This window comes from Candidatus Photodesmus anomalopis, from assembly GCF_000731785.2.
Classification (GTDB): domain Bacteria; phylum Pseudomonadota; class Gammaproteobacteria; order Enterobacterales; family Vibrionaceae; genus Vibrio; species Vibrio anomalopis.
Genome location: NZ_JGVJ01000010.1, coordinates 173015 through 230685, shown reverse-complemented (window position 1 = coordinate 230685; position 57671 = coordinate 173015). Strand labels below are relative to the sequence as shown.

At 31.1% G+C, this 57671-nt stretch carries 47 protein-coding genes (2 of these 47 running past the window's edge); 17 read left to right on the top strand and 30 right to left on the bottom strand.

What is annotated here, in order from left to right; all coding sequences use genetic code 11:
- Both dnaG and rpsU read right to left on the bottom strand, forming a co-directional pair.
- On the bottom strand, positions 1-1198 hold the 5' portion of the coding sequence (gene dnaG, locus CF66_RS01670) for a DNA primase (RefSeq protein WP_034411338.1). The gene continues 542 nt to the left of window position 1, outside the view; 1198 of the gene's 1740 nt are visible here — the first part of the coding sequence; its start codon is at positions 1196-1198; its stop codon lies beyond the left edge, outside the window.
- A 165-nt stretch (positions 1199-1363) separates the two neighbouring features.
- Positions 1364-1579 (bottom strand): 30S ribosomal protein S21, encoded by a 216-nt coding sequence (gene rpsU / locus CF66_RS01665; protein ID WP_016503544.1) that lies wholly within the window; start codon positions 1577-1579, stop codon positions 1364-1366.
- Positions 1580-1834: 255 nt separating this feature from the next.
- Between rpsU and tsaD the strand changes: the two genes are divergently transcribed.
- Complete coding sequence (gene tsaD, locus CF66_RS01660; RefSeq protein ID WP_016503545.1) at positions 1835-2854, top strand: tRNA (adenosine(37)-N6)-threonylcarbamoyltransferase complex transferase subunit TsaD; 1020 nt, start codon at positions 1835-1837, stop codon at positions 2852-2854.
- Between the two features lie 32 nt (positions 2855-2886).
- On the opposite strand, the gene recA is transcribed toward tsaD, so the two are convergent.
- Positions 2887-3897, bottom strand: a complete 1011-nt coding sequence (recA, locus tag CF66_RS01655; RefSeq protein ID WP_034411335.1) for a recombinase RecA — start codon at positions 3895-3897, stop codon at positions 2887-2889.
- A gap of 291 nt (positions 3898-4188) precedes the next feature.
- Here recA and mutS point away from each other — a divergent pair, with 291 nt between their 5' ends.
- Positions 4189-6780, top strand: a complete 2592-nt coding sequence (gene mutS / locus CF66_RS01650; protein ID WP_052541657.1) for a DNA mismatch repair protein MutS — start codon at positions 4189-4191, stop codon at positions 6778-6780.
- Positions 6781-6800: 20 nt separating this feature from the next.
- Here the strand turns inward: mutS and rpoS are convergent, their stop codons facing one another.
- The 7 genes from rpoS to folB form a co-directional block, all read right to left on the bottom strand.
- Positions 6801-7778, bottom strand: coding sequence for an RNA polymerase sigma factor RpoS (gene rpoS, locus CF66_RS01645; protein WP_016503548.1), 978 nt, complete (start codon positions 7776-7778; stop codon positions 6801-6803).
- Positions 7779-7830: 52 nt separating this feature from the next.
- Entirely contained in the window at positions 7831-8721 is an 891-nt protein-coding gene (locus tag CF66_RS01640) for a peptidoglycan DD-metalloendopeptidase family protein (protein WP_034411333.1), read from the bottom strand.
- Positions 8722-9021: 300 nt separating this feature from the next.
- Positions 9022-9489, bottom strand: coding sequence for a 2-C-methyl-D-erythritol 2,4-cyclodiphosphate synthase (gene ispF, locus CF66_RS01635; RefSeq protein ID WP_016503550.1), 468 nt, complete (start codon positions 9487-9489; stop codon positions 9022-9024).
- A 44-nt stretch (positions 9490-9533) separates the two neighbouring features.
- Positions 9534-10253: a 2-C-methyl-D-erythritol 4-phosphate cytidylyltransferase gene (gene ispD / locus CF66_RS01630; protein ID WP_034411331.1), complete on the bottom strand. Its 720-nt coding sequence runs from the start codon at positions 10251-10253 to the stop codon at positions 9534-9536.
- On the bottom strand, positions 10240-10521 hold the full coding sequence (ftsB, locus tag CF66_RS01625) for a cell division protein FtsB (protein ID WP_016503552.1): 282 nt from the start codon (positions 10519-10521) through the stop codon (positions 10240-10242). The genes ispD and ftsB overlap by 14 nt, the downstream gene beginning before the upstream one ends.
- A gap of 68 nt (positions 10522-10589) precedes the next feature.
- Complete coding sequence (locus tag CF66_RS01620) at positions 10590-11393, bottom strand: undecaprenyl-diphosphate phosphatase (protein ID WP_016503553.1); 804 nt, start codon at positions 11391-11393, stop codon at positions 10590-10592.
- 85 nt (positions 11394-11478) lie between these two features.
- Positions 11479-11850, bottom strand: coding sequence for a dihydroneopterin aldolase (folB, locus tag CF66_RS01615; RefSeq protein WP_016503554.1), 372 nt, complete (start codon positions 11848-11850; stop codon positions 11479-11481).
- 313 nt (positions 11851-12163) lie between these two features.
- Between folB and tsaB the strand changes: the two genes are divergently transcribed.
- Complete coding sequence (tsaB, locus tag CF66_RS01610) at positions 12164-12850, top strand: tRNA (adenosine(37)-N6)-threonylcarbamoyltransferase complex dimerization subunit type 1 TsaB (RefSeq protein WP_016503555.1); 687 nt, start codon at positions 12164-12166, stop codon at positions 12848-12850.
- Between the two features lie 86 nt (positions 12851-12936).
- Here tsaB and nrdB read toward each other — a convergent pair whose 3' ends face one another.
- Together nrdB and nrdA are read right to left on the bottom strand one after the other, a co-directional pair.
- A complete protein-coding gene (gene nrdB, locus CF66_RS01605) occupies positions 12937-14070 on the bottom strand; it encodes a class Ia ribonucleoside-diphosphate reductase subunit beta (protein WP_016503556.1) in 1134 nt (377 codons plus the stop codon).
- A gap of 82 nt (positions 14071-14152) precedes the next feature.
- Complete coding sequence (nrdA, locus tag CF66_RS01600; RefSeq protein WP_034411328.1) at positions 14153-16432, bottom strand: class 1a ribonucleoside-diphosphate reductase subunit alpha; 2280 nt, start codon at positions 16430-16432, stop codon at positions 14153-14155.
- 811 nt (positions 16433-17243) lie between these two features.
- Here nrdA and CF66_RS01595 point away from each other — a divergent pair.
- The 3 genes from CF66_RS01595 to sppA all read left to right on the top strand — a co-directional run bounded on the left by CF66_RS01595 (position 17244) and on the right by sppA (position 20012).
- The gene (locus tag CF66_RS01595) at positions 17244-17387 is read left to right on the top strand and encodes an arginine deiminase-related protein (protein WP_155993915.1); all 144 of its coding nucleotides are present in this window, start codon (positions 17244-17246) and stop codon (positions 17385-17387) included.
- A gap of 338 nt (positions 17388-17725) precedes the next feature.
- Positions 17726-17908: an arginine deiminase-related protein gene (locus tag CF66_RS04725; RefSeq protein ID WP_420887242.1), complete on the top strand. Its 183-nt coding sequence runs from the start codon at positions 17726-17728 to the stop codon at positions 17906-17908.
- 256 nt (positions 17909-18164) lie between these two features.
- Positions 18165-20012, top strand: a complete 1848-nt coding sequence (sppA, locus tag CF66_RS01590; protein WP_034411326.1) for a signal peptide peptidase SppA — start codon at positions 18165-18167, stop codon at positions 20010-20012.
- A gap of 216 nt (positions 20013-20228) precedes the next feature.
- Here the strand turns inward: sppA and ubiG are convergent, their stop codons facing one another.
- Entirely contained in the window at positions 20229-20942 is a 714-nt protein-coding gene (gene ubiG, locus CF66_RS01585) for a bifunctional 2-polyprenyl-6-hydroxyphenol methylase/3-demethylubiquinol 3-O-methyltransferase UbiG (RefSeq protein ID WP_034411324.1), read from the bottom strand.
- 198 nt (positions 20943-21140) lie between these two features.
- Between ubiG and gyrA the strand changes: the two genes are divergently transcribed.
- From gyrA to parC, 3 genes are all read left to right on the top strand, one after another.
- Positions 21141-23696: a DNA topoisomerase (ATP-hydrolyzing) subunit A gene (gene gyrA / locus CF66_RS01580; RefSeq protein ID WP_016503560.1), complete on the top strand. Its 2556-nt coding sequence runs from the start codon at positions 21141-21143 to the stop codon at positions 23694-23696.
- A gap of 230 nt (positions 23697-23926) precedes the next feature.
- On the top strand, positions 23927-25813 hold the full coding sequence (parE, locus tag CF66_RS01575; protein ID WP_034411486.1) for a DNA topoisomerase IV subunit B: 1887 nt from the start codon (positions 23927-23929) through the stop codon (positions 25811-25813).
- Positions 25814-25817: 4 nt separating this feature from the next.
- The gene (parC, locus tag CF66_RS01570; protein WP_034411321.1) at positions 25818-28064 is read left to right on the top strand and encodes a DNA topoisomerase IV subunit A; all 2247 of its coding nucleotides are present in this window, start codon (positions 25818-25820) and stop codon (positions 28062-28064) included.
- Positions 28065-28135: 71 nt separating this feature from the next.
- Here the strand turns inward: parC and rsmI are convergent, their stop codons facing one another.
- The gene (gene rsmI / locus CF66_RS01565; RefSeq protein ID WP_034411484.1) at positions 28136-29017 is read right to left on the bottom strand and encodes a 16S rRNA (cytidine(1402)-2'-O)-methyltransferase; all 882 of its coding nucleotides are present in this window, start codon (positions 29015-29017) and stop codon (positions 28136-28138) included.
- A gap of 142 nt (positions 29018-29159) precedes the next feature.
- Between rsmI and CF66_RS01560 the strand changes: the two genes are divergently transcribed.
- The 3 genes from CF66_RS01560 to CF66_RS01550 all read left to right on the top strand — a co-directional run bounded on the left by CF66_RS01560 (position 29160) and on the right by CF66_RS01550 (position 32106).
- Positions 29160-30875 carry a penicillin-binding protein activator gene (locus tag CF66_RS01560; protein ID WP_320412080.1) on the top strand — a complete coding sequence of 572 codons (1716 nt, stop codon included), beginning with the start codon at positions 29160-29162 and terminating at the stop codon, positions 30873-30875.
- A gap of 83 nt (positions 30876-30958) precedes the next feature.
- Complete coding sequence (locus CF66_RS01555) at positions 30959-31549, top strand: phosphoheptose isomerase (protein ID WP_016503566.1); 591 nt, start codon at positions 30959-30961, stop codon at positions 31547-31549.
- Positions 31550-31551: 2 nt separating this feature from the next.
- Complete coding sequence (locus tag CF66_RS01550) at positions 31552-32106, top strand: BON domain-containing protein (RefSeq protein ID WP_034411319.1); 555 nt, start codon at positions 31552-31554, stop codon at positions 32104-32106.
- 17 nt (positions 32107-32123) lie between these two features.
- Here CF66_RS01550 and CF66_RS01545 read toward each other — a convergent pair whose 3' ends face one another.
- The 8 genes from CF66_RS01545 to zapE form a co-directional block, all read right to left on the bottom strand.
- Positions 32124-32612 (bottom strand): ClpXP protease specificity-enhancing factor, encoded by a 489-nt coding sequence (locus CF66_RS01545; RefSeq protein ID WP_034411317.1) that lies wholly within the window; start codon positions 32610-32612, stop codon positions 32124-32126.
- 21 nt (positions 32613-32633) lie between these two features.
- Positions 32634-33278 carry a stringent starvation protein SspA gene (gene sspA, locus CF66_RS01540; protein ID WP_016503569.1) on the bottom strand — a complete coding sequence of 215 codons (645 nt, stop codon included), beginning with the start codon at positions 33276-33278 and terminating at the stop codon, positions 32634-32636.
- A gap of 86 nt (positions 33279-33364) precedes the next feature.
- Entirely contained in the window at positions 33365-34105 is a 741-nt protein-coding gene (locus CF66_RS01535; protein ID WP_034411315.1) for a cytochrome c1, read from the bottom strand.
- Complete coding sequence (locus CF66_RS01530; protein ID WP_034411481.1) at positions 34102-35367, bottom strand: cytochrome b; 1266 nt, start codon at positions 35365-35367, stop codon at positions 34102-34104. Before CF66_RS01530 ends, CF66_RS01535 begins: the two co-directional genes overlap by 4 nt.
- Positions 35368-35379: 12 nt before the next feature.
- Positions 35380-35964, bottom strand: a complete 585-nt coding sequence (gene petA / locus CF66_RS01525; protein WP_016503572.1) for a ubiquinol-cytochrome c reductase iron-sulfur subunit — start codon at positions 35962-35964, stop codon at positions 35380-35382.
- A gap of 297 nt (positions 35965-36261) precedes the next feature.
- Entirely contained in the window at positions 36262-36657 is a 396-nt protein-coding gene (gene rpsI, locus CF66_RS01520) for a 30S ribosomal protein S9 (protein ID WP_016503573.1), read from the bottom strand.
- Positions 36658-36674: 17 nt separating this feature from the next.
- Complete coding sequence (gene rplM, locus CF66_RS01515) at positions 36675-37103, bottom strand: 50S ribosomal protein L13 (protein WP_016503574.1); 429 nt, start codon at positions 37101-37103, stop codon at positions 36675-36677.
- Positions 37104-37363: 260 nt separating this feature from the next.
- Positions 37364-38476: a cell division protein ZapE gene (gene zapE, locus CF66_RS01510; protein ID WP_016503575.1), complete on the bottom strand. Its 1113-nt coding sequence runs from the start codon at positions 38474-38476 to the stop codon at positions 37364-37366.
- Positions 38477-38608: 132 nt separating this feature from the next.
- Here zapE and CF66_RS01505 point away from each other — a divergent pair, with 132 nt between their 5' ends.
- Entirely contained in the window at positions 38609-39970 is a 1362-nt protein-coding gene (locus CF66_RS01505) for a DegQ family serine endoprotease (protein WP_034411311.1), read from the top strand.
- A gap of 122 nt (positions 39971-40092) precedes the next feature.
- Here CF66_RS01505 and CF66_RS01500 read toward each other — a convergent pair whose 3' ends face one another.
- Together CF66_RS01500 and rplY are read right to left on the bottom strand one after the other, a co-directional pair.
- The gene (locus CF66_RS01500) at positions 40093-41658 is read right to left on the bottom strand and encodes a BCCT family transporter (RefSeq protein WP_034411309.1); all 1566 of its coding nucleotides are present in this window, start codon (positions 41656-41658) and stop codon (positions 40093-40095) included.
- 176 nt (positions 41659-41834) lie between these two features.
- Entirely contained in the window at positions 41835-42113 is a 279-nt protein-coding gene (rplY, locus tag CF66_RS01495; RefSeq protein ID WP_016503578.1) for a 50S ribosomal protein L25, read from the bottom strand.
- 318 nt (positions 42114-42431) lie between these two features.
- Between rplY and CF66_RS01490 the strand changes: the two genes are divergently transcribed.
- The 3 genes from CF66_RS01490 to fusA all read left to right on the top strand — a co-directional run bounded on the left by CF66_RS01490 (position 42432) and on the right by fusA (position 46960).
- Complete coding sequence (locus CF66_RS01490; RefSeq protein ID WP_016503579.1) at positions 42432-43298, top strand: phosphotransferase; 867 nt, start codon at positions 42432-42434, stop codon at positions 43296-43298.
- 86 nt (positions 43299-43384) lie between these two features.
- On the top strand, positions 43385-44749 hold the full coding sequence (gene radA, locus CF66_RS01485) for a DNA repair protein RadA (RefSeq protein WP_016503580.1): 1365 nt from the start codon (positions 43385-43387) through the stop codon (positions 44747-44749).
- Between the two features lie 123 nt (positions 44750-44872).
- Positions 44873-46960: an elongation factor G gene (fusA, locus tag CF66_RS01480; RefSeq protein ID WP_016503581.1), complete on the top strand. Its 2088-nt coding sequence runs from the start codon at positions 44873-44875 to the stop codon at positions 46958-46960.
- Between the two features lie 100 nt (positions 46961-47060).
- On the opposite strand, the gene hemH is transcribed toward fusA, so the two are convergent.
- From hemH to htpG, 3 genes are all read right to left on the bottom strand, one after another.
- Positions 47061-48023 (bottom strand): ferrochelatase, encoded by a 963-nt coding sequence (hemH, locus tag CF66_RS01475; protein ID WP_016503582.1) that lies wholly within the window; start codon positions 48021-48023, stop codon positions 47061-47063.
- A gap of 68 nt (positions 48024-48091) precedes the next feature.
- Entirely contained in the window at positions 48092-48736 is a 645-nt protein-coding gene (gene adk, locus CF66_RS01470) for an adenylate kinase (protein ID WP_016503583.1), read from the bottom strand.
- A gap of 134 nt (positions 48737-48870) precedes the next feature.
- A complete protein-coding gene (htpG, locus tag CF66_RS01465) occupies positions 48871-50772 on the bottom strand; it encodes a molecular chaperone HtpG (protein ID WP_016503584.1) in 1902 nt (633 codons plus the stop codon).
- Positions 50773-51134: 362 nt separating this feature from the next.
- Between htpG and CF66_RS01460 the strand changes: the two genes are divergently transcribed.
- Positions 51135-51842: a DUF445 domain-containing protein gene (locus CF66_RS01460; RefSeq protein ID WP_034411308.1), complete on the top strand. Its 708-nt coding sequence runs from the start codon at positions 51135-51137 to the stop codon at positions 51840-51842.
- A gap of 127 nt (positions 51843-51969) precedes the next feature.
- On the opposite strand, the gene clpA is transcribed toward CF66_RS01460, so the two are convergent.
- From clpA to tyrS, 3 genes are all read right to left on the bottom strand, one after another.
- A complete protein-coding gene (gene clpA / locus CF66_RS01455; RefSeq protein ID WP_016503586.1) occupies positions 51970-54207 on the bottom strand; it encodes an ATP-dependent Clp protease ATP-binding subunit ClpA in 2238 nt (745 codons plus the stop codon).
- A 458-nt stretch (positions 54208-54665) separates the two neighbouring features.
- Positions 54666-56891: an NADP-dependent isocitrate dehydrogenase gene (locus CF66_RS01450; RefSeq protein WP_016503587.1), complete on the bottom strand. Its 2226-nt coding sequence runs from the start codon at positions 56889-56891 to the stop codon at positions 54666-54668.
- 159 nt (positions 56892-57050) lie between these two features.
- Positions 57051-57671, bottom strand: partial view of a tyrosine--tRNA ligase gene (tyrS, locus tag CF66_RS01445; protein WP_034411306.1) — the 3' portion only. 567 nt of this gene lie beyond the right edge of the window; the window shows 621 of its 1188 coding nt (coding positions 568-1188); its start codon lies beyond the right edge, outside the window — the gene reads right to left on this strand; the stop codon is at positions 57051-57053.

Here is a 57671-nt window from a genome sequence, read left to right as displayed (position 1 = left end):
ATTTAATTACATATGAACGAAATGCTGATTTTCCTTCATCAGTACCTAAATTTAATTTATGTATTTTAATTAAATTTTGAAATAAGTAAGTAGATAATGATGTAGCTCCTTCAATTAATCTTTCGAATTTATTTTTACCATACTGACGAATATAACTATCAGGATCTTCATTTTTAGGTAAAAACAAAAATTTAAGAGTCTTTCCTGTTTTTAAATGCTTTAAAGAATTTTTTAATGTCCGCCATGCTGCTTCTTCACCTGATTGATCTCCATCATAACAACAAATAACGGTACTGGTTTGACGAAATAATATTTTTAATTGTTCTCCAGTGATAGATGTTCCTAATGATGCAACAGTGTAATTTAGCTCATATTGAGATAAAGCAATCACATCCATATACCCTTCTACAACTAAAACCCTTGAAAGAATAGAAGAAGATTTAATCACTTCATAAAGACCGTAAAGCTCCTTTCCCTTTTTAAAAATGATTGTTTCTGGTGAATTGATATACTTTGGTTTACTATCATCAAGAACCCTTCCGCCAAAACCAATAATTCGTCCAAGACGATCACGAATTGGAAAAATAATCCGGCCACGAAAACGGTCATAGCAATTTCCAAAATCATTTTTTACCAAGACCCCAGTATCTATAAGCATATTATGTTGTTTACTAAAGTAATTACGAACTAAATCCCATTTATTTGGAACATAACCAATTAAAAATTTATGGATAACTTTGCTAGAAATTCCACGATTTCTTAAATAATTAGTAGCGATCTTGTTACCAGGAGATGTTAACAGTCCGATATAGAAATTAGTAATATCCCTCATTATTAAATACAAATTTTGTTTATCTGTAATGGACTTAGAACGGTTACTAACATAATGATCATACTGCTCTCGAGGAACTTTTAAACCTATAAATGATGCAAGTTGTTCAATAGCTTCTATAAATTCATACTGTTCATACTGCATTAAAAAATCAACTGCATTGCCATGTACACCACAACCAAAACAGTGATAAAACTGCTTCTTAGGACTAACAGTAAAAGAGGGGGTTTTTTCATCGTGAAATGGACAACATGCAGTATAATTTTTCCCTCTTTTATTAAGCTTGATACGAGAATCAATGATATCAATGATATCAATCTGTTCTAGAAGATTAGAGATAAAACTACTTGGAATACGACCTACCATAAGATCTTTTTAAAAATTAACTTCTGAACGATACAGAACCGTTATTAAATAAATGAAATTTATTTAACTGAACTGAAGAGAAAAAATAAATTTAAATACCGCAAATAAGTCGTTCTATTAAATTATTTTAGAATAGCTGAAACAGTTAATTTAACTAAAGCTATTTTAATATAAACGAATCCTACGAGCATTTTCTCGAGATAATTTCTTAAAATGACGTTTTTGAGCTGCAGCTTTAGCTCGTTTTCGAAGTGTCGTAGGTTTTTCGTAATGTTCACGGCGACGCACTTCAGAAAGAATACCTGCCTTTTCACAAGAACGCTTAAAACGCCGTAAAGCGACATCAAATGGTTCATTTTCACGTACTTTAATTATTGGCATAATTATCTTCTCTTCTTTTTTTAATCTTAAGGTTATACAATGAAAAGCTATTTAACAAAATTAATTGCATTCAATCAACAAAAAAGCTATCTTGAGATTTTCGAGATTCTAATCTTATTTCTACTAATTTGCAAAAATTTTTATACAGAAGTAATTTCTAACAATCTATTATCAACACTATACTCGAATCTAGCCGAGTATTTGAAATACTAATTATATATATTTCAACTAAAATGGAGCAGTAACTTTTAAAATATGCGTATTATTGCTATTGAAACCTCGTGCGATGAAACAGGTGTAGCCATTTATGATGATAAAGAAGGATTACTTTCTCATAAATTATATAGTCAGGTACACATTCACTCTAAGTATGGAGGCGTTGTTCCAGAATTAGCATCACGTGATCACATACACAAAATAATCCCACTTATCCAATCTAGCTTAAATGATAGTGATTCAACATCGGAAGATATTGATGGAATTGCCTATACAGCGGGACCTGGTCTTATTGGTTCTATATTAGTTGGTGCTAGCATTGGTCATAGTATTGCTTATGCTTGGAATATTCCTGCTATTCCTATTAACCATATGGAAGGACATTTATTAGCACCAATGTTAGAAAAGATACATCCTACATTTCCCTTTATCGCATTATTAGTCTCTGGCGGCCATACCATGATAGTACAAGTAATTGATATTGGAAAATACAAAACCTTAGGAGAATCAATCGATGATGCAGCTGGAGAAGCATTGGATAAAACAGCAAAATTAATGAAACTAGGTTATCCTGGCGGTCCTTTAATATCTCATTTAGCTCAAAAAGGGACACCAGGTCGATTTCGATTCCCCCGTCCAATGATAAATCATCCTGGGCTTAATATGAGCTTCTCTGGTTTAAAAACTTCTGCTGCTAACATTATTAGTGTTAGTAGAAATGACGAACAGACACAAGCAGATATTGCGTATGCATTTCAAGAAGCACTCTGTGATATCTTAATAATTAAGTGTAAAAAAGCATTACAACAAACTGGTATCAAACGTATTGTTATTGCTGGCGGTGTATCTGCTAATCAAAGATTACGTAAATCAATTGAGGATTTAGCTAAGGAAATTGGAGGAACAGCCTACTATCCAAGAATTGAATTCTGTACTGATAATGCTGCAATGATTGCTTACGCTGGAATGAAACGTTTAAAAATCTCTAAAAAAAGTAACTTAATTATCCAAGCTAAAGCCCGCTGGCCAATTGATACCCTTGAATCAACATCCTTCTAATTTAAAAATGAACACTTAGTAAAATCTTTCTTTTATCTAATTTCTTTCAATTCATCTAATATAAGTAATTTTTCTCGAAGTTGTTTATCTAGCTGTCTTGCTTTATCTACATTATCTTTTAGGTACTTACACGCATTACCTTTTCCTTGGCCAATTTTATCCCCATTATAACTATACCAAGAACCAGATTTTTCGATTAGTTCATTCTTCACACCTAAATCAATCAATTCACTTTCACGATTAAAACCTAGACCATATAAAATTTGCATTTCAGCTTGCTTAAATGGTGCGGCAATTTTATTTTTAACAACTTTAATTCTGGTTTCATTACCAATGATTTCATCACGTTCTTTAATGGAACCAGTTCGACGAATATCAAGACGCACTGAAGCGTAAAATTTTAGAGCATTACCTCCAGTTGTAGTTTCTGGACTCCCAAAAATCACACCAATTTTCATACGAATTTGATTAATAAAAATGCACATACAATTAGACTGCTTTAAATTTCCAGTTAATTTTCTCATAGCTTGAGAAAGCATACGAGCTTGAAGTCCCATATGACTATCACCCATTTCTCCCTCAATTTCAGCTTTTGGTGTTAATGCAGCTACTGAATCTATAACAATGACATCAATAGCGCCAGAACGGGCTAACGCATCGCAAATTTCTAATGCTTGTTCACCAGTATCTGGTTGAGATATTAAAAGTCTATCAATATCGACACCTAGTTTTTTTGCATAAATTGGATCTAATGCGTGCTCTGCATCAATAAACGCACAAGTTTTGGTTAATCTTTGCGCAGAAGCAATTAATTCTAAAGTTAACGTTGTTTTACCTGATGATTCTGGACCATAAATTTCTATTATTCTCCCCATTGGCAACCCCCCTGTACCTAAAGCAATATCTAAGGAAAGAGAACCAGTTGAAATAGTTTCAACATCCATAGTACGATTATCTCCAAGACGCATTATTGACCCTTTACCAAATTGTTTTTCAATTTGATTAAGGGCTGCAGCTAATGCTTTTTTTTTATTTTCATCCATAACTTATTCCTACTCTTTCAATATCTATCTCTTAATTCTATACTTATCAAGTTATGTTTTAAAAACAAGATAAAAGCATTAGATATTAATCATACCAAGTTTTACAATGTGCAATATTGTACTTTAATTCATAGAATTTACACGTTTACCAGGTATAATACCTGAACTTTTCCGAATTTTGATAAAAAAATAAAGATTACAGTTGATATTAAGAACATTTATTATTATCTTTTTTAATAATAGTAATTTAACATATCATTCGATAGTATAGATAAGTGATAAATACTACACATGAACATTAACCAAAATCACACTCCTATGATCCAGCAATACCTAAAATTAAAAGCTGAAAATCCCGGGATGTTGTTATTTTATCGTATGGGTGATTTTTATGAATTATTTTATGATGATGCTAAACGTGCCTCTAAATTACTAGATATTTCTTTAACTCGAAGAGGCCAATCAGCAGGTAAACCAGTGCCAATGGCAGGCGTACCATTTCATTCACTTGAAAACTACTTAACAAAATTAATTCAACTAGGTGAATCAGTGGCCATTTGCGAACAAATTGGAGAACTTACTGATAAAAAAGCTCCTATTAAAAGACAAGTAGTACAAATCATTACACCAGGAACTGTTACCGATGAAACATTGTTAGAAGGAGAGATTGATAATTTAATTGCAGCAATTTATTATCAAAAAGGCAAATTTGGTTACGCTACTTTAGATATAACTTCTGGTCGGTTTCAACTCACTGAGCCAGAGACAGAAAACGAAATGGCTTCGGAATTACAACGTACTTTGCCAACAGAACTTCTTTTCCCTGAAGATTTCAAATATACTAAATTAGTAAATCACCGAAATGGGAATCGACCTCGACCTGTTTGGGAGTTTGAACTCAATACAGCTAAACAACAACTCAACCAACAATTTGGAACACAAAATTTGGCTGGTTTTGGCGTTGAACAAGCTGAATTAGGCTTACGTGCTGCAGGTTGTTTAATTCAATATGTAAAAAATAATCAATGTACTGCGCTTCCGCATATACGTTCTTTAATTTTCACTCAACAACATCATTTGATGATATTAGATGCTGCTACACGTCACAATTTAGAAATTAATAAAAATCTATCAGGTGGTAATACAAATACCTTAGTTGAATTACTTGATTGTACTAAAACTGCTATGGGTAGCCGTATGCTAAAACGTTGGCTACAACAACCAACACGTTGCCTTGATACCTTACAACAACGGTTGGACTCTATTGAAGAAATCAAACGAAATTCTCTGTTTATAAAGCTTCAACCTATACTAAAAGAAATTGCAGATATTGAGCGTATTATCACTCGATTGGCATTACGGTCTGCCAAACCTAAAGATATGATTAGATTACGTCAAACATTAAAACAGTTACCAGAATTACAAATAATATTTAATTCTATAATGACACCTCATCTCATACAATTAGCTCAATTTTCATTGCCTAATGAAAAAGTATATGAACTACTTAAAATTTCATTAAAAGAAGAACCTTCAGTTACCATTCGTGATGGTAATGTGATTAAAGAAGGTTATAACAAAGAATTAGATCAATATCGTATATTAGCAAATGGAGCATTAACATACTTAACTGAATTAGAAAAGGAGCAACGTAAACTTTACGGAATCGATACACTTAAAGTACGATATAATAATGTCCAAGGATTTTTTATTCAGGTTAGTCGTAAACAAAGTAGTTTAATTCCAAAACATTATTCTCGTCATCAAACTCTAAAAAATGTCGAAAGGTATACTATACCAGAACTCAAAGAGTATGAAGCAAAAATTTTTAACGCACGTTCAAAATCTATAGCATTAGAAAAAAAACTTTGGGAAGAAATATTTGATCTATTAATTCCCCATTTAGAATCACTGCAAAATCTTGCTGCAGCTATTGGACAAATCGATGTTTTGCAAAATCTTGCGGAACGCGCAAAAACATTAAATTACTGCCAACCATCTTTCAACTCTATCAGTGGAATTCAGATTCAATTAGGTCGACATGCTGTAGTTGAACAAACAATTAATAAGCCTTTTATTGCCAATCCAACTAAACTAAATGATAAACGAAAAATGTTAGTCATTACTGGCCCTAATATGGGTGGAAAATCTACATACATGCGTCAAACTGCATTGATTATTCTGTTAGCATATACAGGCTCTTATGTACCAGCAAGCTCAGCTAAAATTGGTCCTATAGATCGGATTTTTACTCGAATTGGAGCATCAGATAACTTAGCTTCTGGTCAATCGACATTCATGGTTGAAATGACAGAAACAGCAAATATTCTTCATAATGCTACAAGAAATAGTTTAGTAATTATGGATGAAATTGGTAGAGGCACTAGCACTTACGATGGAGTATCATTAGCATGGGCTACTGCTGAATGGTTAGCTACTAGTATTGGAGCAATGACTTTATTCGCTACTCATTATCTTGAGTTGACAAAATTAGCTGAACAATTGTCTGATTGTGTTGCTAATGTATACTTAGATGCAGTTGAGTATAAAAATAAAATTGCTTTTATGCATTCAATAAAAGAAGGTTCAGTAAATAAATCCTATGGTATAGCAGTTGCAGAATTAGCTGGTTTACCTAAAACAGTAATTAAAAATGCTCGACAAAAATTAGAATATTTTCAAAAAAATAATGAACATCCAGATGGCCTAAAGATACACAACCAACAAATAGCAAATAGAAATATAAATCAACTAGAAAAAATTTTATCGGAGATAGAGCTAGATGATCTAAGTCCTCGTCAAGCACTAGAGAAACTATACCAATTAAAAATACTAATCACTAATAAAAATAAATCATATACCTTTCATATCAATGAAAAATGATTTTTATTCAGTAAAAAATACTATATTCTTTCAGAATTAAACAAATTTTCCATATTTAAACCTTGATTAATAAGGATTTCTTTTAATCTACGCAAACCTTCTACTTGAATTTGGCGAACACGCTCACGAGTTAAACTAATTTCTCGGCCAACTTCCTCAAGTGTTGCTGGTTCATATCCTAATAAACCAAACCGACGTGCTAAAACTTCTTTCTGTTTAGGATTTAATTCATCTAACCAATGAATTAGTGACTCCTCAATATCCTTATCCTGTGTTGATAATTCAGGATCAGAGTTATTAAGATCAGGGATAATATCTAATAATACTTTCTCTCCACTATTACCAATTGGGATATCTACTGAACCAATATGCTCATTAAGCCGTAGTACTTTACTTACATCAGAAGCTGATTTATCAAGCTTCACTGCAATTTCTTCTGCTGTAGGTTCATAATCCAACTGTTGTGATAATTCACGAGCTGTTCGCAAATAAATATTAAGTTCTTTAACTACGTGAATTGGTAAACGAATAATTCTAGTTTGATTCATCAAGGCACGTTCAATTGTCTGTCTAATCCACCAAGTGGCATATGTTGAAAAACGAAACCCCCTTTCTGGATCAAATTTTTCAACAGCACGAATTAATCCTAAATTACCCTCCTCAATAAGATCGAGAAGAGCTAAACCACGATTATTATAACGGCGAGATATTTTTACTACTAATCGAAGGTTACTTTCAATCATACGTTTACGAGCAATATTATCACCTAGCAATACACGCCGAGCATAAAAAACTTCCTCCTCTGCAGTCAATAAAGGAGAAAAACCAATTTCACCTAAATACATCTGAGTTGCATCTAAATTTTTTTCAGATACTTCAAATTCCTCCTTATCTGTTGAAAAATCCTGGGCTGTAATAAGAAAAGCCTTTTCTGATTCAATATCAAATTTCTCTAAATCTAATTCTTCAATTTTCGCTGCTGGATTGCTAGTATTCATTTTTAACGCCTCCCATGCTTCGCCTTAATTAGGCCTAGAAAGACAGCATCAATTAAGATGCTTGCTGATTTGGTAAGTACAGCTTTGGATTTACTGATTTACCTTTGTAACGTATTTCAAAATGCAAACAAACAGTTCCAATCTCAGAATTTCCCATCATCGCTATTTTTTGACCAGCTTTCACATCTTGCCCCTCACTTACGAGTAACTGTTTGTTATAAGCGTATGCACTAATATAATCATTATTATGTTTAATAATAACTAAATTTCCATATCCGCGAAGAGCATTTCCAGAGTAAACAACTAATCCATCAGCACTTGATATCACAGGCTGACCAAAGTTCCCAGCAATATCTATTCCCTTATTACCTTGATCGCTAGAAGAAAATTCTTTAATTACTTTCCCCTTAGTTGGCCATAACCAATTAGTTACCTTATTATTTTTTCTGAGCTTTGGATTTTTAAAAGTCTTATTCGCATTTATTTTATCTTTATATTGAAACTCAACATACCCTTTTGATTTCGATTGATCAACCTTATTAGATAAATCTTTTTCTACTAATTTCAATTTTTGCTTAGCATTTTTAACTGATTTTATCACTTCAGGAAATGCATCTATACTAGAATTCTCAGTATGATGAATAGGTATATGAGATAAACTTTGGAGTTGAAGCTTTTGACCAGGATAAATAGTATAAGGAAATTTTAACTGATTAAAATGAATGATTTCTTCTACATTTTTATTTGTAAGATAGGAAATAAAATATAAAGTATCACCTTTTTTAACTTCATAAGTATTATCTTGATAGCTATCAGGAGTGATAGTGCTATAATTTTTTTTCAGTTCAATAACTGGTGCAGGAATATGTAATTGTTCAGTACACCCAAATAGTATACTAAAAATGCACATAATAAATAAACTTCTCAACAATAGTGATTTCATTTGTGCTCCTAATATCAACACAAAAAGCATGCTTTTTACTTCACATAGAGAGTAATTACTCATTTAGATAGCTTTTATTTACTAATAAATATTACAGAATATTATAAAACTATAAGAGCTATTACATTTACATTTTTAGGATAGTATAAATTAGGAAATTAATATTTTAATAAATAGCTGACAGGGCGATAAAACGTTTTTCAGAAAAAAGAAAACACCAAATCATGTAGATTCATTTAACTTGATAATGACATGAATTTGGAGATAAACATCACTGTATTTCATAAATACTATCTTAGTTTATTTAAGCAGAACAACCGATTCACAAGCTATACCTTCTTTTCGACCAATAAAACCTAGATACTCAGTTGTTGTTGCTTTTACATTAATATTATTTATGTTAGTTTTAAGATTCTTTGAAATAACTACAGACATCATCTCTACATATGGTTTCATTTTTGGAGATTGAGCTATGATAGTAATATCTGCATTGCCTAATACATAACCATGAAAACAAACTTTGCTATACACATGCTTAAGCATTTTAGAACTACAAACATTTTTCCAAATTATATCAGTGTTAGAAAAATGTTCACCAATATCCCCATCACCAATTGCTCCTAATAATGCATCACATAAGGAATGCAATACCACATCACCATCTGAATGAGCGATCAAACCTTGCTTGTAAGGGATAGGAACACCGCCAATAATAAGTGGTCCTGAGCCACCGAACCTATGGACATCAAAACCATGACCAATTCTCATTATAATATAATAGTCCATTTATATTTTAAAAAAACCTGACTAAACTAAATTGTTTTTTTATAAAATAAAAAAAAGTTAGCTAAATAAAGATCTTCTCGTTGAGTAATTTTAATATTATCTGCCCTCCCTATAACCAATGCAGGACGTTTTTCTAAATTCTCCAAAGCTGATGATTCGTCAGTGATCTTTAATCCTAAACTTAAGGCTTTGTCTAATGCATGAAATAAAATTTCAGTTTTAAACATTTGTGGTGTTAATGCATGCCACAAAGATGACCGATCTAAAGTATATCTAACGTTTTTTTGTTTATCAGCATATTTGATGGTATCTCGTACAGGTATTGATAAAATTGCACCAACATCATGATTTAATGCCTTTTTAATCAATTTATTAATATCAGATAATTGAATACAAGGACGAACTACATCATGAACTATAACCCATTTAGATAAACGATGTTCTTTCACATACTTAAGTGCAGACAGTACGGAATTAGCTCTATCTTTACCACCTGAAACTTTGATGACATCTGGATTGCTAGAAAGAGATAATTCTGGATAATACGGATCAAAATCAGCAATTGCAATAACTATCTTATTTATTAATGGATGACTTAATAACTTTTCTACAGAATATTCAAGTACTGTTTTACCCGATAACATTAAATACTGCTTAGGTATACTAGTTTTCATCCGACTCCCAACACCTGCAGCTGGCACGATTGCTACGATGGATTTAACTGATAATATCCTATTTTGATTCATGTTCAACTAAACGATAAAATGTTTCCCCTTCTTTGATCATACCAAGTTCATATCGAGCACGCTCTTCAATAGCATCAAAACCCTGACGTAAATCAGTTATTTCAGCAAAAATTTTATCATTCTCAATTTTTAAATTAGCATTTATTTGACGTTGAACTTTAATCTCATTATGTACAGCATAAAAATCAAGAATTCCATTCTTATTAAACCAAAGCGAATATTGCAGATAAACCAATAGCAATAATAAAACTAAATTTAAAAACTTCATAGACTTATCGCATGATGAAATATAAAACAAATCAAAACGTTAATTAATAGAAGAACTGATACTATTTCTTAATTTAAGAGTAGAAATAAAAGTAAACTAGATCCAAAAATTAACCGATATACAGAAAACACTACCATACTAATATGAGAAATAAGTTTTAAAAAGAAATGAATACAAATATAAGAACTAACAAATGATACTATAACACCAATTAATAAAAGATCTATAAAAATAGTTTCTGGATTTCTTATTAATCCTAAGCATAGATATACGCTAGCTAGAATAATAATTGGAATTGACATAAGAAAAGAAAAACGAATAGCAGCCTTACGTGTAAGACCTAAATGTAATGCAGCTGTAATCGTTATTCCAGATCGAGAAGTACCTGGAATTATTGCTATTGCTTGTGCAATTCCAATAAATAATGATTTCTTCCAATCTATTGAATATTCATCATTGACTAAAGTAGCATTTACATCAGCATACCAAAGTAATAAGCCAAAAGTTATAGTAGTACTAACTATGATCCATGGATCATATAAATATAGTTCAAGAATGCCTTTTATACATAATGCAAATACACAGGTAGGTATTACTGATAATAAAATCATCAATACTAACTGAGATTCTTTATTTGATTTACCATTTAAGATAGCGTGTAAACAAAAACTAAGCAATGTAGATAGTTCTTTTCTAAAATAAACTATAATTGCTAATAATGTACCAGCATGTACAGCTAAACTAAAAAAAAGACCTGGATTCTCCCAACTAAAAATAACTGAAGGTAGAATTAAATGAGCTGAACTAGAAATAGGCAAGAACTCTGTAACACCTTGAATTAAAGCTAGAAAAAATACTTCTATATAATCCACAGGTTCCTCAACTTAGCTTTTTATATAACAGTTATACAAAAAATATATTAACAGTGACATAATTCTTAATAAAATAAATAGTGATTTATTTTAGTTGTTTTCTAATTTCCTTTCCTCTTTCAATCAATACACCTGCACTTTTAGCTTCTGGTATGCATCCTTTTTTAATTAAACGAACTCTTATCCAAGGTACAGAAAAGTTATTCATTATCAATGATGCAACCTCCTCAGCGGCTTTTTCAATCAATAAAAATCGCTTAGCTTGAATATGATTCAAAATGACTTCGCTTACTTTGGTATAATCTAATGCATCAAGAATATCATCACTATGAATAGCTCTTCGATTATCGTGTAACATTTCAATATCAAAAATAAGTTTTTGCTTAATGTCTTGTTCCCAATCATGGATGCCAATTTTTGTAATGACTTCTAAATGTTCAATAAATATTTTATCCATGTTTAATAAACTTCCTATATTATAATTTCAAAAAGATATAATGCACGAATATGAGAAAATAATAGAAAATTGTTAATTTCTTTTAACAAAAGCAATTGCAATTAAAGTGAGATAAGTCCATATTGGAACTAACCTATCTTAAAAAATCAAATATATCTATATAAAAAATAATTTATATACATAACCAGTTCACTAGAACGATTAATTATTGATCAAAATTTAATAATCAGCAATGCTATAGGGAAAGTATATAAAAAACATATTAGTCATTTTACAATGATGAATAAATAAAATGAGAGATTAATTAATATTAATGAATAAAACAATTCTTGCCATAAATACAGCTACAGAAAATTGCTCTATCGCTTTAATAACACATAACAATGAGCTTTATATACGAAATGAAATTGCTCTAAAATGTCACACTCAAAAAATTTTACCAATGATTGATGAAGTTCTAAAAGAAGCTAAAATTACCTTAAATCAGATTCATTCCATAGCCTATGCTCGCGGACCAGGTAGTTTTACAAGTTTACGTATTGGTATTTGTATTGCTAAAGGGTTAGCATTTTCTAAAAACCTACCAATGATTGGAATTTCAAGTTTACAATCTATAGCCCAAAATATATACCGAAGATATGGCTTAACTCGAGTAGCTTGCGCAATTGATGCTCGTATGAACGAAATATATTGGGGTAATTTTTATCGCCTAAAAGACGGAAGTTGGAATTCTATTGATATAGAATCTACAATTCCATACAAAACCCTAGAAAAAAAACTAATTAATACTAAGTCAGTTTTTGGCATAGCAAAGACAAAATTAGAGACATGCTCTGAGAATCTTAACAAGATCTTAATAAAATTTAAAAATACAAAAACAATATATTCTGAGGCACAAGATATTGCTTATTTAGCCAAATTTGAACTTGAAAAAGGTAATGTACTAAGTGTCAATGAAGCAACTCCTGTATACCTACGAGATAAGATCGTATCTAATTGAAACTCAGATAATAAAATGCAATCATTAAATCAAGTAAAACTCATTGCATAATAGTAGAATAAAATAATTTAAGATAATATATAAATTTATAACTCAAATCCTCCTAGATCACCAACATTAATTTTGTTATCAATTTGACCAACTAAGTATGAACTAATCTCTACTTCTTGCGGTGCTGCCTGAACATTGTCTGAAGATAGCCACGCATTAATCCATGGAATCGGGTTAGATTTTGCTTCTGGATAAGCAGAATTAAGACCAACTGCTTGCATACGAAGATTGGTAATATACTCAACATACTGACAAAGAATGTCTTCGTTTAAACCTATCATTGAACCATCTTTAAAAAGATATACAGCCCATTCTTTTTCTTGTTCAGCAGCTTTTTTAAATAAATTAAAACACTCTTGTTGGCATTCTCTTGCAATCTTTACAAAAGAAAAATCATCCTCACCATTGCGCAAAAGATTCAGCATATGCTGAGTACCAACTACATGCAACGCTTCATCACGTGCAATTAATTTAATTATTTTAGCATTACCCTCCATAAGCTCACGCTCTGCAAAAGCAAATGAGCAAGCAAAGCTAACATAAAAACGTATTGCTTCAAGTACATTTATAGACATTAAACATAAATAAATCTTTTTTTTAAGTTCATTGATATTAAGTCTAATATTTTTACCATTAATTTCATGTATACCTTCCCCATAACGGTGATAATCATTACTCATTTGAATTAAATCATCATAATAATACGCAATATCTTTTGCTCGTTTTAAAATGTATTCATTCTGAATAACATCATCAAATACAATGCTAGGATCATTGACAATATTACGAATAATATGTGTATATGAGCGAGAATGAATCGTTTCAAAAAATGACCAAGTTTCAATCCATGTTTCAACTTCAGGTAATGATACTAGTGGAAGCAAAGCAACATTTGGGCTACGACCTTGTATTGAATCTAGCAATGTTTGGTACTTAAGATTGGAAATAAAAATATGCTTCTCATGTTCTGGTAACTGATTGTAATCAATACGGTCTGCAGAAACATCGACCTCCTCTGGTCGCCAAAAAAAACTTAATTGTTTTTCAATAAGTTTTTCAAAAACTTCAAATTTTTGTTGATCATAACGAGCAATATTAACACATTGTCCGAGAAATATTGGTTCTTTCAACTGATCATTTTTTTTTTGAAAAAAAGTACTATATACCATGGTTACCCCAATTATTTTTATACATCATTTGGAAGCAAGTGTAAGGAACATATTATATTTTCTAAAAACAAGTAGACTAATATTAAATCGTACAACTTCCATCTAAACAAGAATGATTCTGGATTATTGCATCTGATTGTTCATCTTTGGCTCCATCTCGTGTATTATGATAATAAAGGGTTTTGATGCCGAATTTATAAGCAATAAGTAAATCGTGAACAAGCTGCTTCATCGGTATTTTACCACTATCATATTTACTTGGATCATAATTAGTATTAGCAGAAATAGCTTGATCAATAAACTTTTGCATTATTCCTACTAAATGCAAATAATTTTCATTAGAATCTATGTCCCATAGCAACTCATATTTCTCCTTTAGATTTATAAATTCTGGTACAACTTGCTTCAAAATCCCATCTTTTGAAGCTTTTACTGACACGTACCCACGAGGTGGTTCAATACCATTAGTTGCATTAGAGATTTGAGAGGATGTTTCAGATGGCATTAAAGCTGTCAAAGTAGAATTTCTCAAACCATATTTTATAATTTCTTTACGCAAAGAATCCCAATCGTAATGCAACGGTTCTTTACAAACTAAATCGACATCCTTTTTATAAGTATCAATAGGCAATAAACCTCTCGCATAATTTGTCTCATTAAACAATGGACACATGCCTTTTTCCTTTGACAATGTTAGAGATGCTTTTAATAAATAGTACTGAATAGCTTCAAACGTACGATGTGTTAACTCATTGGCACTACCATCAGAATACTTAACAGAATTCTTAGCTAAATAATAAGCAAAATTAATGACACCAACACCTAATGCTCGTCGATTCATTGTTGATTGGTATGCTGCTAGTAAAGGATAATCTTGATAATCAAGCAAAGAATCTAATGCACGCACTAACAAATCAGAAAGCTCTTCAAAATCATCTAATGATTTTATAGTACCTAAATTAAATGCTGAAAGAGTGCATAATGCAATTTCTCCCTGATTATCTTCAAGGTGCAATAGTGGTTTCGTCGGCAAAGTAATTTCAAGACAAAGATTAGATTGACGAATAGGAGCAATGTCTGAATTAAATGAACTGTGTGTATTACAATGGTCAACATTTTGGATATAAATACGTCCAGTTGATGCGCGCTCTCGCAATAATAGAGAAAATAATTCAACAGCACTAAGAGTCTCTTTCTTAATGGATAGATCACTTTCATATTTAACGTATAAATGCTCAAATTCATTTTGATTTGCAAAAAATGCATCGTACAAACCAGGAACATCTGAAGGAGAAAATAAGCTTATTTTCTCTCCATGAATAAGACGTCGATACATCAATTTATTTAGCTGAACTCCATAATCCATATGACGAATTCGATTTTCTTCTACACCACGATTATTTTTCAATACTAATAAAGATTGAACTTCAGCATGCCATAAAGGATAAAATAAAGTGGCAGCACCACCACGCACACCACCTTGAGAACAAGATTTTACAGCAGCCTGAAAGTACTTATAAAATGGAATACAACCAGTATGAAATGCTTCACCACCACGAATTTCAGATCCAAGAGCTCGAATACGACCAACGTTGACACCAATACCTGCACGTTGAGATACATAATGAACAATAGAGCTTGCTGTTGCATTTATAGAATCCAAACTATCATCACACTCAATAAGCACACAAGAACTGAATTGACGTGTAGGAGTACGAACTCCGGACATAATTGGGGTAGGCAATGAAATTTTAAACATAGAAATCGCATCATAAAACTGTTTGACATAATTGAGTCGATTATCTTTCGGATAATTAGCAAATAAACATGCAGAAACTAAAATATATAAAAATTGAGCACTTTCATAAATTTTTCCAGATACACGATTTTGTACAAAGTATTTACCTTCTAACTGTTTTACAGCGGCATATGAAAAATTTAGATCACGCTTATGTTCAATATGAAGGTCTAGTTCATCAAATTCTAGCTTTGAGTAATCCATTAATAAATGTTTATCATATTTCCCAATATTAACTAGATGAACAATATGATCAAAAAGCTTAGGTGGTTCATACTGACCATAAGCTTTTTTTCTTAAATGAAAAATAGCTAAACGCGCAGCTAGATATTGATAGTCTGGGGTTCCTTCTGAAATTAAATCTGCTGCAGATTTAATAATAGTTTCATGGATATCTGAAGTAGTAATACCATCATAAAACTGAATGTGAGCTTTTAATTCCACTTGAGATACAGAAACATTTTTTAAACCTTCTGAAGCCCATGTAATAACACGATGCAGCTTATCAAGATCTATGTTCTCTTTTCTTCCATCACGCTTCGTAACAGTAAGTTTTTGATTCATTCCACTACATTTCCTAACAAAACTAATAACACCATACATTTTATTTTAAATTTATACAAAACTTGCAAATCATATTCAAGCTTGGAGCTATAGGTCCTCCCTAAAAAATTGTAGTGCTACAAGGAAATAACAAAACATAAGACTCAAGACTGAAGAAACTATAGAACAAATGATAAAATTTCTTAAAGTTTTAAATAATTTTCAGATAGTATTCATAATGCTGTACTTAAAGATAAGATAATCTAGTAATGGCAATGCTACATGCATACTGTAGTACAGCTTGATAATGTAGGATGATAATGAATATAACTAGTTTTTAATAGGATTAAGCGTATCTGATACGTATCATTTTTTAAAAGTAAGCATAACTAAATGCTCTATTATTTTATTTCCATCTTATTGATGAAAACTAACCTAATTTCCTATTAGCTCTTTAACAGAAGATCTTAACCAAAGTAGCTAATTAGTTCACGAAAATCTTTTTTTTAAAACACTAATAATTCCAATTACCATCAACACTAATTATTAAAACCAACGAGAAACAAACTAGTTAGTATTTATTTACTATACTATTAATCAAATGCTAAAAAACAGCAGGTATATCTAATAAATTAAACGTGATACTACACTTAAGAATACTGCTCCTATTACTAAAATCAATAGGTTTTTTATAAATGTTCACACAACCATAAAATACCCACTGCGTAGTTATAGTTCCACCAAAAGAGCTTAAATTTAATTCGGAGACCTTTGAAAATAATAAGTTTCAACACTAATTGAGCTTGACGACTAAACAAATTAGAGAACGAGCATGCTTGAATTTAATCTTATGGTTAAAAAACTACGTCAAGAAAAAATAGAAGTCGAAGTCATTGAGTTTAATTATCAAGAACCAACTCTAGAAACTCTAGATGCTGTTTTTCCTAATAACTGGTTCAGTACTACAAGTGATTGAATATCATATATATTTCCAATATACTGCAACCATCGGAGAAAAGAAGTCTAAATTGATTATTTAATAAAAACTTTAAAGACTTCAGGGAAAAAATATTCAACATTATGCTTTAGTAAAATATTCGAAAAACGAGCTTGTCTAGAAAGACATAGGTTCCATGGTTATTGATCATATTAATAGAACCTTTTATTCTGCTATATCAATACCTTGTAACAAAAAAGTTTTTTAAGATTACACCAAAGGTATTACAGTATATAATTTTGTTCTAAACAAACTTGCAAGCAAGCCATCCAATCTATCACACTAATATGATGCTCAACACAGGAGAATAACTATGCATTGTTTTCGATAAAGTAATCTCAGAAGTTGACCGAGAGTTAGTATTAAGATCACTCAAAAAAAATAAGTTAGTAGTTCTAATTTCTATAGAACAAATGATACATTTCTACGGAAATATTCTACAGCTTAGAACACTTGATAGCAATAAGATTATTGCCATGTCCTTATCAGAATTTGAATAATTTTCTCTTAATCAATTAACTGAAATATCTTATCATGGTAAAGTGTTAACATTCGAAATACCATTGAAAGTATTAGTGGAGGAAGAGTAGGCTGTATGTTAACTGAAATATTTTTATAAAAGTTCAAATGAGTACTTCTTGATTTTAAAAAAAACTAGCAATTTTTGTTTGGATATGATTAATAATATGGGATAGAATTAGTCTGTTCTAAAGATAAGGATGTTGCTGCTGATTTGTAGCTATTGGAGGGGAATACATGAGGTTTTTTTTACGATATTCAGGACTAGTTTTTAAAACTTTTTGGAAGCTTATAACTTTAACTCGCATTGCTATTATGAACGTGCTTTTTCTTGGTTTATTCATCGGAATCATATATTTAGTCTATACTAATTCAGGTATTTCTAAATCAAAAACAAAATCTGCCTTAATCCTAGACTTATCTGGTCCTATTATAGAGCAAAGTCGTTACGATAAAGCTGTGAATTCTTTTTCATCAGTTATTGGAAATGAACGAGAAAATATATTATTTGAATTGGTTGATTCTATTCGACATGCTAAGGATGATAATCAAATTTCTGGAATTGTATTAGCACTCGATGCTATGAGAGAGCCTGCGCTAAACAAATTGCGTTATATAGCTAAAGCGTTAAAAGAATTTAAAACATCTGGCAAGCCTATTTATGCTATAGGTAATTCCTATAATCAAGGAGCGTATTACCTAGCTAGTTACGCAGATAAAATTCATCTATCACCAGGTGGTTATGTACTAATAAAAGGTTACGGAACCCAATCTATATATTTCAAGACATTAATGGAAAAGCTCGACATTAGTACTCATGTATTTCGTGTTGGTACATATAAATCTGCTGTTGAACCAATTATACGTGATGATATGTCAGAAGAAGCAAGAAAATCAGCATCTCGTTGGCTAAATCAATTATGGGATGCTTTTATCGATGATATTGCAAAAAATCGTCAGATTGAAACTGCAATGTTTAAGCCTACCGAAGAAGAATTATTATCTGCATTACAAAGTACTAATGGAGACATAGAGCCTTTACTAATTAAATTTGGTCTAATTGATAAAGTTTCTACTAATGAAGAACTTAACAATGAGTTTTCTAAAATATTTGGTGAACGTAATAATAAATACAACTCAATAAGTTATTATGAGTATCTTAAAAATATCCCATCTAGAATTGGCAAGCAATCAGATCCAGGTATAGCAGTTATCGTTGCAGATGGTGTTATAAGCTCTGATGAACAAGCATCATCTGGCATTATTAAAAGTCAAGATACAATTTCTCTGATTAAAAAAGCAAGATTTGATGATACAATTAAAGCAGTTGTTTTGCGCCTAAATAGTCCTGGTGGGAGCGCATTTGCCTCAGAAATGATTGAAGAAGAAATTGAAGCACTAAGAAAAAATACAGGCAAGCCTTTTATAGTTTCAATGTCTAGTGTAGCAGCTTCTGGGGGTTATTTAATATCTTCTGGGGCAGATAAAATACTTGCTGACCAAACTACACTTACAGGTTCTATTGGTGTTTATTCTGTTCTTACTACTATTGAGAAATTATTAGCTAAAGCAGGAATACATGCTGATGGTGTAGAAACACATCCTTTTGCAAATCTTAGTTCTATGACCAGTATTTCTAAATCACTCTCTGATGTAATCCAAATTCATACTGAGCATGTGTATAATCAATTTCTTAACTTAGTTAGCAAACATCGCAACATGACAATACCTGAGGTAGATGCTATCGCTCAAGGAAGGGTATGGACCGGAAAAGATGCAATGAAATTTGGTTTAATTGATCAAATTGGTGATTTTGACGATGCTATTAATTTAGCTGCGGAATTAGCTCAAATAGAAAATTACAGAATATCTTGGCTTAGAAAGGATGTTTCAACTAAAAAAATAGTTCGGGATATACTAAGAAATATTGGAATGCAATTAGGATGGGATATGGAAATTATGCTACCAAAGGCAATTTATCCACTTAAAAATACTCAACTTGTGGATAATGCTAAAAACTTGCTAAAAAATATGAATGATCCTAAAGGTCAATATGCTTTTTGCTTAGAGTGTCAAGTTTTATAGAATAAAAAGATTTATAAAAATTGAACAGGCCTATTGTATAAAAAAAGTAAAAATTCTATATGAAAACTCTACTTTTTTATTGCCCTGTTCAATTTTTTACTAAAGTTATTTAATTAAAGGAAATCTTTATTTAAAAGAACTTTCTAGTAAAAGCAGGAACTTATTACTTTTCTCATATAAATCCTGTGCTTATTCCTATATCTACATGATTTAAAATCATATTTTTTTACTATGAATAATGTAATTAACATCAATATTTTTACTGAGCTTATAATTATTCAATATGGGATAGTAACAAACACCAATAATACTGAATTCTTTTAAGCCAGCTTTATTTAGCATTTTTATAAGTTCAGATGGACGAATAAACTTATGGTAATTGTGTGTATATTTTGGAAGAATCTTAAAAATTCTCTCAGCGCATAAAATTGCTAAAAAATATGATTTAATATTTCTATTTATAGTGGAAAAAAAGACATGACCACCAGTTTTTACTAATCTTGAACATGAACTAATAACTGATGATGGTTCTGGTACATGCTCTAATACCTCTAGGCATGTGATAATATCATAGCTGTTTTGATTATTTCTATCCAAAGCATGTTTCTCTACAGTACTCTGAAAGTAACTAATTTTCAGTCCTGATTTTAATGCATGAGATATTGCAACTTTAAGTGATTCTTCTCCTATTTCAAGACCAGTAACATGGGCACCTTCCTTAGCCATTCCTTCACTACAAATCCCACCACCACAACCAATATCAAGCACTTTTTTATCAAAAAATCCTTTTGTTCTTTCTAAAAAATAATCAATTCTTAATGAATTAATTTGATGAAGAGACTTAAAATTTCCTTTTAAATTCCACCAATCAGATGCTATATCTTCAAATTTTTTAATTTCATTAGGTTCAAAATTCTTCATTTTATCCATAGTTATACACTCAAAAAATAGTTAATTTACTTAAAAATAAACCTATAAGTTAATAATAATAATAATAAAACATGCATTTTTAATCCATTGATTAAAAATCCTATATAAAAGTAATGCCGAATTTACTAATAATATGTTATATTTCGCTTTCTTTTACGTATTAAATATACGATCAAACTATAGAGGGATAATGGCTCTATGAGCGATCAAGCTAAAGAAATTATACCTATTAATATTGAAGATGAACTCAAAGCTTCATATTTAGATTACGCAATGTCCGTTATTGTGGGTCGTGCCTTGCCGGATGTGCGAGATGGCCTAAAACCAGTGCATAGACGTGTTCTATTTGCTATGAATATACTAGGAAATGATTGGAATAAGGGTTATAAAAAATCCGCCCGTGTAGTTGGTGATGTAATTGGCAAATATCATCCACATGGCGATACTGCTGTATATGATACAATTGTCCGCATGGCTCAATCTTTTTCATTACGTTATATGCTAATCGATGGTCAGGGAAATTTTGGTTCAATTGATGGAGATTCAGCAGCAGCAATGCGTTATACTGAAGTTCGAATGTCAAAAATTTCCCATAAGCTATTAGAAGATTTAGATAAAGAAACCGTAGATTATGTACCTAACTATGATAATACCGAACAAATTCCAACGGTTCTTCCAACAAAGATTCCTAACTTATTAGTGAATGGTGCTTCTGGGATAGCAGTAGGTATGGCAACCAACATACCTCCACATAACTTAACAGAGATAATTAACGCTTGCCTAGCCTATATTAATAACGAAAAAATTACCATTGATGAACTGATGGATTATATTCCAGGTCCAGATTTTCCAACCTCAGCAATAATTAGTGGTCGTAAAGGGATACTAGATGCTTATAAAACCGGCCGAGGGAAAATTCATGTACGTTCAAAAACAAAAATTGAAACTGACAAAAAACATAGCAAAGAAGCTATTATTATCACAGAAATTCCATATCAAGTAAATAAATCTCGCCTAATTGAAAAAATTGCAGAATTAGTAAAAGATAAAAAAATAGAAGGAATTAGTGTATTACGAGATGAATCAGATAAAGATGGGATGCGTATTGTGATTGAGTGTAAACGTGATGCATTGGGAGAGATTGTTCTTAACAATCTCTATGCTCATACTCAATTACAAACAACTTTTGGTATCAATATGGTTGCTCTAAATAATAATGGTCAACCACAGTTGTTTAACTTAAAAGACATGTTAAAGTCCTTTATTAATCATCGTCGTGAAATTGTAACTCGTCGTACTATTTTTAAACTAAAAAAAACATGTAACCGCACTCATACCTTAGAAGCATTAACTTTAGCATTAGAAAACATTGATGAAATTATCGAACTGGTTCGCAAAACAAAATTACCGGCAGAAGCAAAAAGTAATTTACTTGGTCGCGGTTGGAAAACAGATAATATTGTATTAAAAAAATCTCCTATTAATGCTACTCATTTAGATTTTTTAGAAAAACAACATACTTTTCATGGTAACAAATACTTCCTAACAGAAAAACAAGCACAAGCAATTTTAGATTTACGTCTTCATAAATTAACAAGTTTAGAACATAAAAAAATCCTAACTGAATACAAAATACTTTTAAATGAAATAACAGAGCTGACAAAAATTCTTGAAAATACAGATCGACTAATGGAAGTCATTTCTGAAGAATTAAAACTTATACGTGAAGATTTTGGTGATAATCGCCGTACAAAGATTACAAGTGCCACTCACGATATTGATATGGAAAGTTTGATTGCTCGTGATGACGTTGTTATCACATTATCTCATGAAGGTTACGTTAAATATCAATTGCTTAGAGATTATGAACCTCAACGGCGAGGAGGAAAAGGCAGAAGCGCAACTAGAATGAAAGAGGAAGATTATATTGAACGTTTGCTTGTTACAAATACTCATGACAGCATTTTATGCTTTTCCACACGTGGGAAAACATATCAACTAAAAGTTTATCAATTACCACTTGCTAGCAGGATAGCACGTGGTAAACCTATCATTAATATTCTTCCTTTAGAAGAACAAGAACGTATTACTGCAATTTTACCGGTATCTCAATTTAATTCTAATAAGTTTGTATTTATGGCTACTAGAAATGGCATAGTTAAAAAAACTTCACTACAGAAATTCTCTAATGTACGTTCTAATGGTTTAATTGCTATTAATCTACATGATGATGACTTGCTTATTGGTGTCGATATAACTAATGGTAACAGTAATGCTATGCTATTCTCTAAATTTGGTAAAGTAGTACGCTTTAAAGAAGAAAAAGTACGTGAAATGGGACGTGCTGCGGCCGGTATTCGAGGAATGAAACTAGTTGGAAATGATCAAGTAGTTTCATTAATTGTTCCTGCAAATCAAGGTAATATCTTAACTGTCACACAAAATGGTTATGGGAAACGTACTGAATTATTTGAATATCCAATAAAAGGTCGTGCGACACAAGGTGTTGTATCAATAAAAATTTCAGAACGTAATGGTTCTGTAGTAAGTGCTGTTCAAGTTGAAGAAAGCGATGAAGTAATGATAATAACTAATACAGGTACTTTGGTTCGCACACGTGTATCTGAAATCAGCCAAGTTGGTCGCAATACACAAGGTGTTATATTAATTCGCACTACCGAACATGAAAATGTAGTTGGATTGCAATGTATTGATGATGTTGAAGAAATTAAATTACCAAATTCGAGACATTAATTTTAAATACAATGGACCTTGTTATGATGCAATAGAACTTTATGTTCCATGACACTTTTAATTAAAGTTTGACTTTTAAAACTTTCCTAGCTTAGATAGAAATAATATATAAAAACTAATTAGTGTCTAATTTGTTGATATATTTGGTATTTTAAAATAATGAACACTTTTATTGCTATAGATTATTTCATAATTAAATTAAACTCTAATAGATAATAAAATTCTTTATGATGATTAAACAACATCCATACACTGCTGAAAGTATTGAAGTACTTGATGGATTAGAGCCAGTACGTAAACGACCAGGGATGTACACAGATACAACTCGACCAAACCATTTAGGACAAGAAGTTATCGATAACAGTATTGATGAAGTTTTAGCTGGATATGCTTCTAAAATCCAAGTAATTCTTCATGCTAATCAATCCCTTGAAGTGATTGATGATGGGCGTGGTATTCCAATTGACATTCACCCAAAAGAAAATATTTCTGCTGCAGAATTGATTTTTTGTAAACTACATGTAGGTGGAAAATTCTCCAATAAAAATTATCAATTTTCAGGAGGTTTACATGGGGTAGGAATTTCTGTTGTGAATGCTCTTTCAAAACGAGTAGAAATCAGTATATATCGTAATAGTAAAATATATGAAATGACATTTGAGAATGGTAAAAAAACAAAGGAACTTTCTATAACAGGAAATTGTGATAAAAATACTCATGGAACAAGAGTGCATTTCTGGCCTGATCCAAATTACTTTGATTGTGCTAATTTTTTAGTTACACATCTAGTAAAAAATCTTCAAGCTAAATCAGTACTTTGTAAAAAACTTAAAGTTATATTTTTAGATAAAGTCAATGGTCATGAATATAAATGGTTTTATAAAGATGGTCTTCAAGATTATTTAAAAAAAAGATTGAAAGGTTGTGTAATTTTGCCTAAAGAACCATTTGCTGGAGAATTAATTAAAAAAAAAGAACGAATGAGCTGGGCTATCCTTTGGCAACCAGAAGGTGGGAATTTAATTACAGAAAGTTATGTTAATTTAATTCCAACTGTACAAGGTGGTACTCATGTTAATGGATTACGTCAAGGATTACTTGATGCTGTACGTGAATTTTGTCAATTTCGAAATCTTCTTTCCCGTTCATTTAAATTAACTAGTGATGATATTTTTAACTGTTGTTCATATGTTCTTTCAATTCAAATTAAAAATCCTCAATTTTCAAGCCAAATGAAAGAACGGTTATCCTCACCTAAAACATCTACATTTATTTCTAGCATTATTAAAGATGCATTTAGCTTATGGCTAAATGAGAAAACACAATCAGCTAATTTACTGGTGGAAATTTTTATGACTAATGCTAATCGTAGAATGCAAATAAACAAAAAAATTATTCGTAAAAAAATAGCTTCTGCTCCATCTCTTCCTGGCAAGTTAACTGATTGTTTAACAAAGGACCGAAATTGTACTGAAATTTTTTTTGTAGAAGGTGATTCAGCTGGAGGTTCTGCTAAACAAGCTCGTGATCGTGAATTTCAAGCAGTTATGCCACTACGTGGAAAAATTCTAAATACATGGGAAATATCTTCAAATCAACTGTTCACTTCTCAAGAGGTTCTTGATATTTCTATTGCATTAGGGATTTCCCCTGATAGTGATAACTTAAATGGATTACGATACGGGAAAATTTGTATTCTTGCTGATGCAGATTCAGATGGTCTTCATATTGCTACTTTATTATGCGCTCTATTTATACGACATTTTAGAAGCCTTGTTAAATCTGGTCATATATATGTAGCTATGCCACCATTATATAGAATTGATTGTGGAAAAAACATCTACTATGCACTAGATAATGATGAAAGAGATAATATATTGAATCAATTAAAAAATAAAAAACAAAAAATTGAAGTAAAACGATTTAAAGGTTTAGGAGAAATGAATCCGCTTCAACTTCGTGAAACAGCTATGGCTCCAAAAACCCGTCGATTAATTCAACTTACTATTGATGATTTTGATGCTACTTATGAAATGATGGACCTGCTTCTAGCTAAAAAACGTGCTGCCGATCGACGCAACTGGCTACAAAAGAACGGAAATTTAGTAAAGGTATAAAAAGATGTCGATAACGAATAATTTTAATGGTAATGAAACACTTCCAATTCGTAAATTTACGGAAGATGCCTATTTAAACTATTCAATGTATGTAATTATGGATCGTGCTCTACCATATATTGGTGATGGTCTAAAACCTGTTCAACGCCGAATAATTTACGCTATGTCAGAATTAGGTCTTTCAGGAATATCAAAATATAAAAAATCGGCTCGCACTGTTGGCGATGTATTGGGGAAATATCACCCTCATGGTGACTCAGCCTGTTATGAAGCAATGGTACTTATGGCTCAAACTTTTTCTTATCGATACCCACTTATAGATGGTCAAGGTAACTGGGGAGCGAAGGATGATCCAAAATCTTTTGCAGCTATGCGTTATACTGAAGCAAGATTATCTAAATTTTCTGAACTTTTGTTAAATGAACTAAACCAAGGAACAGTTGAATGGCAACCAAACTTTGATTCAACTACTAAAGAACCTAAAATGTTACCAGCAAGATTACCTCACATATTACTAAATGGGATAACTGGTATCGCTGTTGGTATGGCTACGGATATCCCTTCTCATAATATACATGAAATTGCAGAAGCAACCATTTGTCTTATTGATAATCCAAGTTCAGAATTATCAGATATTATGAATTATGTTAAAGGTCCTGATTATCCAACAGATGCAGAAATTATTTCACCAAAAGCAGATCTTGAAAAAATTTATCTAACCGGTCGAGGAACTATAAAAGCACGTGCTATTTGGCATAAAGAAAAAAATAATATAGTAATCACTTCTTTACCATATCAAGTATCTGGTTCAAAATTGCTTGAGCAAATTGCAAATCAAATTCGTACTAAAAAATTACTGATAATTAATGAGTTACGTGATGAATCAGATCATGAAAACCCTACTAGAATTGTAATTATTCCTAGAACAAATCGCATTGATTCTGAACAATTAATGAATTATTTATTCATTTCTACAGATCTAGAAAAGAGCTATCGAGTTAACTTAAATATGATTGGACTGGATAATCGTCCTCAAGTGAAAAACTTGATACAAATTTTATCTGAGTGGATCGAATTTCGTCGAATAACAGTCCGTCGCCGTTTTCAATATCGACTAGATAATATTCTAATTCGGTTACATATCTTAGAAGGTTTATTAACTACCTATTGTAATTTAGATAAAGTAATTAAAATAATTCGAACTAAAAATAAACCAACAGTAGCACTAATAGAATGCTTAAGTATGACAAATATCCAAGCTAATGCAATATTAGAAACTAAACTTCGCTGCTTAGCTAAGCTAGAAGAAAAAAAAATCCATGAAGAACAAAAAAGGTTAAAAAAAGAATCTGAAGAACTAAAAGGTTTTTTAAACTCTGAATCTCAATTAAATCTGTTACTTAAAAAAGAAATTAAGGCTGATGCTAAAAAATATAACAATAAACGTCGTTCTCCTATCATTGAACGTAAAGAAGCAAAAGTTACTATTAATAAATATTTACTCCATAATGAACCAATCACTGTGATACTTTCTGAAAAAGGTTGGATTCGTCATGCAAAAGGGCATGACATAAATGCAGAAAGCTTGCAGTATAAACCAGGTGATAGATATTTTTCCCATGTACGTGGAAAAAGTAAAGAACAAACAATTCTCCTAAGTAATGATGGACGTAGCTACTCTCTTGAATCTCACTCATTAGCATCAGCAAAAGGACAAGGTGAACCAATTACAGGACGTTTGAATATTAGTGAAAACAGTAAGATTATCCAAATATTTATGTATAAAGAAAAACAACTTTTGTTAGCCGGATCTGATGCGGGTTATGCTTTTGTATGCAAAAGCTCAGATTTACTATCTAAAAATCGTAACGGTAGAGTTTTAATGACTTTACCTAAAAACTCTAAAATAATGCCATTAAATACGATTAAAAATCTCATTTCTGATGAAATTTTAGCTATTACTAATCACGGTAGAATACTGATTTTCCCTGCTAAAGATCTACCTCAACTTAGCAAAGGGAAAGGCAATAAAGTAATCCATATTCCAAGTTCTCAATTTAAAAAACGCGAAGAATTTCTTTCTCATTTAATTTCATTACCTAAAGATAAATCAATTAATATGTATACAAAAGAAGAAAAATTTAACTTTAGTTCTAAAGAACTAAATAAGTTCCGGGGAGAATGTGGACGTAGAGGTTCACTTTTAACTGAGAATTTTCAACAAATACAAATACTTCATATCGAAATCTAGGAATCATTTAATAACAGAGCGAAGGCTATTTCATATCTATGATAATTCTAATTTCTAATGATTAACTACAGTTAATATTTAGTTATCAAGTTAATTAATCCCCATTTATAAAGCACATTTTTTTTACAGTTGTAAATTTTAGATACTACTGATATAGCTTTTTTAAATGATAATTCATTAATTAAAATTGTTAATGCACGAGTTACTTCTTCTGGTAATTCATTAATATTTGAATCTTCCATATTATATCCATGAATTAACAATACTATCTCTCCACGTTGCTGATATATATCCTTTTCAACCCATTTCACAAGCTTACCGAGAGGCATGCTTTGAATAGTTTCAAAAATTTTAGTAAGTTCACGAGCTAAAACCACCTGTCTTTCGGGTCCAAAAATATCTAACATGCTTTTTAGTGATTCAATAATTCTATGGGGAGATTCATAAAAAATACAGGTATGCTTAACTTTAACAATTTCCAATAATTTATCTTTACGAGCTTTTTTTTTCTCTGGCAAAAATCCCCCAAAAGTAAATTGATTAGACGGCAAACCGGATGCACTCAATGCCGTAATTACAGCGCATGGACCAGGCAATGGAACGATCTTAATACCAGTGTTATGAGCTTGATTCACTAAATAATATCCAGGATCACTAATCAAAGGCGTTCCAGCGTCAGATACTAATGCAATAGATTGACCTTTTAATAATCTTGCAATTAATACTTGCGATTTTTTCTTTTCATTGTGATCATTAAAAGAAATAGTTCTTGTTCTAATCTTAAAATAAGAAAATAACTTGCGGGAATGATAAATATTCTCAGTTGCAATAACATCTACACTCGACAAAATATTGATTGCACGTTGACTAATATCACTTAAGTTACCAATTGGAGTAGGCACAATATAAAGAATTGAATTCTTTGAAAAAAATTTATTATCACTTTTTATCATTTTTTTAAAAATGTTTAATAATTTAAAATTATCTCTATACAAGAAGCTTAAAAACTTATTAATTATGAAAAATTACCAAGCAATTTACAAAATATTTTTAATCACATGTATAATACTTATAACCATAGCCTGTTCATCTACTATGCAAGACTTATCTACAGAACCCACCCTAGATATAAAAAAATCAACACAAGAGTATCTGATTCAAGCAAATAAAAGTAAGAAAAATAATGTAAAAAACAATAAGCTGATTATGGCACTAAAATCTTCTATCAACAATCAAGAACTAAATTTAGCAAGAACTCTGCTTAAGTATATAGAAAAACAATCACTATCTGAAATGCAAGAAGCTGAATGGCAACTAGCAAAAGCAAAAATATTAATGATAGAAAAACAGCCAAAAAAAAGCTTATCTGTATTAAATTTTTCTCAAAAGTGGAACTTGCCAAATAAACAATGGAAAAATTATCATAGACTTAGAGCGGAATTATTTACTAAACAAAATGATTATATCTCTGCTAGTAAAGAATTAATAAAACTTACTTATCGCGTAAAAGAAAATCAAAAAAGCATCATTTCAAATATGATTTGGCAAAACTTAAATCAATACAATAAACAAGAAATTATAAATCTAAATAAGAAGCCTAAAGGGTATATTTTAGATGGTTGGATTCAACTTACTGTATATATGAAAACTCTAGGAGATGATATACCGAAACTTAAAAATTTACTAAAAAAATGGTTAATACAACATATTAATCACCCAGCAGCACTTTATCCCCCAAAAAATATTATTGATATTCTAACACTCGAGATAGTAGAACCTACTAACATAATATTACTACTCCCATTATCGGGACATTTAACTAAACAAGCTCAGCTTATTCGTAATGGTTTTATCATAGCAATGAGGAATGATAATGAGAAAAATCCAAATGCAAGATTAACACTTATTGATACTAACAACATATCTCATCAACAACTCAAATCTGTTTTAATAGAAAAAAATATTGATTTTATAATTGGTCCATTAACAAAAGAAAAAGTTCAACTCTTTAAAGAAATCCAGGCTAAATTAAAGCTAAATATACCAATATTAGCCTTAAATATTCCTGAAAGCTTTTCTGAAAACGAGCATATTTGCTATCTAACCTTATCACCAGAACAAGAAGTTATGCAAGGTGCAAAACATTTATTTGAACAAGGATTTCATCATCCACTAATTCTAGCACCTGAAGGAAATCTAGGTAATCAAGTAGTAAAAGCATTCATTAAAGAATGGAGTCAACATAGCCTTAGTGCAGTGAAGGTTCAATTCTTTGGCAATAAAAACCAATTACAAAAAAATATTAACTCGGCATTTGGATTAGAAAAAAGCAAACAAAACATCGCTCAAATAAAATCGTTAACTAAACTAGAACTTAAAAGCCAACCACGCAGTTATCGTGATATTGATGCAGTCTACATTGTAGCAAATGGCTCTGATCTTACACTGATAAAGCCATTTATTGAAGTTGCAATTAATCCTGATACTCAACCACCAAAAATATTTTCTAACTCCTTAAGCAATAATAGCAGTACGCAATATGAAGACCTAACTGGCATTGAATATAGTGATATTCCATGGCTAATTAACAAAAACATATTATTAAAAAAAAATATGGAAAAAATATGGAAAAATTCCAACGCAGAAAAACGCTTGCAAGCATTAGGTATAGATGCATATACACTAATACAACAATTACCAAAAATGAAAATCATATCTGATTATTCTATTCAAGGACAAACTGGTATACTAAGTGTTAATAATCAATGCGTAATACAACGTAAAATGACTTGGGCTAAGCATGGTCTTTGACTCTTAAAAGGTATTAAGATTATAATAATAATGCTTTTTATTTTATTTAAAATATAGAATTACTAGAATTTAAGGATACTCTAATGCTAGAAAGCATTAAAGATAATTTTACAGAAAGCATTCAAATTCAAATTGCCTCAGCTGAAGTATTACCAGAATCTATTGCACAAGCTGCAAAGATAATGATCTCGACATTACTTAATGGAAACAAAATCTTATGTTGTGGTAATGGTGGTTCTTCTACGAACGCTCAACAATTTGTCTCATGTTTATTAAATCGTTTTGAAACTGAACGTCCTAGTTTACCAGCTATAGCTCTTACAGCAGATAATACGATATTGACTGCTGTAGCTAATGACTACCATTACCATGAAATTTTCTCCAAACAAGTACGTGCACTTGGTCAAACAAATGATACCTTACTGGCAATCTCTACTAGTGGTAACAGTAAAAATATTATTAAAGCTATAGAAGCTGCTGTAACTAAAGATATAAGAATTATTGGATTAACAGGAAAAGATGGAGGTGAAATGGCTGGTCTGCTAGGTGAATATGACGTTGAAATTCGTATTCCATCTTATAGAACAATTCGGATTCATGAAGTTCATATGGTAACTTTACATTGTTTATGCAATCTTATTGATCAAGTATTATTTCTAGCTAATAAAAATTAATCATGAAATTATCTCAATATGTAATACTCCTTTTATTACCAATGTTATTATCAAATTGTACTACTCCATTTTTTAATAATACTGAAACTATTAAAATCAATAGCAAAAAACTTAAAACAATTTTAAATGATAAAAATATAGAATTTCAAATTGCAGGATTAAACAATGAATTTCCCTTTAAAGGAAAAGTGAGAATTATAGGAATTTCATATAATTCTACAGTAATTTTAATAGGGCAATCAACCAACAAAAGCTCCCTAAATTCTTTTAAAAATCAAGTCAAGAAAATAGATGGGGTTTCTGTTATCTACGATCAAGTTAGACATAAACCATTACTTTCCATTAGTCAAATTAATTTTGATAATTGGATTACTGTCAGAGTTAAATCAAGCCTATCAAACAACTCTACTTTAAGAAATAGTAAGATCAAGATCTTCACTGAAGATAGAGAAGTCTTCTTATTTGGAGCTGTATCTAAAAAAGAAGCAGAAATAGCAATTCGTATAGCACGGAATACATCAGGAGTAAAAAAAGTTATACATGCATTTAAATTATAAAAACAGCTATTTTATATTTATTTTACAACTCTTAAATGAGATTTTCCTTTCTTTACAAAATTAGATGGATCATTATCATGAGGTTTTTCAATACTACTATCTTTCAAAGAAGAATGTGAAATTTTACCACTAGTAACAGTAATATTATTAGTTTTTTTAAGCAGTTTAAAGTAAGTTTCTTCTGGATGAAACATTGTCCCTATACCATTTTCATGTGCATAAATAGCCTGAATAGCATCCAAAGGAATTACTACAGAATGAAAAAAACCAGAAAAACGAGCATTAAACTTAATCATATCATTTCCAAGCTCTAAATTAACTACTGATTTAGTAGAAATATTAAAAGTAATTTGACCATTCTTAATAAATTGTTCAGGGACAGAAACCCCAGAAACATTTGCATTAACAACAAGATAGGGTGTTAACCTATTATCAACTAACCAATCATAGAATGCTCTAAGAATATACGGACGAAAAGGTATCATTTTAAAATTTAAAATATTCATATTGTAAGGACCATTCAGAAATTAAATTAAGCGAATCTCACGCTCAACTTCTGTTAATGAAGCTAGAAATGAATCACGTTCAAATACACGATTCATGTAAACTTTTATGTCATTTGAACCTACACCGAGTAACTCAATACCTAACTGTGGAAGACGCCATAATAAGGGAGCTAAATAACAATCAATCAAACTAAATTCTTCACCCATGAAATACTGATATTCAGAAAATATAGGAGCAAGAGCTAGTAATTCAGTACGGAGCTTATTACGAGCATCATCAGATTTTTTAGAACTATTATTCAATAACACTTTTCTAAATAAAGAATACCAATTACGCTCGATACGATAAATAATTAAGCGAGTACTGCCACGAGCTACAGGATAAACAGGCATTAAAGGAGGATGAGGGAACCGTTCATCTAAATACTCCATAATAATTTTAGAATCATAAAGTGCTAATTCACGGTCAACAAGAGTAGGTACTGTTTTATAAGGATTCAATGAAACTAACTCAGGAGGAAGGGTATTTTCCTCATTATCATTAACTAATTCAACCTCAACGCTCACAGCTTTTTCAGCCAAAACAATACGAACCTGATGGCTATACATATCAGATGGACTTGAAAATAAAGTCATTACAGAACGCTTATTGGCAATTAGAGCCATAGAACCCTCCAAAAAAAATAGTTAGATTACTTTATTTTTACATCGATAAAATAACCTAGAGTAAAGGCAGAATATTATCACAATAATTAATGAACATCACGCCAATATTCTTTTTTGAGCAATACAACAACAATAGTAAACAGAACTAAAAAAGCCATGACCCACCAACCTATAACACGACGCTCCAATTTAATGGGATCAGATGAATATTCTAAAAAATTAACCAAATCTAACACAGCTTGATCATATTCTTCTTCGTTCAATTCACCCGTACCATCAGACTGGACTCCGACTATTACCTCAACTTTTTTTCCATCCACAATCATAGTTTTATAAATAGGCTTTGTAATACCTTGTAACTCTTCTAAAACATGAGGCATACTCACATTTGGAAAAACAACATTATTAACACCAAACTGACGAGAAGGATCAGAATAAAAAGAACGTAAGTAAGTATACAACCAATCTATACCACGAACACGAGCAACAAGAGTAAGATCCGGAGGTGAAATTCCAAACCATTTAGCTGATAAATCTTCTGGAATTGCATTTTTAATTAAATCACCCAGCTTTGCTTCAGAATTAAATATTAGATGTTCTTCCATCAATTCAAAAGGAATTCCAATATCATTAGCAACTCGTTCATAACGTTGATATTGAGTAGAATGGCAACCAAAACAATAATTCATAAAAATCTTAGCACCATTTTGTAATGAAGCTTGATTGGATAGATCATTGCTTGCTTTATCTAAAGATATACCATCAGATTCAGATAAAAGTGGTAATGTAATAAATACTAGCAAAAATAACAGCATCCACTTATTCATTTAAAAATTAACCTATTTGGCAATGGCTTAGTTTTTTCATTTTTGCTATAAATGAATAAAAGTACAAAGAACATAAAATAACCCAAACTAAAAATTCGAGCTAGTAATGTATAGGTTGGGGTTGCTGGTAAAGATCCTAAGATACCAAGAGCAATAAAACTAAAAGAAAATTGAGCAATATTAAGTAAATGTAATTTACTACGATAACGAAAAGAACGTACACTACAACGATCTAACCAAGGTAATATAAACAAAGCCACTATTGACATTCCCATTGATAAAACGCCTAACAATTTATCAGGTATTGCACGAAGGATTGCATAAAAAGGGGTAAAGTACCATACTGGAGCAATATGTTCTGGTGTCTTTAATGGATTCATAGCCTCAAAATTAGAATGTTCAAGAAAATAGCCACTCATTTCAGGATTAAAAAATAAGACATAACAAAAAAAGAACAGAAAAATAGCTATTCCTATTAGATCCTTAACTGTTCCATATGGATGAAAAGGAACGGAGTCAATAATATCATATTTCTTTGTATAAGTATCATGGAATTTAAATGGAGCAGTATAGTTATTACCTAAACTACCCTTTTTCAATTTGGTATCAATTCCATCAGGATTATTTGAGCCAACTTCATGTAATGCTAGAATATGCAATACAACAAGCAATAGCAAAACAATTGGTAAAGCTATAACGTGCAAGGCAAAGAAACGATTTAATGTGGCACCAGAAACAACATAATCACCACGAATCCATAGCGATAAATCATCACCAATAATTGGAATAGCACTGAATAAGGAAATTATTACTTGTGCTCCCCAGTAAGACATTTGTCCCCAAGGTAATAAGTATCCCATAAATGCTTCAGCCATCAGCACTACAAAAATCAACATACCAAATAGCCATACTACTTCACGTGGATTTTTATAAGAACCATAAATTAAGCTACGAAACATGTGCAGATAAATTACAATAAAAAATGATGAAGCACCTGTCGAGTGCATATAGCGCAACAACCAACCATACTCTACATCACGCATAATATACTCGATAGAAGCAAAAGCTTCTTCATTAGAAGGTATGTAATTCATAGTTAACCATATTCCAGTAACAAGCTGGTTAACTAACACAATCATAGCTAGAACACCAAAAAAATACCAAAAATTAAATGTTTTTGGCATTGGATATTCTGACATATGCTTCTTATAAGCATCCATCATTGGTAGACGTTTTTCAATCCAATCAAATAGTGCTGCTATCATTATAATTTCCTACTTCTCATCAATACCTATAACAACTTGCGTATCGCTTAAATACATATGTTTAGGAACAATTAAGTTTGATGGAGCCGGTACTCCTTGAAATACTCTTCCAGCGATATCAAACTTTGAACCATGACATGGACAAAAAAACCCAGATTCTACTCCTTGCACTTGTTCAGAGAATTTTTTTGACAGATAGGAAGGAGAACAACCTAAATGAGTACAAATCCCAACAGCTATAAAATATTCAGGCTTAATTGAACGATAAGTATTTTGAGCATATACAGGTTGTTGATCTGCTTTCGAATTCGGATCACGAAGTTGATTATTAAGTTTTAATAAATTATCAAGACTTGATTGTGTACGACGAACCACCCAAACTGGCTTTCCGCGCCATTTCACACGAATCATTTCTCCTTCCTGAAGTTTACTTATATCAATTTCAACAGGGGCTCCAGCAGCCTTAGCTTTCTTACTTGGATTCCAAGATTTAATGAAAGGAATTGCAATTGAGAGAAGAGCAAAACTACCAAAAACTGCTGTTATTGAAATCAGAAACTGCCTACGACTTTTATTTGAAGGGGAATCGCTCATCTTAAACATTCTCCTAGCTGCTAAAAATAATCTAATTTTTACGTTTAATCAAAGTATGACAACAAAAAACATGAAACTGATATCTATTTAATAAAAGATAATAAATAAAAGTCTACTTTTTGACAAGAATAAAGAAAAACTGTTTTCAATAGAAAAAAGCAGATTTTTATTTAAAAATATCAAGATAAAAGCAAAAAGCCTAGGACAAAGCTAGGCTTAAAACAATAAAAATCCATACTGATTAGATTATAAAACTAAATTCAGCAACGCTAAATAGTTACTTTGAACTAGACAAGATTAACGCTTAGAAAACTGTGGACGACGACGAGCTTTCCGAAAACCAACTTTCTTACGTTCAACACAACGAGCATCTCGAGTAACATAACCTGCTGAACGCAAAACAGGCCTCAAAGACGCATCATATTCCATTAAAGCACGAGCAATGGCATGACGGATAGCACCTGCTTGACCAGAAATTCCACCACCTTTAACAGTAATATATAAATCTAGTTTTCCAATCAATTCAACTAACTCTAAAGCTTGTTTTACAACCATAGAAGAAGTTGGACGACCAAAGTAAATATCCAGCCTCCGTTTATTAACTAAAATATCGCCAGTGCCGGGTTTAATAAAAACACGAGCAGAAGAAGTCTTACGACGACCAGTGCCATAGTATTGATTATATGATGCCATCTTTTACAATTCCAAATTTAAATTTCTAGTACTATTGGTTGTTGGGCAGTATGATTATGTTCAGCACCAACAAATACCTTCATCTTACGATACATTGCACGCCCAAGAGGACCATGTGGTAACATACCCCTAACAGCTAATTCCAACACCATATTAGGTTTCATATTAATTAATTCTGAAAAAGTAATGGATCTTAAACCACCTGGAAATCCAGAATGACGATGATAAATTTTACCTTTAGCTTTATCACCAGTAACATTAATCTTTCCTGAATTAATAACAATGATATAATCACCAGAATCAACGTGAGGAGTATACTCAACCTTATGTTTACCACGAAGAACAGAGGCGATTCTACTTGCTATACGGCCAAGAGTTTTTTCTTTAGCGTCCACAAGATACCAAACACGCTTTATGTTCTCAGGCTTAACAACGAAAGTTTTCATACCAACTAAATTACCTATTAAAATTTATAACTTGAGAAATGAATTTGACAACAATTCGTAATACTTTTGATTAAAACAGAACTACCTCAATACCTTAAGCATATATGAATGAAATAATAATCCCAAACTATCTAGACTATAAAATTTTTTTCAAACATTATAATTAACCTAAAATATACAAGCCTGGAGTATAGAAGAAAACAGAAAGAAAAAACAGCTATTTTTTCAAAAATGCTATACATGAATTAGAAAAACCAAACTTATTTGTAAAACAAATGTTTTCTGGATGAATAACGTTTGCTTTGCATCTCATTTAATCTGGAACAACAACGCTCAAACTCGAATTTAAGTTGACCCTCAGAATAAAGTAGCTCTAAAGGGACTTCAGCAGAAATAACTAATTTTACACAGCATTCATAACATTGATCGACTAAAGCAATAAACCTACGAGCTACGTCGTCAAGAGTATGATTCATTTGTTTTACATTAGCAAGTAATACTGTATGGTAGTTCATTGATATTTTAATATAATCATTTTGATTTCGATTACTTTGGCATAATTGCTCAAATGTTGCATACAATAGCCCTCCTGTTTCTCCAATAATTTTTATATAGTGATTATTAATTTTTATTTTATTTTTTGGCGTTGTCTTGGCTATTTTAAGGTGTTTTTTATAGCATATAATCAGTTTTTTATTATTACTTTTAGTTAATGGATAATAGTATCTCTCTGCTTGCTTCGACATTAATAATCGATAATCGATATTATTACGAATATTTATTATAATGCAATTTTTTTCAATTAGATGAATCGCCGAAAGAAACTGCTCTCGATTGAATCCATTTCGATATAAATGATTTGGTTGAATGTTTGAAGTAATAACTAAAATAATACCACGATCAAATAGCGCTTTTAACAAGACTGATAGAATCATTGCATCAGAGATATCTGAAACGACAAACTCATCTAAACAAATTACTTCTATTTCTAATTTCCACTTATCTGCTAATAACTCTAATGGATTTAAACCATTTAATGTTTTTAGTTCTTCATGAACTCGATTCATAAAACTATGAAAATGCAACCGGATTTTCTTTTTTATGGGCAAAATCTCATAAAAAGAATTCATTAAATATGTTTTGCCTCGACCAACTCCTCCCCATAAATAAACACCTTTTGGTTTATTCTTTTTAATTTTCTTTCTACATAGTTTTTTAAAAAAACTTAAAAATTGAATAGAAGTTTCTATTCTAAAATACTCAATAACATCTAAGGATAAATTATCTAATATATCAATTATGTTTTCTTGAAAAGAATCTTTTTTAAAGCCTAATTTTAAAAAATCATTTTGATATTTTTCTTTAAGCATCATACAAGCTAAGTACCCTTTATCTTTACACTAGGCAAAGCCAAAGTATTCTCTTTATTAAATTTTAAAAGAATAGTATTATAAGATACCATCTTATCCCATAAATGAGTGTAATTATCAATAGGAATTGATCAGATGAAAAAATCCTTTCTTACTCTAACTCTCTTGTTCTTTAGCCTAGCCAGTTTTCTCTTGTTACAAGACAGTGTCGCTTTACCTTTATCTATAGAAGGTAAGCAATTACCTAGTCTCGCACCAATGCTAAAGAAAGTCACTCCAGCAGTTGTTAGAATTTCTGTGGAAGGTACCCGTGTATCACATCAAAATCTACCTGAACAATTTTATTTTTTCTTTGGCCCAAATTTTCCAACAAAAAAACTTCAGCGTCCATTTAGAGGATTAGGATCTGGTGTAATAATCAATGCTATTCAAGGCCATATTGTAACTAATTACCATGTCATTGATGGTGCAGAAAAAATTCGAGTTAAACTGCATGATGGTAAAGAATATGATGCTAAACCGATTGGTGGTGATCAATTATCTGATATTGCACTGTTAAAGCTTAAAAAAGCAAAAAATCTTACTCAAATTAAAATTTCTGATTCAGATGATCTTCGTGTTGGAGATTTTGCAGTTGCGATTGGTAACCCTTTCGGTTTAGGACAAACTGTTACTTCTGGTATTGTTTCTGCTCTAGGAAGAAGTGGGCTTAATACTGGAAATTTTGAAAATTTCATCCAAACTGATGCAGCTATAAATACAGGTAACTCTGGAGGTGCTTTAGTTAATCTTAATGGTGAGCTTATCGGTATTAATACGGCTATTTTAGGTCCAAATGGTGGTAATGTTGGAATTGGATTTGCAATTCCGTCAAACATGATGAAAAATCTCATTGAACAAATTAAAGAATTTGGTGAAGTTAAACGAGGGAAGCTAGGTATAGAAGGTGGAGAAGTCACTTCAGATTTAGCTGAAGCCCTAGGTTACGAATCCAGTAAAGGTGCTTTTGTTGCCCAAGTTCAACCTGATAGCGCTGCAGATAAAGCTGGATTAAAAGCAGGAGATATAATAGTAGAAATTAATAGAAAACAAATTAACAACTTTGGAGAACTAAGAGCAAAGATAGCTACTGTTGGACCTGGTAAAAAGGTCACTTTAGGTATTATTAGGAATGGAAAGTTTAAACAATTTAATGTGACATTATCTGAAGAATCACTTAATAAAACTTCTGCTGGTAACCTACATGAAGGATTAACTGGAGCAGAATTAGCTAATACTACTGAAAAAGATTTTATACAAGGAGTTAAAATCACTTCCGTTTCTCAAGGATCAAATGCAGAAGCATATCAGTTAAAACCAAATGACATCATTATAGCTGTAAATCGTAATAGAATTAAGAACCTTGCAGAATTTCGTTCAGTGATTGATAAAAAACCAAACATACTAGCACTTAACATCCAACGAGGTAATCGAAATCTTTACTTAGTAGTGAAATAAAAAAAATTATTATAACTAAAAAAATGACTTCATAATTAATCATGCATGCATGTATGGATTGAACTGCTTTGAACTGTTAGAAACTAAACTACAGGATATATGTAGGTTTAGGATATAGTTTTTTATTTTTTTTGTTCAGTTTTTATTGCCATAACTAAACTTATACACATTATTAACAGCATACAATTAAATGGCAAAGCAGTTGAAATTGCTCCGGCTTGCAGTGCATGAACTGCTTTATTTCCACCAATCCATAGCAAGATCATAGCAATGGTTCCTTCTAAAAAAGTCCAAAACACCTTCTGTCGAATTGGAACATGAACCTTTCCACCTGATGTAATACTATCTATTACTAAAGAACCGGAATCAAGAGAAGTAATAAAAAAAACTAATATTAATACAATTGTCATACTTGATAATACTGTTCCAAATGGAAGAGAATCAAGCAATTCAAACATGGCAAGTGATGCATTTGATAAAACGGTTTTGCCAAGTATACCAATATCACTTTGTAATTGATTAATTGCTATTCCACCAAATACAGAAATCCAAATTAATGTTACGGAACTTGGTATAAGAAGTACTGAAATAATTAATTGACGAATTGTTCTCCCTTTAGATATACGAGCAATAAAAGTACCTACAAATGGAGACCAAGATATCCACCAAGCCCAATAAGGTATAGTCCAATGTTGTAACCAAGTCTCATCTGAACGCCCATATACCTTGCTCAAAGGAATAATATTGGTAATATAGGATATCAATGTTTCTGGAATAGATACTAACGATACAATATAAACCATTAAAGCAACAAAAACTAAAAGAATAAAAGCAATTATTATATTGATATTACTGATAATTCTGACACCAGATTTAATTCCAAATACTACAGAAATAATGGCTAAAAAAGTCATAATAATAACTGAAAAAGCTTGCAGTTCTATATTAATTCTCAGATTAAAAATATGATTAATACCACTTGCCGTTTGCTGTGCAGCTAAACCTAATGAAGTTGCTAAACCGAAAATGGTTGCAAGTGTTGCAAGGATATCAATAAGATGACCTATCCAACCCCAAGTTTTATCACCTAGCAATGGATAAAATACTGAGCGGATAGCTAGTGGAAAACCTTTGTTATAAGTAAAAAAGGCTAAAGAAAGGGAAACAACAGCATAAATAGACCAAGGATGTAATCCCCAATGGTACATCGTTGCTCCTAATGCAAGATGAGCAGCCTCATCTGAATTAGCAGTAACATTGAGAGGAGTTTCATACCAACCAATAAAATGGGCAACAGGTTCTGCAACACCCCAAAACATTAAACCAACACCTGTACCAGCTGCAAATAACATTGATAACCAAGAAAAAAAAGAATAATCTGAGGTTACGTTTTTACCACCTAGACGAATCTTACTATATGGGCTTAAAATTAGAATGAAGCAAAATATAACACAAACATTAGTTGAGGAAACAAATAACCAATCAAAGGTCTCAACAATATATTGTCTTAAGTTAAGTAATGCAGTTTGAATGGAATTAGTTTCAAACGACAATGTCAGCAATAAAAATAAAACAATTAAAGCAAAACTAACAATAAATACAGGACCATGAATATCAAATCCCCATTTTTTTATATTATCCTGACCTACAGTGTAATTAGCATTATCAATGCTATATTTATCGGTAATTTTTTTTTCTCTTTCAATTAAATAGATTTTTAAAAAATGAAAGCCATACTGAAATCTAAAAGTAGAAGTATATCTTTAAGGTTAGAAAAAAAATGTAGAAAATAAAAACAGGCTAGCCTTTATTTTATCGTATAACTGAAATCATCGACGCCTAATTTTATTTCTTTTTAAATCTACTAGATACGGATAAAGTCCATATGCTCAATTTTTGGCTTAAATGGATGATGTTGAATATCTTTCAACCTAACCTTGATATTCTCACTACCAATTGCTAGGATAATTGAAATATGAAAACTGAACTTATCTATTTGATTAATAACATCACTATGTATTAGTGCAATAGAAACTGGTGGAAACTCACTTCCATAAATAACTGCTGGAAACTGACCAGATTGACGCAAACGCCTACTAGCACTTTTACCAAGCTCAGCACGGACTACTCCTTCTAATTTCATAAGTCTTTTACATTCTCCAATTTAAAATTTAAATAAAAGCAAATAAATTTTCGCATTTAGAAATTCAATCCAATAGATTTAAAAAACATTAAAATACGAATAGATACGTGAATAAGTAACTTATAATGAATTCCAGGATAGTAACATTAGCTATTTAATTGAGCAATAATTTTTTATAAAATTTCACTTCGGGTAATTAACTTTATTTCTATAGAAAATAGAAACCTAAATATCAGAAATATAAACTGAATTAATTTCAAGTTAAAAAAATAGAAGTACATTTTATTAGAATAGCTTTACTAAAAAATAAAGAGTCTTATGTCAAAGATATTATGGAAAAAAGCATGTCAGCTTAATAGTTCTTTATTGACGATAAAGAGATTATTCAAAAAATCTCCAAGTTACGTGCAAATTCTTTCTGAAGGATTAACAAACTATTGTTACAAAGTAGTCTTTTCTAACGGCAATAAGTATGTCTGGAGATTTAAGATACCTGCTGTTAAAAAAGCATTTCTAATTTCTCAATTTCAAGAGTTCCAAGTACTTTCTTTCATTCAATCTACCTTAATTGCTCCTAAGCCAATTATTGTTAATAGTCAAGGCATCCTTGTTGATTGGATTGAAGGAGATTCATTAAGAGTTATTAAAACAAGTTTTAATTCCGTTCTTAAAATCATTGTTAAAATACATGAATTAAATATAGATAATATTCATATTCCTAGATTTAATTTCATAGAAAAAGTGGATCACTATTGGTCACAAATTAGAAATGAATTGAAAACTCATAAATATCAAAAATTATATAATCACTGGAGAAATATACCTAATTTACCTAGCATTAATAATACATTATGTCACTTTGACCTAACAACATATAATATGGTGAATACAATATTAGGAAATAAAGTGATTGATTGGGAATATGCTACAATAAGCGATCCTCGTTTAGATTTAGCATTAAGTATTAATGCAGCTAATGAAGAAGTTTTTAAATCTGTATCCTATTATTGCAAACTTCGTAAAATCGTAAAAACAAATGATTGGATTGCAGGTGTTTTACTATGGAAGCCAAGAGCAATCATGATGGTAATGTTATGGTACTTACTCAATTATCAAATATGGAATAACCTAAAACACCTATCCGAGGCAGAAAAACTTAAAGATTATTTAATAGATTATTACTAATATCTAACATATATGCACTATATCATAATCAATTGCAATACTTCTTAATTCATTAATAGAAACAAAAAAAATATAATTAGTATACTATGAAGAAAATAAAACTTTCCTATATCTGTAGTGATTGTGGTACAAATTTCCCTCGATGGCATGGACATTGTAACATTTGCGGAATGTGGAATACTATAAGTGAAATCAAATTAGCAAAACCTTCTAATCATAGTAAACAAAAATCATCCAGTAAAACTGAAAATAAAATACAAATATTATCAGATATTAATTTGCATAAACTCCCTCGTCTTAAAAGCGGTTTTAAAGAGCTTGACAGAGTTTTAGGTGGTGGGATTGTTCCAGGGGCTACTATTCTAATTGGCGGAAATCCCGGGACGGGCAAATCTACCCTATTACTTCAAATGATATCCATGCTATCAGAAAAAACAACAGCTTTATATGTCACTGGAGAAGAATCTCTTCAACAGATTGCTATGCGTGCATCTCGATTAAAACTCCATAAAAAACACCTAAAAATGTTATCTGAAACCAATATTACTAAAATTTGCGAAATTGCTAAAAAAGAGCAACTTCAAGTGATGATTATAGATTCAATTCAAGTTATGCGTATTACTGAATTACAATCGTCTCCTGGAAGCATAACTCAAGTACGTGAATCAGCAATGGCACTAACCCATTATGCAAAACAAAACAATGTCACAGTATTTATCGTAGGACATGTGACAAAAGATGGAACTTTAGCTGGTCCAAAAATACTTGAACATATTGTGGATTGTTCTATATTGCTGGACAGTAGTGCTGATAGTCGCTTTAGAATGCTTCGTAGTAAAAAAAATCGCTTTGGAGCAATTAATGAACTTGGTGTTTTTTCTATGACAAGCTACGGATTACAGGAAGTACATAATCCTTCTGCAATTTTTTTATCTAAAGAGAAAGAAGATATTCCTGGCAGTTCAATTATGGTCCTTTGGGAAGGAACTCGTCCACTACTTATTGAAGTTCAAGCTTTGGTTAACCGAGCACAAGCCAATAATCCTAGACGAATTTCAGTTGGTTTAGAACAAAATCGATTATCGTTATTGCTAACAATTTTACATAAACATGCCGACCTAGAAATTATTAATCAAGATGTATTTGTTAATGTAGTAGGTGGTGTGAAGATAACAGAAACTAGTGCAGATCTAGCTATTTTAATAGCCTTACTTTCTAGCTTCAAAAATAAATCGCTCCCAAAAGATACAATAATATTTGGTGAAGTAGGTCTTGCAGGAGAAATTCGTCCAGTACCTAGTGGACAAGAACGTTTAAAGGAAGCATCTAAACATGGCTTTAAAAAAGCAATTATTCCTTCAGCTAATGTTCAAAAAAACACAACATATAGTTTAAAAACCTACAGCGTTAAAAAATTATCAGAAGCAATTAAGATCATTGATAAATTATAATGAAATATAAATTAATATGTTTATATATTATCTGAGAATATTACGTTGATAAAGCTATTAGTTCTAAAAGACTATGATATAATCCTCGTGTGATTTTATTTTATAATAAACAGAGTATATACAATGGCAGATTTATCAAAATACAGAAACATTGGTATTTTCGCTCACGTTGATGCAGGGAAAACTACTACTACGGAGCGTATCTTAAAGCTAACGGGTCAAATCCATAAAACTGGAGAAGTTCATGATGGAGAATCAACTACTGATTTTATGGAACAAGAAGCAGAACGTGGTATTACTATTCAGTCTGCAGCTGTTAGCTGTTTCTGGAATAACCATCGTCTGAATATTATTGACACTCCTGGACATGTAGATTTTACCGTAGAAGTATATCGTTCTCTGAAAGTCCTCGACGGAGGTATTGGTGTATTTTGTGGATCTGGTGGTGTGGAGCCTCAGTCGGAAACTAATTGGCGTTATGCAAATGAATCCAATGTTGCTCGTCTAATTTTTATTAATAAATTAGATCGTATTGGTGCTAATTTTTTCAATGTTGTAAAACAAATAAAAAGCCTACTAGGTGCTAATCCATTAGTCATGACAGTCCCAATTGGTCAAGAAAATCAGTTTATTGGCGTGGTGGATATATTAAATCTTAAGGCATATGTTTGGGATGAAACAGATTTTCCTGAAAATTATGAAATTCAAGATATTCCATCAGATATGCTTGAAAGCATTACAATTTATCGAAAAGAACTAATTGAAACAGCTGTTGAACAAGATGATTATCTAATGGAATCTTATATGGAAGGCGAAGAGATTTCTATTGAAAATATTAAAACTTGTATCCGAAAAGGTACGAAAAACTTAGAATTTTTCCCCACTTTTTGCGGTTCCGCATTTAAAAATAAGGGTATGCAACTAATTCTAGATGCAATTGTAGATTATCTTCCTTCTCCAACAGAAGTAAATCCTCAACCTTTAATAAATCCCGAAACAGGAAAACCAACTGGAGAAATGGCTACAGTATCTGAAGATAATCCTTTTCGTGCCCTAGCATTTAAAATTATGGATGACCGTTTCGGTAGCTTGACATTTATCCGCATCTATTCAGGTTGTCTAAATAAAGGAGATACTATTCTCAATAGCACAACCAATAAAACAGAACGTGTTGGTCGAATGGTTGAAATGCAGGCCAATGAACGCAATGAGCTGACTAATGCCCAAGCTGGTGATATTATTGCTATTGTAGGTATGAAAAATGTGCAAACCGGTCATACTTTATGTGATGTTAAAAACAAATGCACACTTGAGCCAATGATCTTCCCAAGTCCAGTCATTTCAATTGCTGTATCCCCAAAAAATAAAGGAGGTTCCGAAAAAATGGCTGTTGCACTTAATAAAATGATTGCAGAAGATCCATCTTTTCAAGTTGAAACTGATAATGAAACAGGGGAAACTATCCTTAAAGGTATGGGAGAGCTACATCTAGACATTAAAATTGATATTCTAAAACGTACATATAATGTTGAACTAAATGTTGGTGCTCCTCAAGTTGCTTACCGGGAAACTATTACACAAACTGTCGAAGATAGTTATACACATAAAAAACAGTCTGGTGGTGCTGGTCAATTTGCTAAAATTGATTATCGCATAAAACCAGGTAAATTAAATTCTGGTTTTATATTCTCTTCAAAAGTCGTTGGTGGAAATGTCCCTAAAGAATTTTTACCTGCAGTAGAAAAAGGTTTTTTATCAATGATGAATAATGGCATTTTAGCTGGTTTCCCAATATTAGATATTGAGATTGAACTATTTGATGGTGCTTTTCATTCGGTTGATTCATCAACCATTGCATTTGAAATTGCTTCAAAAAATGCATTCAGACAATCTATGCCTAAAACAGATCCAAAACTCCTTGAACCAATAATGTACGTTGATGTGTTTACTCCAGGAGATCATATTGGTGATGTAATTGGTGATCTAAATCGTCGTCGCGGAATAATTAAAGATCAGCAATCGACTGCTACAGGAGTACGTATTAAAGCCAATGTACCTTTATCAGAGATGTTTGGTTATATTGGCCATTTACGTACCATGACATCTGGTCGTGGACAATTTTCTATGGAATTTAATCACTATACAAAATGTCCTGACAAAATTGCTGAAGATATAATCGCTACAAAAAAAGAGAAAAATAGCAAAAAATAAGTAATATACTTAACTTTAAACCATATTAGCTCTTAGTATTTCTATTGAAAGCAGATGGTTTAAAGTTTGTAATTGAATCTTTATATGATAGAATTATTCTTTATGATTTACTCACAAGTGAGGCTATCATTTCAATATGTAGAGTTGAATCATTTAAACAAGGTATATAGGTGAATTTACGACCTCCAGCTTCCATGTACTTATTTTTATATCTTACTAAAATTTCTTCTAAAGTTTCTAAACAATCACATGAAAAACCTGGAGCTAAAACATCGACATTTTTGATTCCTTGATTTGGAAGTTCTTTGAGGATTTTATCTGTATATGGACTTAACCATCTTATTCTGCCAAAACGAGATTGATATGAAAAACCAATCTCTTTGCTTTTTAATTCTAATACTTGCGCAAGTAAATCTGTTGTTTGTTTACAAAAACTAGGATAAATATCTCCACTTCTAGTTACATAAGATTCCGGAATACCATGATATGAACATAGTAAATAATCTCCTTTTCCATTATTTTTCCATGACTTTCTAATACTGTGAGCCAATGCCTTAATATATAAAGGATGATTATGATAATTGCAAATTAACCTATACGTCGGAATTAAAGGGATTTTCTTAAACACTTTTACTAATCTATCAAAAACTGCAGCAGTTGTTGTTCTAGAATATTGAGGGAAAAGAGGCAATATAATAATATCTGTAACTTTTTTAGATAATAGTTCTTGCACTCCGCTCTCTAAACTAGGTGAACCATAGGTCATACCTGATGACACTGGTAATTTCAACCTTTTATTTAATAATTGTACTTGTCTCTGAGTATATAAAATTAATGGTGAACCTTCATCCATCCAAATTTTTTGATATAACTTTGTTACTTTCTTAACTCGCATAGGTAATACTAGAGCATACAAAATGGGATACCACAACCAAGCATTTATGTCTATTACTCGCCTGTCAGATAATAACTGTCTTAGAAAAAGACTAACTCCAGTCATCGTTGGTTTACTAGGGGAACCAAGATTAACTAGCAAAACACCTAAGTTATTGCTATTTTTCATTATTTAAAATATAAAATATTAATTAATAATTACAGTCCATATATATTAAAAAGACCTCTACAAGGAAATTATATTAATGCTTTCTTGATATCATTAGTAAGTTCAGTTACTTTTTTTTCAGCATCAAACTTTAAATACCTTATATTACCAAGTTTAGCTTCTTCAAGATAATAAGAACTCAATGGAGCTGTTTGATCATAGTATATACTTAAACGAGCTCGAATAGTTTCTTCTTTATCATCATTACGAATGATTAATTTTTCTCCAGTTATATCATCTTTACCTTCAACTTTAGGTAAATTATAAATTGTATGATAAGTACGACCTGAAGCGAGATGTATACGACGACCAGCTATACGTTTTACAATTTCATCATTGCTAATATTTAATTGAATAACATAATCTATAGTTATTTTCATTTCCTTTAATGAATTAGCTTGCAAGATCGTTCTAGGAAAACCATCAAATATAAAACCTTTATAACAATCCTTTTGAGCAATCCGATCCTTAATTAAACTTAATATAATATTATCAGAAACTAGATTGCCAGAATTAATTATTGCTCTGGCTCGTTTCCCTAGTTTAGTTTCTTTTTTAATAGCAATACGCAAAATATCACCTGGTGATATTTTTGGGAGATGATACCTTTCCATAAGCAATCGAGCTTGTGTACCTTTACCTGAACCTGGAGGACCTAGAAAAATAATACGCATATCTAATTCCATTTAAATAAATTATAAGTAATACTGAAATTATTGCTTTGTATATCCAATTTAATTGGAATAGTTCAATAAATAATAAAGCTTGCATAATTATGCAAGCTTTATTAGATTTCTATTTTAGAAAATTATGTTTTTACGATCAGTGTATTAATAGCAACTAAAAACTTAGACGGATCCTCAATCGAACCACGTTCAGTTAACATAGCTTGACCTAATAACACTTCAACCCAATAAGAAAAAATCCGCTCATCAGGTTCATCTGCCATACATTTTACTAACTCATTCTTTGGGTTAATTTCAAATATATATTTTACTTTAGGAACTTCCTGACCAGCAGATTCTAAAAGCTTAGACATTTGTGTTCCCATTTCAAAATCATCAGTAACCACCACAGCTGGTGTTGTTGCTAATTTAAATGTTATTCGAACTTCCTTAACTCGGTCGCCTAAGTATTCCTTAATACGTTCAATAACAGATTTAAACTCCTCTTCTGTTTCTTTATGCTTCTCTTGTTTTGTTTTATCATCAAATTGACTTAAATCAAGACCTGATTTAGTTATAGATTGGAATTTTTTACCATTAAACTCAGTTAAATGATTCATTAACCATTCATCAATACGATTAACCATTAAAATTACTTCAATCCCTTTGGCATGAAACTGTTCTAAATGGGGACTGCTTTTAGCTGTCACATAATTATCTGCTGTTAAGTAATAGATTTTATCTTGCCCTTCTTTCATTCGATCAATATAAGAAAGAAATCCTACTGTCTGCTTAGAAGAGTCTGATTTCGTTGAAGAAAAACGGAGTAATCCAGCAATCTTTTCCTTATTTACAAGATCTTCTGCTGGACCTTCTTTCATAACCATTCCAAATTCTTGCCAAAATTTTTGGTATTTCTCTGCATCATTGTTTGCTAAATTCTCTAGGAGAGCAAGAATACGCTTAGTACAGGCACTACGTAATGACTGGGTCACTTTATTATCTTGAAGAATTTCTCGAGAAACATTAAGAGGCAAATCATTCGAATCTATTAAACCACGAACAAAACGCAAATAAGCAGGAATTAGCTGTTTGGCATCATCCATAATAAATACACGCTGTACATATAGCTTAAGACCAGATTTATGTTCACGATTCATCATATCCCATGGTGCCTTAGAAGGAATGTAAAGCAGGCTGGTATAATCATTTTTCCCCTCTACACGATTATGACTCCAAAGCATTGGATCACTAAAATCATGCGAAACATGCTTGTAAAATTCCTTATACTCCTCTTCTTTTATGTCTGATTTGTTTCTTGTCCAAAGGGCTTGTGCTTTGTTAATTTGTTCCCATTCTGTTTTTTCAGTTTCTTGACCTTTTTTATCCTTAACTTTAGTCATCATACAAACAGGAATACTAATATGATCAGAATATTTACTAATCACTTCACGTAAACGCCACTCATTAAGAAATTCTTTTCCCTCTTCACGCATATGTAAAATTACATCCGTACCCCGAGATTCTTTAATGATATTTTCAATAGTATATTCACCTTCTCCTGACGAATGCCATTCCACCCCATTATTAGATGACAAACCAGAACGAGTACGCACAGTTACAGAATCAGCGACGATAAATGCTGAATAAAAACCAACACCAAATTGACCGATCAATTGAGAATTTTTACTTTGCTCTTCTGAAAGATTAGAAAAAAATTCTGAAGTACCTGACTTAGCAATTGTTCCTAAATGTTCAATTACATCATTTCGACTCATACCAATACCGTTATCTGAAACTGTTAATGTATTGGTTATTTTATCAAAGGATAATTTTACTTTAAGGTCCCCATCACCTTGATAAAGCTCTGGATTTGACAATGCTCGAAAACGTAACTTATCGGACGCATCTGACGCGTTTGAAATTAGCTCGCGCAGAAAAATTTCTTTATTTGAATAAAGAGAATGAACCATAAGGTTAAGTAACTGTTTTACTTCCGATTGAAAGCCGCGAGTTTCCTTATTTTTCGTTGCCATTTCACTCATACTAGCTTTAGCTCCATAATAGATAAATTTTTATGTGTTTTAAAATATATAAGGACTAAAACACTTCATAATATCCCTTCGATTAACTTGGGGATCACAAAATTAAATTCAAGGTTATTGCTCATAAAAAAATTTATTATATTGAGTATTAAAAATCGAACTCTACTTAATATAGAATGTTTAATTCTATATTAAGTATATTTTAATCATGATAAAACTAGATTATTTTATAAAATAGTACAAATTAAATCATTACCAAGTAAATCTTTTCAACTCCCCCCAAAAAACTATACTCATAATAACTTTTCCAAAAAAGAAAAATCTCTTAGAATGATAGAAATTGTATTAAAATAATTAAAATTATGAATAAAAGTTTACTTACTAACATTATTGCATTATCTATACTCAGCATAAGTTATTATTTGAATAATCAACTTTTTTTTTATACTGGATTATTTGCTTTTTCAGGTTCAATCACTAATTATCTAGCTGTCTATATGCTATTTGAGAAAATTCCTTATATCTATGGTTCTGGGGTTATTCCTTCTAAATTTAAGGAGTTTAAATCTTCAATTAAAAATTTAATGATGGAAGAATTTTTTACTAAAGAGAATATAGATACCATTATGAAAAAAGAACTATTTCATAATAAATCAATAGATTTTAAATTAATTTTAAATAAAATTAATTTTGAGCCAACTTTTAGTTCTTTAATACAAGTAATTAGTGAGTCCTCATTTGGAGGAATGTTAAACATGTTTGGTGGTAAGGAAGCATTATATCCATTAAAAGAACCTTTTGTCCGAAAAGTAAAAAAATCAATAATTGAGATTACTCAAAGCAAAGAAATACAAAATATAATTCAGGAACAACTTCATACTTCTTTGATAAAAAAAGATATTCAGGAAAATATAACTCATATTATTGAAAAACGCTTAAAAGAACTGACACCAAAATTAGTTAAAGAAATGATAAAAAAAATAATCAAAGAACATTTAGGCTGGTTAGTAGTTTGGGGAGGTTTATTCGGTGGTTTGATTGGTATCATTTCATCATTTATTCAAATGTAGAATAAAACCTCAACACCATACAGAATTTTAATATCATTCTACTAGGAATTAATATTCCTAAAATGTAAGCAATAATACAAATTGCATAGAAAAAACAGTTCTTTCTAGGATCAACAAAAATTTGTAACTAGTATAAAACTTTTTCTTTTTCATTAATACATTGAAATATAAGCTTATCTTGATTTAGCAATACTTTTACTCTCCCTCCAGAAATTAATGAACCAAATAGTAATTCATTAGCTAAAGGTTGTCTGATTTTTTCTTGAATCACTCTTCTCATTGGACGAGCACCCATAAATTTGTCATAACCTTTGCAAGCTAACCAAGATTTAGCTTCCTCTGATATTTCAAAAGATACTCCTCGCTCATCTAATTGAACTTGTAATTCTACAATAAATTTATCAACAACTTGACGAACAACATTTTTATCGAGATTTTTAAACCAAATAATTTTATCTAAACGATTTCTAAATTCAGGCGAAAAAAATCTATTAATAGCTAACATGGAATCATCACTGTTATCTTGTTTAATTAAACCTATGGACCTTCTTTTAGCATCTTGGATTCCTGTATTAGTAGTCATAACTAAAATTACATTGCGAAAATCTGCCTTACGACCACTATTATCTGTTAATGTCCCATTATCCATAATTTGCAGCAGCAAATTAAGAATATCAGGATGTGCTTTTTCAATTTCATCTAAAAGCAGAACTGAATGAGGGTGTTTAGTTACTACATCAGTTAATAAACCACCTTGATCATAGCCCACGTAACCTGGAGGAGCACCAATTAAACGACTTACAGAATGACGTTCACTATATTCTGACATGTCAAAACGAAGTAACTCAATACTCAATAATTTAGATAATTGAATAGTAACTTCTGTTTTTCCTACCCCAGTAGGACCAGCAAATAGAAATGAACCTACTGGTTTATTATTTTCTCCAAGACCTGAACGTGTTAATTTAATCGATTCACTTAATGCACTAATTGCAATATCTTGTCCAAAAACTAACATTTTCATTTGACGATCTAATTGTTCTAATAGATATTTATCAGATGATGATATTGATTTCTCTGGAATCCGGGCTATCTTAGCAACAATAGCTTCAATATCAGCTACCCCAACAGTTTTTCTACGACGACGTATAGGTAGTAAACGACTATATGCTCCAACTTCGTCAATAACATCAATAGCTTTATCTGGTAAATAACGACCATTAATATACTTTGCTGAAAGTTCAACAGCAGCCCGAAGAGCTTTACTAGTATAACGAACTTCATGATAGGATTCGTATTTCTGTTTCAAACCAACCAGTATTTTCATGGTATCATCTAAAGAAGGCTCTAAAATATCAATATTTTGGAACCGACGAGATAAAGCATGTTCCTTCTCAAAAATATTATTATATTCCTTATAGGTAGTAGAACCAATACAACGAAGTTTACCCCGACTTAACAATGGCTTAATTAAATTTGCAGCATCAACTTGACCACCAGAAGTCGCTCCAGCACCAATAATAGTATGTATTTCATCAATGAATAAAATAGTATTCTCTTCATTTTCAAGCTGTCTTAAAACCGATTTTAAACGTTTTTCAAAATCACCTCGATATTTTGTTCCTACCAATAATAGGCCAATATCTAAAGAATAAACAATATTATCCTTCATAAATTCAGGGACTTGACCCTCAACAATTTTCCATGCTAACCCTTCAGCAATTGCAGTTTTACCAACACCAGATTCACCTACTAACAATGGGTTATTCTTACGACGACGACATAATATTTGAATGATACGATCAAGCTCCCTATCACGACCAATTAATGGATCAATGTTACCTTGCTTGGCTACTTGATTCAGATTAGCTGCAAATTTTTCTAAAGGTTCCGTAGAATTTACTTCTTCATTTTTTTTAAAAGAATCAGAAGATTCAGTAATTCTACGAGAAATAAAATTAACAATATCCAATCGAGTTATATTATTCTTTTTAAGTAAGTATACAGCATGAGATTCTTGCTCACTAAAGATAGCTATTAAAACGTTAGCACCAACAACTTCATTACTTCCAGAAGATTGCACATGAAATATAGCACGCTGTAAAACTCGTTGAAAACTTAAAGTAGGTTGAGTTTCTCGAGTTTTATCACATTTAGGAATGAGAGGAGTAGTTTTGTTAATAAATAAATCCAACTCCCGGCGTAAATTATCTAGATTTACCTGGCAAGATAACAATGCTTCTCTAGCTGTATCATTATCTAACAGTGTTAATAATAGATGTTCTACAGTTATGAATTCATGTCTTTTTTCTCTAGCACGAGCAAATGCAGCATTTAAACTTGACTCTAATTCTTTATTGAGCATATATGCCTCCTGGTAAGAACAATCTCATTGCTCGAAACAAGTAATGACACTTGTATTTTATTACCAATTTCTCTAGAGTAAATGCTACTTAAATTCAACTCTAGCTGCTCTCAGAGATTTAGAACTAACTTGTGAACATTTATATAATGATATAACTTAACTTATTAATATATCTAAATAATTTTAAATTTCAAAACAAATAAACCAAGAAGTTCAATAAAACTTTAATACTATTTAATCCTAGTTAATTTTGAAAAAATTAATATTATCAATAAACTAAAAAATCTATATTTTAAAATAACCATTTAAAAATAGCAGTACACATAAAATAATGCTAAGAAATAACTATTACATATGCTTTAATCAATTGAATTGAATATACCAAATTATTAACTAAATATAGATTTATATAGGACTCAGTTAAAAGCATAAAAACAAAGACTTAATCTAGTAAAAGACTACATATTAATAATTGCATTAAATAATGAACTAGGACGCATTAATATTGATGCTTTAGTAGCATCAAATAAGTAACGTCCTCCAAAATCTCCTGTCATTCCTTGCACATTATTTAATTCAGATATAATGGATTCTTCATTTTGAGAAAGTGCTTTCGCTATAGGAGTAAATTTTTTCTTTAAATCTAAATCGAGATTTTGCCTAGCTAACTTATCTGCCCAATATTTTGCTAAATAATAATGACTACCTCGATTATCTAATTCACCAACTTTACGAGAAGGAGACCTATCATCATCAAGAAACTGAGTTATTGCTTTATTTAAAGCATCAGATAAAATCCTTGCGTTTTTATTACTTTTTGTTATACTCAAATGCTCTAACGAACTAGCTAAAGCAAGAAACTCACCTAAAGAATCCCAACGCAAATGGTTTTCTGTTTTAACTTGTTGCATGTGCTTAGGTGCACAACCACCAGAACCTGTTTCAAATAAAACCCCACCGTTCATTAAATGTATAATCGACAGCATTTTTGCAGATGTGCCTACTTCAAGTATTGGAAATAAATCAGTTAAATAATCACGCAAAACATTACCTGTTACTGAAATTGTATCCAATCCTTCTTTCATACGAATCAAAGAAAATTGACATGCATCTGAAGGCTTCAAAATCCGAATATCTAAAGAAGCAGTATCGAATTCAAGCAAGTAAAGTTCGACCTTTTTAATAATTTGAGCGTCATGAGCACGGTTTTTATCTAACCAAAATACTGTTGGGATAGACAAAGAAAAAGCTTGTTTTACAGCTAATTTTACCCAATCTCGAATGGGAGTATCTTGAACTCGACACATTCGAAAAATATCTCCTTCTTCTACATCTTGTTCCAAAAAAACAAAACCTGAATTACTAACTACTTGAACGGTTCCAGAAGTATTAAGAACAAAGGTTGTATCATGTGAGCCATATTCTTCTGCTTTTTTTGCCATAAGCCCAATATTAAATATGCTACCCATCGTAGTTGGGTCAAACGCACCATGTTTTTTACAAAAATCAATTACTGTTTGATAAACCCCTGAATAGGTACTGTCTGGGATAACTGCTTTAGTGTCTTTAAATTCATGATTTGGTCCTAACATTTTTCCAGATGCACGAAGCATTCCTGGTATTGATGCATCAATAATAACATCACTTGGAACATGAAAATTAGTAATGCCAAGCTTTGAATCAACCATTGCTAACTGAGGCTGAGTTTGATGAACTATTTCAATAGCTGATTTTATTTCATTTTTTTCAGATGTAGGTAATAAATCGATTTTAGCATATAAATCAGCCAAACCATTTGATGGCTTTATTCCAAGTTGTTTAAATTTATTACCATATTTTTTAAATACTGAACTATAATATGTCTCAATAGCATACCCAAAAATAATTGGATCAGAAATTTTCATCATACTTGCTTTCATATGCAAAGAAAAAAGCAACTCTTTTTCTTTAGCATCAATCATCTCTCGTTTGAAGAAGTCTACCAACGCAGATTTTTTCATCACTGAAGCATCAATAATTTCTTGATCTTGTAGAGAAAATAATTCTTTAAGTACTCTGATTGAACCATTAGTTGTAGTTAATTTAATAGTTACTTCTGTCTTACCATTTAAAGTAATAGATTGCTCATTATCTAAAAAATCCTGGCTAGACATACTTGATATATGAGTTTTAGAATTGGAGTTCCACTTTCCTATTGAGTGAGGATTTTTTCTTGCATAATTTTTAACCGATAAAGGAATAAATCGAATTGAATTGCCATCTCTTAATAATTGGTTAACTGCACTACCTTTAATTCTATCGTAAGTACTCTTAATGTTTTTTTCTAGATAATTAACTGGTTCTTCAGAATAGTTAGGTAAATCATAACCCCTTTCTTGCAACTCTTTAATTGCCATTTTTATCTGAGGAAGAGAAGCTGAAATATTAGGAAGTTTAATGATGTTCGCTTCTGGAGTTTTCACTAGTTTAGCTAAATATTTTAATCCATCAGTAATATGTTGCTCTTTTTTTAAGTAACTGGAAAAACTAGCAATAATACGTGATGCTAAAGAAATATCACAAACTTCAATATTAATACCAGAAGAAATGGTAAAAAACTTAATTATAGGCAATAAAGAATATGTCGATAAAGCTGGTGCTTCATCAGTCATGGTATAAACAATAGTAGATTTTTGTCTAGGCATAAAACACTGTCCTATGATAGGATATATTTTGATGGATAAAATATATACATTCTGTTATTTCTTCACCAATAAAAATAACACAAGTATGATATATAATCACCTAATATAATAGTACAATTGCCAACTACATCTAAAGAAAAAAATAAAAATTTTAAACCATTATTTTATTCTAACGCAAGCAAATCTACGTCTACCAACTTGAAAAATATAAGTTCCAGTGTTAAGCTTTAACATGATGTCTGTTATTCTTTGACCATCAATTCTTACTGCACCCTGCTGTATCATACGTAAAGCGTCCGAAGTAGAAACACAAAGTTTTGATTCCTTCAAAATATTTTTAATTGGCAAACCAAGCGCATATTCAAATTCTGGCATTCTATTTGGAATTTTTTTCTTCTGGAAACAATCAATAAATTTATCTTCTGCAAGACTAGCTTCTGATTTGCTATGAAAACGAGAGACAAGTTCTTTTGCTAGTAAAATCTTAATATCACGTGGATTTTTACCAAATTTAACATCTGTTTTTAATTGATTAATTTCTTTCAGACTTCGTAGAGATAATAGTTCATAATAATTCCACATCATATTATCAGAAATAGACATTATTTTACCAAACATCTCATTGGGCGGTTCACTAATACCAATGTAATTACATGCAGATTTAGACATTTTTTGTTTACCATCTAAACCAAGTAACAATGGCATCATCAATACTATTTGCGGTCGTTGTCCATCTATCTTTTGTAATTCACGACCCATAAGCAAGTTAAATTTCTGATC

Coding starts and splice junctions, on each gene's coding strand:
- tsaB (WP_016503555.1), top strand. CDS start 12,164: ATGAATAAAACAATTCTTGCCATAAATACAGCTACAGAAAATTGCTCT.
- rpsI (WP_016503573.1), bottom strand. CDS start 36,657: ATGGCATCATATAATCAATACTATGGCACTGGTCGTCGTAAGACTTCT.
- petA (WP_016503572.1), bottom strand. CDS start 35,964: ATGAGCGATTCCCCTTCAAATAAAAGTCGTAGGCAGTTTCTGATTTCA.
- sspA (WP_016503569.1), bottom strand. CDS start 33,278: ATGGCTCTAATTGCCAATAAGCGTTCTGTAATGACTTTATTTTCAAGT.
- nrdA (WP_034411328.1), bottom strand. CDS start 16,432: ATGAATCAAAAACTTACTGTTACGAAGCGTGATGGAAGAAAAGAGAAC.
- adk (WP_016503583.1), bottom strand. CDS start 48,736: ATGCGTATTATTTTTCTAGGTCCTCCAGGTTCAGGTAAAGGTACACAA.
- CF66_RS01490 (WP_016503579.1), top strand. CDS start 42,432: ATGTCAAAGATATTATGGAAAAAAGCATGTCAGCTTAATAGTTCTTTA.
- rpsU (WP_016503544.1), bottom strand. CDS start 1,579: ATGCCAATAATTAAAGTACGTGAAAATGAACCATTTGATGTCGCTTTA.
- CF66_RS01555 (WP_016503566.1), top strand. CDS start 30,959: ATGCTAGAAAGCATTAAAGATAATTTTACAGAAAGCATTCAAATTCAA.
- CF66_RS01640 (WP_034411333.1), bottom strand. CDS start 8,721: ATGAAATCACTATTGTTGAGAAGTTTATTTATTATGTGCATTTTTAGT.
- folB (WP_016503554.1), bottom strand. CDS start 11,850: ATGGATAAAATATTTATTGAACATTTAGAAGTCATTACAAAAATTGGC.
- ubiG (WP_034411324.1), bottom strand. CDS start 20,942: ATGGATAAAATGAAGAATTTTGAACCTAATGAAATTAAAAAATTTGAA.
- clpA (WP_016503586.1), bottom strand. CDS start 54,207: ATGCTCAATAAAGAATTAGAGTCAAGTTTAAATGCTGCATTTGCTCGT.
- CF66_RS01545 (WP_034411317.1), bottom strand. CDS start 32,612: ATGAATATTTTAAATTTTAAAATGATACCTTTTCGTCCGTATATTCTT.
- CF66_RS01550 (WP_034411319.1), top strand. CDS start 31,552: ATGAAATTATCTCAATATGTAATACTCCTTTTATTACCAATGTTATTA.
- CF66_RS01450 (WP_016503587.1), bottom strand. CDS start 56,891: ATGCCTAGACAAAAATCTACTATTGTTTATACCATGACTGATGAAGCA.
- parC (WP_034411321.1), top strand. CDS start 25,818: ATGTCGATAACGAATAATTTTAATGGTAATGAAACACTTCCAATTCGT.
- ispF (WP_016503550.1), bottom strand. CDS start 9,489: ATGAGAATTGGTCATGGTTTTGATGTCCATAGGTTCGGTGGCTCAGGA.
- CF66_RS01595 (WP_155993915.1), top strand. CDS start 17,244: ATGCTTGAATTTAATCTTATGGTTAAAAAACTACGTCAAGAAAAAATA.
- parE (WP_034411486.1), top strand. CDS start 23,927: ATGATTAAACAACATCCATACACTGCTGAAAGTATTGAAGTACTTGAT.
- rsmI (WP_034411484.1), bottom strand. CDS start 29,017: ATGATAAAAAGTGATAATAAATTTTTTTCAAAGAATTCAATTCTTTAT.
- rplY (WP_016503578.1), bottom strand. CDS start 42,113: ATGAAATTAGAAGGAGTAGTCCGTGCTGAGCTTGGTAAAAGTGCTAGT.
- CF66_RS01505 (WP_034411311.1), top strand. CDS start 38,609: ATGAAAAAATCCTTTCTTACTCTAACTCTCTTGTTCTTTAGCCTAGCC.
- ftsB (WP_016503552.1), bottom strand. CDS start 10,521: ATGAAGTTTTTAAATTTAGTTTTATTATTGCTATTGGTTTATCTGCAA.
- radA (WP_016503580.1), top strand. CDS start 43,385: ATGAAGAAAATAAAACTTTCCTATATCTGTAGTGATTGTGGTACAAAT.
- CF66_RS01460 (WP_034411308.1), top strand. CDS start 51,135: ATGAATAAAAGTTTACTTACTAACATTATTGCATTATCTATACTCAGC.
- rplM (WP_016503574.1), bottom strand. CDS start 37,103: ATGAAAACTTTCGTTGTTAAGCCTGAGAACATAAAGCGTGTTTGGTAT.
- rpoS (WP_016503548.1), bottom strand. CDS start 7,778: ATGAATACTAGCAATCCAGCAGCGAAAATTGAAGAATTAGATTTAGAG.
- nrdB (WP_016503556.1), bottom strand. CDS start 14,070: ATGGTATATAGTACTTTTTTTCAAAAAAAAAATGATCAGTTGAAAGAA.
- recA (WP_034411335.1), bottom strand. CDS start 3,897: ATGGATGAAAATAAAAAAAAAGCATTAGCTGCAGCCCTTAATCAAATT.
- sppA (WP_034411326.1), top strand. CDS start 18,165: ATGAGGTTTTTTTTACGATATTCAGGACTAGTTTTTAAAACTTTTTGG.
- mutS (WP_052541657.1), top strand. CDS start 4,189: ATGAACATTAACCAAAATCACACTCCTATGATCCAGCAATACCTAAAA.
- fusA (WP_016503581.1), top strand. CDS start 44,873: ATGGCAGATTTATCAAAATACAGAAACATTGGTATTTTCGCTCACGTT.
- tsaD (WP_016503545.1), top strand. CDS start 1,835: ATGCGTATTATTGCTATTGAAACCTCGTGCGATGAAACAGGTGTAGCC.
- gyrA (WP_016503560.1), top strand. CDS start 21,141: ATGAGCGATCAAGCTAAAGAAATTATACCTATTAATATTGAAGATGAA.
- htpG (WP_016503584.1), bottom strand. CDS start 50,772: ATGAGTGAAATGGCAACGAAAAATAAGGAAACTCGCGGCTTTCAATCG.
- ispD (WP_034411331.1), bottom strand. CDS start 10,253: ATGAATCAAAATAGGATATTATCAGTTAAATCCATCGTAGCAATCGTG.
- zapE (WP_016503575.1), bottom strand. CDS start 38,476: ATGATGCTTAAAGAAAAATATCAAAATGATTTTTTAAAATTAGGCTTT.
- hemH (WP_016503582.1), bottom strand. CDS start 48,023: ATGAAAAATAGCAATAACTTAGGTGTTTTGCTAGTTAATCTTGGTTCC.
- CF66_RS01535 (WP_034411315.1), bottom strand. CDS start 34,105: ATGAATAAGTGGATGCTGTTATTTTTGCTAGTATTTATTACATTACCA.
- CF66_RS01560 (WP_320412080.1), top strand. CDS start 29,160: ATGCAAGACTTATCTACAGAACCCACCCTAGATATAAAAAAATCAACA.